The organism is uncultured Sunxiuqinia sp. (assembly GCF_963974515.1).
Taxonomy (GTDB): Bacteria; Bacteroidota; Bacteroidia; order Bacteroidales; family Prolixibacteraceae; genus Sunxiuqinia.
The window spans coordinates 1-42,102 of record NZ_CAXBDD010000029.1 but is presented as its reverse complement, the minus strand read 5'-3'; the positions used below and the strand labels follow the sequence as shown (position 1 = coordinate 42,102).

The following is a 42,102-nucleotide window of genomic DNA, read 5'->3' as shown; positions in this document are numbered from 1 at the left end:
GTTTCAATTGAAGAATCGCCCATCAACCGGGGTTTAGCAAGTTCAATTATCGCCGGTGTTTCCCGAATCGTTCAGCAATATGGAAAAGTGATTGTTCTGGAAGACGATTTGATTACCACGCCAAACTTTCTAAACTTTCTCAATCAGGCACTGGATTACTACCAAGATCATCCAAAGATTATGAGTATCTCAGGATACTCCATGGATTTGCCATCCCTAAAGGATTACGAGCCTGATTTTTACCTTGGCTACCGAGCTGCCTCGTGGGGTTGGGGTATTTGGAAGGATCGTTGGGAATTGGTTGATTGGGATATGAAAAGCTATCGTTCGTTTAGATGGGACTTTCTTAGGCAAGTTCAATTTATGCGTGGAGGAATGGACATGCCCTACATGCTCTGGAAGCAAATGAATGGGCGATTGGATTCCTGGGCAATTCGGTTGGGCTACTGTCAATTCGAGAAGGATTTATTGACTGTTTTTCCAAGTAAGTCAAAATTGAAAAGCATCGGGTTTGGCAGTGAAGCGACGCATACAAGAAGTAGCCAGCGTTTTATTTGCAAATTGGATGAGGAATTGAAGACTGAATTTATCTTCGATCCGCAGCCTTGTCTGGAGCCAGTGTTGGCCAAAGAGTTCCGGGAAAAGTTCTCTTTGAAGACGCGTCTGTCTGAAAAATTCAAATTCGTGTGATATGAAGCCTGACGTTCTATTCTTCCTTCACCTTCCTCCTGCTATACATGGATCAGCCGTTGTCGGTTTGTCGATTAAAGAAAGTAGCAAAATAAACGAAGCTTTCAATGGGCGCTACATTAATTTGTTATTGTCGAGTGAGGTGAACGATTCAGGGAATCTGTCGGTGTCCAAAATGTTTAAGGTCCTAAAGATCTCGTATCAAATGGTCACAATGTTGCTTCAAAAGAAACCCGACGTGTGCTATTTTGCTCTGACAACAACCGGAACCGCGTTTTTCAAGGATTTCATATTCATCGTTCTTCTAAAAGTTTTCCGTGTTCGACTGGTTTATCATCTTCATAACAAGGGTTTTGCGCAGAAAGAAAACAACTCGTTCTATCGAAGGTTGTTTGACTTTGCCTTTAAAGACTCCAAGGTGATCATTTTGTCGAAGCATCTTTTTTCAGATATTGCTACTTACGTGGCGCCAGATCAGGTGGAGGTTTGCCCCAATGGGGTGCCGCGCACTGCTGGTGAGGTTTCGGACAGAAAGAATGTCATTCCACGGATCTTGTTCCTTTCAAATTTGATCAAGTCAAAGGGGGTAGTTATTCTTTTGGAAGCCTGCGTGTTGTTGAAAGATCGGCATTGCTCCTTTCAGTGTACCATTGCAGGAGGCGATGGTGATATCTCGGGAACCCAGCTCAATGAGATGATTCGTTTGCTCGATTTAGCAGAGCATGTCCGTTATGTCGGCAGTAAGTTTGCCTCAGAGAAGGACTTGGTTTTCAGAAATGCCGATCTCTTTGTTTTTCCAACCTACTATAATGCTGAAACATTTGGGCTGGTGAATGCTGAAGCGATGCAATACCGCTTGCCGGTTGTGTCAACGTTTGAAGGTGGAATTCCCGATATTGTGGACGATGGTGTTACAGGTTTTCTTGTACCCCAGCGGGATGTAGGGGCTTTGGCCGATAAGATGGAACTGCTGCTAAAAAATGAAAAACTGCGCAAACGAATGGGTGAAGCTGGGTATCGAAAATATGAAAACGAGTTTACGCAGGAGAAGTTTGAAAATCGACTGATTGAAATATTGCAGCACGAATGTGATCGCTTATTGGTAGACTGAAATTGATTTTTTGTTGCGATGGCAGATCCGGAAAGATTTAAAGTTTATACTTGTTAAGAAGTGCTGATGAAGAATTTCAGGTTTTACACATTACTCTACATTGATACCGAGCGAGAGGCAGGATCAGTCAACGGGATTAAAGGTGATTTCGAAAAGCAAATCAGAACCTATATTCGTTGCTGTGAGGTTTTGGCCAAGTCCTTGGCTTTTTTTACTTCCTGCGAATTGACAGTGCTTACCAACCAGAAAGATTACATTGAGCGAAATTCTGTCGGCTTGTCTGTTGTTGAAATTCCGTTTAGTCTAATAATTCCGAGAGATGTTGAATTTTATTCGGCGCATTATAAAATTGATGTGATTGACTACTTCAAATCGCGCGATGACAAGGGAGAATACGCGATTTTGATCGATAACGATGTTTTGTGCCTGAATCCGATTCCGCAAAATCTATGGAACTGTATTGAGAACAAAATTCCAGTCTATTATAATGTCACCAATCGGCGGTATCCGGCGTATGGCCGGGAGCGACTAATTAGAGATAAGGAGATCTTAATGCCGGGCGAATCTTCGCTTGGAATTTGGGCAGGAGGCGAATTTATAGGTGGAGATCGTTCCTTTTACGAACAGTTGTCTGACGAGATTAAACTGAGACAAGAAGCTTATTTTGAGAAGTACAAGTCTTTTCACCACCAGGGTGACGAAGTGCTTGTATCAGTGGCTATTGAAGTCCTCTTGCGAAAAGGAGTTTATGTTTGTGATGTCAGTTCGTTTGATGGAATAAGCCGCTATTGGAGTCAGCCAACTTTGCATGTTCAAAATCACTGGAAGGCGTTTACGTCCAATTTTTTGATCCATCTGCCGGCTGATAAAGTTTACATTTCGAAGATCGACGATATTGATGAAAAATTGGACATCCGGATTGGCCGCTATTTGGTAGTCAAGCGTTTCGATAGCTGGGTCAGGTATGAAGTTAGAAAGACTATTGAGTGGATTAAGGCGAAGTGTTTGTCATAGGGGCAAAATAAATGCTACAAAATGCAAACAGGCAACCACTTTGGGTTGCCTGTCTGGTTTTTTGTCGAATAATCAAATCGGGAATTGTTCAAAATATTTAAGGTTTATAGGTTATTCACACACAACATCGAAAACGTTTGATGGGTCGGTTAAAACAGCCCAGGCGGGATCCCATCCTTCAGTTATGCTCTTGAATCCGGCATAAGCAGTTGTGATGTGCGCTTTTTCGTAAGGCCATTTCCAATCATCGGAAATGATGATTCCATTTGGATATTCTATTCCGCCAACATCCTTCCATGTGTCCCCGTTGATTACATCCAGCTCCCAGATGTTCAGGTCATACGCATTGGCAGTTCCCGGATGAACGGTAATAAATGGGTAGTAGGGCATGGTTTCATCAAAAACAAAGTCACCATCAATAGAAATGATAATTTCAGCAGTGGCATGTGGTTCGCAGGTTATATCAGTCCGTACGGTATTGGCTGCAAATAGATAAGGATTGATGTTTTCTTGGGGAAGTGCGGCTTTTGTACTAGAAAATATGGTGATGATGTAGTCATCCCCATCTTCATCAATGGCTGCTTCTCCAAAAACACCATTCATTCCACCGACAATGCCCATCTTTGGGACTTTGATTTTGAAGGCGTGGTCATATGAAGCTCCCCTGGCGGATGCATAGAGTGAAATTTTTAGTTCGCTCAAGGTCTTAATCACATCTGATTTAATGACTAAGTCATTGTAGTCCCCATCATTTCCATCTGCACCATCTTTCATTAGGTCTTCCCAAGCGTAAGTGAAATCAATCGTTGTTTCACATTCGTCCAGACAGAATTCAAAATAGACCGACCAGTTTCTTCCGGGGAATTGCAAGGCATTACCCAATGAAACGCCTTGGTCTGTTTCGTCGCAAATGCCTCCCCATGCTGTTTCTCCATTTGATAATGCTGCATGAGTCGCAATAAAGAAGCAGTTGGCACCGTCCGTAACCTCATCAACATAGCTGGCAGGAATCTTCACGGTATAACTGGTCATCATATCGGATTCGTTCCAGCTTTTTTTGAAATTAAACTTTCCGGGAATTGCACCTCCATTACTAATCTTTTTATCCGCCTTGAATTGCTCTTCGGAAAGAAAAATATCAACATGAGTTTCCAGCAGATAGACATCAGCTTCGGTTATGTTGAAGGTTACGTAGAGATCACCACCGTCTTCACCCACCATAACGTTGCCAACATACATGTGTTGTCCAGCTACCAAACAAACCTCTTTGCATGGATCAACCATGATATGGTGGTCTTTGAGAGACAACTCGGTTGTTACAGCTTCATCATAGCTTTTTTCGCAACCGTTGAATACCATGCCAAGCATCAAGAAGGACATGATGAAAATGATGTCCTTGTTGAAATTGTAAATGTTTCTTTTCATAAAATGTTCTTTTTTAAGTTTATAAACAGAGATGCTGACCGAATCATTGAGCGTAAGATTTATATCGAAACCTGAGTAGGAAGATTTCGATATCTTTCAGTATCAGTTAATAAACTTAAGGCACAAAATAATTCTGCACAATGGGTATTTTTACCTATCCGAGGAGATATGTGAGTAAGGGAAAGGAGTATGCCTTGGTTTTGAAAATGCGCAGATTGTGCGCATAAAAGCGCTATTGACAGGTGATTTCGTTGTAAAAGATTTTTTTGAAAACAAAAAACCCCGGATTGGCTGATCCGGGGTGCTTTCATCAATAGTTTGGCATACTAGTTATGAAAGGATTAGAATTGGTTTTTTATTTAATCATCTTCTTGTTCCGCCGCGTAAGTAGCCAGCAGTTCATCCTGGACTTCCTGCGGTACTTTTTCGTAACCATCAAAGGCGATGGAGAAAATTCCACGTCCCTGAGTAATTGAGCTGAGTGCGGTAATGTATTTGTGCATTTCCTTCAGTGGGACTTTAGCGTTGATCTTTTCAAATCCCTTTTCACTACCCATGCCCATAATTATGGCACGACGTCCTTGCAGGTCGCTCATGACGTCACCCATGCGTTCGCTTTGTACGAAAACTTCGAGGTTGTAAATGGGTTCCAGAATTTTTGGACCAGCCTCCTTGAAGGCTTTGGAGAAAGCATTTCGTCCGGCCAGCTTAAAGGAGATTTCGTTGGAGTCGACCGGGTGCATCTTCCCGTCGTAAACATATACGCGGATGTCGCGGGCGTAGGAGCCGGTGAGTGGTCCTTCTTCCATTTTTTCCATGATTCCTTTCAGAATGGCAGGCAGAAAGCGTCCATCGATGGATCCCCCGACAATGCAGTTGTGGAAAAGTAGTTTCCCGCCCCACGGAAGTGGATATTCCTGGGTGTCGCGAAGGGAGAGTTTTTGCTCTTTGCCATTCAGTGTGACTACCGTTTTTGGATCAACGCCTTCAATGTAGGGCTCAATAATCATATGAACTTCACCAAACTGCCCGGCTCCGCCCGATTGCTTTTTGTGGCGGTAGTCAGCCTGTGCCATTTTGGTGATGGTTTCTCGATAAGGAATTCTTGGCTTCAGAAATTCAATATCGATTTTGAATTCGTTGTTGTAAAACCATTTTAAGGTGTTGAGGTGGTATTCGCCCTGGCAGTGTACCAGCATTTGTTTCAGTTCTTTCGAATATTCCACGAGGTATGTTGGATCCTGATCGTGCAGTTTTTGGAAGCTTTCACTGACTTTTTCGTCATCCGCCTCGTTGACTGCTTTTAGCGCTACCGTGTGCCTTGAAGTTGGGAAAACGATTTCGGCAAATTTATAACCGGCTGACTTTTCGCTCAGGGTGTTGTTCACGTCCACATCTTTCATTTTCACTGTGGCTCCTATGTCTCCGGCAACCATGGCATCAACCTTGGTGCGGCTTTTTCCGGCCGAAACGAATAACTGAGAAACGCGTTCTTTGTTCCCGTTCTTTGCAATAATCAGGTCCATTCCCTCCTTGATGGTTCCGCTCATCACCTTGAAGTAGGTAATTTCGCCCACGTGTTGCTCAATGGTGGTTTTAAATACAAAGAGCGAGGCTGGTCCATTTTCGCCTTTTTTCACTTCTTTACCAGTGATCTCGGGAACTTCAACCGCTTCGGCCGGCGATGGGGTAATGTTCGAGATGAATTCGAGCAGGCGGCCTACGCCCATGTTGTGTTTGGCGCCGGTGCAGAAAATGGGAAACAGGCTGCGGTCGATCATGCCCAGCTTAATTCCCTGGCGCATTTCGTCTTCGCTCAGACTTCCTTTTTCGAAATACAGTTCCATGAGCGCCTCGTCGTTTTCGGCAGCCATTTCAACCAGCTCGTTGTGCAATTGGTCGGCCCGTTCCTGTTCGTCGGCCGGAATATCCAGTATTTCGGGTTTGCCTCCGCCAACCGGATATTTATACAATTTCATTTTGAGGACATCGATAATCGAATCGAAGCCTGGTCCTGCATTCATCGGGTATTGGATGATGGTGACCTTATTGCCAAAGATGTTTTTGGTCTGGTCGACCGTTTGTTCGAAGTTGACATTTTCGTGATCCAGTTGGTTGAACACAAAAATCATCGGTTTTTTTGCTTTTTCGGTATAGCGGCAAACTGACTCGGTTCCGGCTTCAATTCCGTGCGGCGTGTTGACCGTAACAATGGCGCTGCCAACCACGTGAAGTGCCGACACGACACTCCCGCGGAAATCGTCCATTCCCGGTGTGTCAATGATGTTAATTTTTTTGTCGTTGCTGAAGGTGTGGAGGACAGTTGAAAAAACGGAGTTGCCATAATCCTGCTCAATGGGTTGGTAGTCCGATACCGTGTTTTTGGCAGTTACTTCACCCCGGCGGTTGATTACTCCACCCTCGAACAGCATGGCCTCTGCGAGGGTGGTTTTCCCACTGCCAGCATTTCCAATTAGAGCGATGTTGCGGATTTGATCTGTTTTATAGATTTTCATTTTGTCAGTTTTTTATTGGTTTAAAACACGTATTAAAGGTTGATTTTCCTGTGGAAGTCACCAAAATTAGTAATAATTTTTTAACAAACAACGACACCGCATTTGGGCGAATATGTTATAAAAATGTTTTCTGAAAAGATAACCGATCGAAGTGTTGTATTTTTTTATATGAGAAGATTTTTGGGCTATACCGATTGAATGGTTTGGTTTTTACTGATTGAAGGCTGTGTTGGCAGTAAGGTGTGTTAGAATGAAGGCACTTATTTCAGATACGTCAGGCAGTTATTCTGATTCATCGAGAGGTCATTCCGCTATATCGGGCGGTTGTTCCGGTGCATCAGGCGGGAATTAGGACGCATCGCGGGTAAGGCTATTAACGAACAATTGTGGATAACTAAACAGTTGGTCAGGCGCACGAACGCCGATTTCCCTTATTTTTAGGGTGTAAATATGTGCTATGCCTCGTTTTCCTCATTATAAGCAACCTGACGCCATGGATTGCGGGCCGACCTGCCTGCGGATGATCGCCAAATTTTACGGGCGCAACTTCAATTTGAATTATTTACGGGAGCAATCGCACATTTCGCGCGAGGGGGTTTCCCTGCTGGGCATCAGCGATGCGGCCGAAGCCATTGGCATGCGAAGCCTGGGAACCAAGGTTACCTACGCCCAACTGGTGAAGGATGTTCCCAAGCCGTGTATCGTGCACTGGGACCAGAATCATTTTGTGGTGGTGTACGAGGTGAAAAAAGACAAGGTGTATGTGGCGGACCCGGCTTTTGGCCTGGTGAAATACGGCGAGCAGGAGTTTAAGAAGCACTGGCTGGCTACTATGACGGCCGGCGAAGAAAAAGGTATTTGCCTGATGTTGCAGCCAACGCCGGCATTTTACGACCAGGACGATGAAGTGACCGACCGAACGGGTTTCGCGTTTCTGTGGCGATACGTCAGGCCGCACCGACGCCTGGTGGGGCAGCTGATGATCGGTTTCCTGGCTGCGAGCATCATCCAGCTCATCTTTCCTTTCCTGACCCAAAGCATCGTCGACGTGGGAATCAACAACCAGGATCTGGGGTTTATCTACCTGGTGCTGGCGGCCCAAATGATGTTGTTCATTGGCAAAATGTCGGTCGACTTTGTGCGATCGTGGATTTTGTTGCACATCAGTACCCGGATCAACATCTCCATTATTTCCGATTTCCTGATTAAGTTGATGAAGCTGCCCATCGGCTTTTTCGATACCAAAATGATTGGCGACCTGATGCAGCGCATCCAGGATCATCGACGGATTGAGCGCTTTCTGACCACGCAAACCCTCAGCGTACTGTTTTCGCTCTTCAACCTGGTCATTTTTGGGATTGTGCTGGCCATTTACAGTTGGAAAATCTTGCTGGTGTTTGTTGTGGGCTCGGTGTTGTATGTGATTTGGGTCTACCTCTTCATGCAAAAGCGGCGGCAACTCGATTACAAGAAGTTTACGCAGTTGAGCGAAAACCAGGGCATGTTGATCCAGTTGATCAACGGCATGCCGGAAATCAAGCTGAATAACTACGAAAAGCAAAAGCGTTGGGAGTGGGAGCGCATTCAGGCGCGATTGTTTCGGGTCAACGTGCAAAATTTGTCTGTTGACCAGTACCAGCAAGCAGGTTCGGTTTTTATCAATGAAACCAAAAATATTGTGATCACGGTGCTGGCGGCCATGGCAGTGCTGAACGGGAACATGACGCTGGGGATGATGCTGGCCGTGCAATACATCATTGGGCAGCTGAATGCTCCCTTGTCCGATTTGATCAACTTCATGCATTTGGCACAGGATGCCAAGATCAGCCTGGAGCGGTTGGGCGAAATTCACAAGAAAGACGATGAGGAGAAGAAAGATGATCCGCGCATCAATACCATGCCAGCCGAGCGCACCATTGTCATCTCCGACCTGGTTTTTCAGTACGAAGGGCCGCATTCGGCCAAAGTGCTGGACCAGATCAACTTGAATATTCCGGAGAAAAAACTGACGGCGATCGTTGGAACCAGTGGAAGTGGGAAAACAACTTTGGTGAAGCTGCTGCTGGGATTTTATCCGCCGGTTTCGGGAAAGATTCGTGTGGGAGACACCGATCTGAAAAACTTTTCGCAACAGTGGTGGCGCACCAAAGTGGGAGCTGTGATGCAGGATGGGTTTATTTTCTCGGATACCATTGTGAATAATATTGTGGTGGGACACGAGCATGTGGATAAGGAAAAGTTGCTGTTTGCGGTGAAAACGGCCAATATCCAGGATTTTGTGGAAAGCTTGCCATTGGGCTACAACACCAAGATCGGGCAGGATGGGCACGGACTAAGCCAGGGGCAGAGACAGCGAATATTGATTGCACGGGTGATCTATAAAAATCCAGACTACCTGTTTTTTGATGAGGCAACCAATGCGCTGGATGCCAACAACGAAAAAGTGATCATGGAAAACCTGAACCGCGTGTATGAAGGAAAGACAGTGGTGGTGGTAGCACACCGGCTAAGCACGGTGAAAAATGCCGATCAGATCGTGGTACTCGATCAGGGGCGGATTGTAGAGCTCGGCACGCATGCTGAACTGACAGCGAACAAAGGGGCGTACTATCATTTGGTGAAAAACCAGCTGGAACTGGGAAGTTAGTGATTAGACACAGGGAGGGGGAGGCACAGATTCGAACGATTTAAAATGATTTATACGGAGACAAAAGGGTAGTGAAAACAAGATCATAAACAAACATACCAAATCATAAAAATCTGCGTCCAAACAAAACAAATATGCCGCAAAACGACAACATAGAAATCAGAAGTGACGAGGTGCAAGAGATCATCGGAAAATCGCCATCGTGGTTGTTGCGCAGCGGACTGACCATGATCCTGATTTTCGTGGTGCTTCTGCTGCTGGGCTCTTGGGTTTTCCATTATCCCGATATTATCCGGGCGCGTATTGTGGTGCTTTCGGAGAATCCACCCGCCCACATTGTAGCACGCAATACCGGAAAAATTGACCACTTATTTGTGCAGGACAATGATACGGTAAGAAAGGATCAATTGATCGCGATTCTTGAAAATGCTGCCGATTATGAGGATGTGTTCAGGCTGGAAAAGGAACTCGAATCGCTGGAGGGTTTTTTCATCACCTTTGATACCTTATATTATAAAGTACTGAAGCCGGACTTTCGGCTGGGTGATATTCAGGCCGACTTTTCTTCCTTCTTACGCCTGTATAATAATTACATCAGTTTTATACGGCTGAATTTCTATCCGCAAAAGATTGCTTCGTTGCGCGAACAGGAGCACATGCAGAAAATATACTACGATCGGTTGTGGACCCAGCGCCAGATCCTGGAGAATGAATACGAGATCGCCTACGAACAGTTTAAGCGCGATTCGGGCTTGTATGTGCGTGAGGTACTTTCGCTGGTGGACTACAAAGCGTCGGAGTCGGCTTTGCTTCAGAAGAAATACACGTTTAACGGAGCACGGACTAACCTGGCCGAAACGCAGAAGGAGATTATTCAGCTGCAGCAGGAAATTATAGGAGCTGAAAAGGAGTTTGAGGATCAAAAGCGCCAGTTGCAATCGCAGTTGATTGAGGCCCTGAATGTGCTAAAAAGCCGACTGACATACTGGAATCAAGCGTTTGTGCTGAAAACACCTATTGAAGGGCAGGTTACGTTCACCAATTTTTGGAGCAAAAATCAACAGGTAAAAAGCGATGACATTGTTTTTACAGTTGTTCCCGAGAGTGAAAGCAAAATTATTGGCCGGGTAACATTGCCGCTGCGTGGTGCCGGAAAAGTAAAGGCCGGGCAGGTCGTAAATATTCGTTTCGACAATTTTCCCTACATGGAGTATGGCATGGTGCGCGGATCGGTCAAGTCGATTTCGCTGGTGCCTTCAAACGACAACTACATCGCAGAGATTGATCTTCCCCAAAATTTGAAAACAAACTACGACATCCCGCTAAATTTTAGTCAGGAAATGAAAGGTGACGCTGAGATTATTACCGAAGACCTTCGCCTGATCCAACGTTTCTTCAATCCAATCAAATCAATTTTGAAGGAAAAGGTAACCGGAGCAAATTGAGACCTTTGTTTAATTATCTGAAAAAAAAGAAAAAACAGTAGTGAAAGCTATTGTTATTTTCTGAAAATTAGTACTTTTGCCTGCCGTTTTTGGAGGATTCTGTCAAAAACGCAGTGGGAACGCATTGATTTTATTGAATTTTCAATACCTTTGCAGTCCATTTTGCAAAAATATTAATGATTAATTAAATAGTTGTATGCCAACGATTCAACAATTAGTAAGAAAAGGACGCACCGTACAAGTAGAGAAAAGTAAGTCTCGTGCTTTGGATGCCTGTCCTCAAAAACGAGGTGTTTGTGTTCGTGTTTACACGACGACACCTAAAAAACCAAACTCAGCCATGCGTAAAGTGGCCAGGGTGAGGTTGACCAACCAAAAAGAAGTGAATGCCTACATTCCGGGTGAAGGCCATAACTTGCAAGAGCACTCCATCGTGTTGGTGCGCGGCGGCAGGGTAAAAGACTTGCCTGGGGTTCGTTACCACTTGGTGCGCGGTGCATTGGATACTGCAGGTGTTGAAGGACGCACACAGAGACGTTCTAAATACGGTACGAAAAGACCGAAAAAATAAATTTGTGAATTGACCGCTTTATAGTGGTTTGGTTGAGTAAATGAGTCCCGATAGATCGGGATGAACTGAAGCTCCAAATCGATTAGACAACCAATTCGAATAACACTAAAGAAGAAATACGATGAGAAAATCGAAACCAAAGAAGAGGATTATCTTACCCGATCCTAAATTTAACGACGTTCTTGTTACACGATTTGTGAACGACATGATGCAGCACGGTAAAAAGACCGTTGCTTACCAAATTTTCTACGATGCTCTTGATATCGTTGATTCACGTATGAAAAACGATGAGCTAACTTCACTCGACATCTGGAAAAAAGCCTTGGAGAATATTACTCCGGCAGTAGAAGTAAAAAGCCGCCGCGTTGGAGGTGCTACCTTCCAGGTTCCCATGGAAATTCGTCCCGAAAGAAAAGTGGCAGTTTCTATCAAAAACTTAATCCTATTTGCTCGTAAGCGCTCCGGAAAGTCTATGGCAGACAAGTTGGCTGCTGAAATTCAGGCTGCATACAATAATGAAGGAGGCGCTGTCAAACGGAAAGAAGATACACACCGGATGGCTGAAGCAAACCGTGCATTCGCACACTTTAGGTTTTAAAAAGAACCATTCAATTGGTTCATTTTTTTATATAAGGATTAGAATATTGGTTTATTAACATGGCAACAAAAGATTTAAGATATACAAGAAACATCGGCATCATGGCTCACATTGATGCCGGTAAAACCACGACATCGGAGCGTATCCTGTATTATACCGGAATTACGCACCGAATTGGAGAGGTACACGACGGTGCTGCCACGATGGACTGGATGGAGCAAGAGCAGGAACGGGGTATTACGATTACTTCGGCTGCAACAACTACCTTCTGGAAACATGCTGAAAAGGATTATAAAATTAACATCATCGATACTCCGGGACACGTTGACTTTACTGTTGAGGTAGAGCGTTCATTGCGTATTCTGGATGGTGCTGTAGCTTTGTTTTGCGCGGTTAGTGGTGTTGAGGCTCAGTCGGAAACAGTCTGGCGTCAGGCCGAAAAATATGGTGTCCCACGAATTGGTTTCGTTAATAAAATGGACCGTTCAGGTGCTGACTTCTTTAATGTAGTTGGCGAAGTTCGTGAAAAATTGGGGGCCAACCCGGTTCCAATTCAAATTCCAATCGGTGCCGAAGAGAAATTCGAAGGTGTGATTGACCTCATTGAAATGAAAGCCATTCGTTGGTATGAAGATGAAACATTGGGCGTAGACTACCGTTTGGAGGAAATTCCTGCCGACTTGATGGAGCTCGCTTTAGAATACCGCGAAAAAATGGTTGAATCAGTTGCTGAACTTGACGACGCGCTGATGGAACGTTATTTCGACGATCCGGAATCAATTACTCCCGATGAGTTGCGTTCTGTGATTCGCCAGGGAACGCTGAAGCAAATTATTGTTCCAATGATGTGCGGATCAGCGTTTAAAAACAAAGGGGTGCAGCGTTTGTTGGATGCCGTTGTTGAATTTTTGCCAAGCCCGCTTGATAAAGGCGAATTGATTGGCATCAATCCTGATACAGGTAAAGAAGTGATTCGTCATGCAGATGATGAGGAGCCTTTGGCTGCTTTGGCTTTTAAAATTGCTACCGACCCATATGTTGGCCGCTTGTGCTTTATCCGAGTGTACTCCGGGAAGATTGATGCTGGTTCTACAGTTTACAATACGAGAACAGGTAAAAAAGAACGGATCTCCCGTCTTTACCAAATGCACTCCAACAAGCAAAACCCGAAAGATGTGATCGAAGCGGGTGATATTTGTGCCGCAGTAGGTTTCAAAGATATTCGTACAGGGGATACCTTGTGTTCTGAGAAACACCCGATTACGCTGGAGAGCATGGATTTTCCGGAGCCGGTAATTGGTATCGCCGTGGAGCCAAAAACGCAAAAAGACTTAGATAAACTTGGAATGGGATTGGCTAAACTGGCCGAAGAAGATCCAACATTCAAGGTAAACACTGACGAAGAATCGGGCCAAACGGTTATCCGTGGTATGGGTGAGCTTCACCTCGAAATTATCATCGACCGCTTGAAACGTGAATTCAAAGTTGAATGTAACCAGGGTAAACCTCAGGTTGCTTACAAAGAAGCCATTAGCCAAACAGTTGAATTGCGCGAGGTATTCAAAAAGCAATCGGGTGGTCGTGGTAAATTCGCTGATATCATTGTTAAGGTTGGTCCTGCTGAAGAAGGCAAAGAAGGGTTGACATTTATTGACAGTGTAAAAGGAGGACGGATTCCGAAAGAATTTATTCCTTCTGTACAAAAAGGTTTCCAAACAGCGATGTTGAACGGTCCGTTGGCTGGATTCCAGCTGGATAGTTTGCAGGTTGAGTTGCTGGATGGTTCATTCCACGCCGTTGACTCTGACCAGTTGTCATTCGAAATCTGTGCCCGTCAGGCATTCAAGAGCGCAGCTTCAAAAGCTGGCCCGAAATTGCTTGAGCCAATTATGAAGTCTGAGATTGTAACCCCTGAAGAATACATGGGTGATATTATTGGTGACTTGAACCGTCGACGCGGACAAGTAGCCGGGATGCATGAAAAAGCGGGAGCCAGGGTCATTAAAGCCACGGTGCCACTTTCAGAAATCTTTGGTTACGTGACTGTGTTGAGAACACTTTCTTCAGGTCGTGCGACTTCTTCAATGGAGTTCTCACACTACGAAGAAGTGCCAAAGCAATTGGCAGTGAAAGTACTTGAGGAAATGCAAGGAAAAGTAGAATTATTATAAAATAATTATTTTATCTCATCATGAGTCAAAAGATCAGAATTAAGCTGAAGTCGTACGATCACAACTTGGTGGACAAGTCGGCTGAAAAGATCGTCAAGACTGTTAAAACAACCGGTGCAGTTGTGAGCGGACCAATTCCGCTTCCAACCCACAACCGTGTTTTTACAGTGTTGCGTTCAACGTTCGTGAACAAAAAATCACGCGAGCAATTTCAGTTGTCTTCATACAAACGTTTGATCGACATTTACAGCTCAACGGCTAAAACTATCGACGCCTTAATGAAGCTTGAATTGCCAAGCGGTGTTGAAGTAGAAATTAAAGTTTGATAACCTGTAAAAACAAAAAAAATGGCAGGAATAATCGGTAAAAAAATCGGAATGACATCCGTATTCAGTGTTGAGGGAAAAAATATTCCATGCACTGTGATTGAAGCCGGACCTTGTGTTGTCACACAAGTGAAAACGGCAGAAACCGATGGCTACAACGCTTTTCAGCTAGCATTTGGTGATAAGAAAGAAAAAAACACCACCAAAGCTGAATTTGGTCATTTCCAGAAAGCTGGAACCGATCCAAAGCGCAAAGTCGTCGAGTTTCAAGACTTCGAAAAAGATTACAAACTTGGTGATACCATTACTGTTGATGTAATCGAAGAAGGTAGTTGGGTTGATATAACCGGCATAACCAAAGGAAAAGGTTTTCAGGGCGTTGTGAAGCGTTACAACTTCCGTGGGGTGGGCGATGCCACTCACGGTCAGCACAACCGTCTGAGAGCTCCTGGTTCGCTTGGTGCCTCTTCTTACCCTTCCAGAGTATTTAAAGGAATGCGCATGGCTGGTCGGACCGGTGGCGCGCAAAAGACAATTGAAGACCTGAAGGTTTTGAAAGTCATTCCTGAAAGTAACCTATTAGTTGTTAAAGGATCAATTCCTGGCGCAAAAGGATCATTTGTAATAATTAATCAGTAATGGAAGTACAAGTATTAGATAAAACAGGAAAAGAAACCGGAAGAATGGTTGGTTTAGAAGACCAAATCTTCGGTATCGAGCCAAACGACCATGCGATTTATCTTGATGTAAAACAGTACCTGGCCAACAAGCGTCAAGGAACTCATTCTGCAACCGAACGTGGTGAAGTTGTTGGAAGCACAAGAAAAATTAAAAAGCAAAAAGGTACCGGTACAGCACGTGCCGGGAGCATCAAATCTCCACTTTTCCGTGGTGGTGGTCGTGTTTTCGGACCTCGTCCAAGAAACTATGGCTTCAAATTGAATAAAAAAGTAAAAGCGTTGGCGCGTAAGTCAGCATTGAGTTACAAAGCCAAGGCAAGCGATATTTTGATTTTGGAGGATTTCAGCCTGGAAGTTCCGAAAACAAAGGAGATGGTAGCACTCAGTAATAATCTGAAAATTACCAATAAAAAGTCTCTTTTCGTTTTACCGGACGAAAATAAAAATATATATTTGTCCTCCAGAAATTTAGACGGTGTTTCTGTTGTAACTGCTTCAGAATTAAGCACTTATCAGATAATGAACGCTAGCAAGGTGATCTTTTTTGAAAGTTCGGTAGGCAAAATCGAAGAACAGTTTAAGATTTAAGGGGGATAAATAATGGATATTTTGATAAAACCCATAGTAACAGAAAAGATGACGGAACAGGGCGAAAAGTTCAACCGTTATGGATTTGTCGTTCGTAAAGATGCGGGCAGACAGGAAATTAAGAAAGCAGTTGAAGAACTGTACAATGTAGGTGTAACTTCCGTTAATACCATGATTTATGGAGGCAAGAATAAAAGCCGCTATACCAAAGCAGGGGTCATTAAGGGAAAAACTTCAGCTTACAAAAAAGCTGTGATTACATTGGTAGAAGGAGATACAATTGATTTTTACAGTAATATTTAATTATAGGAAATGGCAGTAAGAAAATTAAAACCAGTTACTCCGGGTCAAAGGCACAAGATTATTGGCGCGTTTGATACCATTACTGCATCAACGCCTGAGAAATCATTGTTGAAGCCCATGCAAAAGTCCGGTGGCCGTAACAGCCAGGGACGCATGACAATGAGGTATATAGGTGGAGGGCACAAGAAGAGATATCGTGCGATCGATTTTAAACGCGAGAAAGACGGTATCCCTGCACGTGTAGAGTCTATTCAGTACGACCCAAACCGCACAGCCCGTATTGCACTGTTGGTATACGCCGACGGTGAAAAACGGTATATACTTTCTCCCAACGGATTACAAGTTGGACAGACAGTATTAAGCGGAACCGGTGTCGCTCCTGAAGTAGGAAACTCAATTCCACTTAAAGAAATTCCTCTGGGTACTATTGTACACAACATTGAGCTTCAACCTGGACAAGGTGGCGTTATGGTGCGAAGTGCAGGAACATATGCACAGTTGACCTCAAGAGAAGGAAAGTATGCAATTGTAAAATTACCTTCAGGGGAATCCCGAATGGTACTCGTTACTTGCAAAGCTACAGTTGGAACTGTTGGAAATACAGAACACAACCTGGAAAGATCTGGTAAAGCAGGTCGTTCACGTTGGTTAGGAAGAAGACCACGCGTACGTGGTGTCGTTATGAACCCGGTTGATCACCCAATGGGTGGTGGTGAAGGCCGCTCTTCAGGAGGACATCCCCGTTCACGCAAAGGCTTGTTAGCAAAAGGTTTCAAAACCCGGTCTAAGAAGAAAGCTTCCAATAAGTACATTGTAGAAAAACGCAAGAAATAATTAAAGGAGTAGGATATGAGTCGTTCACTAAAAAAAGGCCCATTCATTGCCTATAAGCTTGAGAAAAAAGTTGACGCAATGAATGAAGCAGGTAAAAAGTCAGTCATTAAGACTTGGGCCAGAGCATCAGTAATCTCTCCCGACTTTGTAGGGCACACCATCGCAGTTCATAATGGGAATAAGTTCATTCCGGTATATGTAACCGAAAACATGGTTGGCCATAAGCTAGGCGAATTTGCACCTACAAGAACTTTTAGGGGACATGCCGGAAACAAACGCTAAGGCATGAGATTCTCATTAACTTTTAAAAGAAATTACGATGGGTGCTAGAAAAAGAAATCGAGCAATTGAGCTGAAAGAAGCTCGGAAATCACAATACTTTGCGGTACTAAAAGACTGCCCAACTTCTCCAAGAAAAATGAGGCTTGTAGCCGACATGGTTCGCGGAATGGAAGTAAACCGGGCGTTGGATGTTTTGAAGTTTTCGTCAAAAGAAGCTTCACGCAAAGTTGAAAAACTGTTGATGTCGGCCATTGCAAACTGGCAGGCTAAAAACGAGGGAACTCGTTTGGAGGAAAGCAACTTGTACGTGAAAACAATAGCTGTTGATTCAGGACGCATTTTAAAGCGTCTGCGTCCCGCTCCGCAAGGACGTGCGCACCGGATCCGCAAACGTTCGAACCACGTAACACTTTGCGTTGATAGTAAAAATGTAGAAACTGAAAACGAATAAATAGTAATACATGGGACAGAAAGTTAATCCAATCAGTAATCGTTTAGGAATCATCCGCGGATGGGATTCCAACTGGTTCGGTGGAAACGACTATGGTGACAAGCTGGTTGAAGATACTAAGATCCGTGAATACTTGAACGCCCGTTTGGCCAAAGCAAGTATTTCAAGGATTATTATCGAAAGAACCTTGAAGCTGATTACCATTACCGTTCACACCTCAAGACCCGGTATTATTATTGGCAAAGGTGGTCAGGAAGTCGACAAATTGAAAGAGGAGTTGAAAAAGATCACCAACAAAGAAGTTCAGATCAATATCTTCGAGATTAAAAGACCTGAACTCGATGCCCGTATTGTGGCCAACAACGTTGCACGTCAGATTGAAGGGAAAATCGCCTACCGTCGTGCTACCAAAATGGCTATAGCCTCTACTATGAGAATGGGTGCGCAAGGAATCAAAATTATGGTATCCGGTCGTTTGAACGGTGCTGAAATGGCGCGCTCTGAAATGTATAAAGACGGTCGTACTCCTTTGCACACGCTGAGAGCTGATATTGATTACGCTTTGGCAGAAGCTTTAACAAAAACCGGTTTAATCGGTGTTAAAGTTTGGATTTGTAAAGGCGAAGTCTACGGAAAACGCGACCTTTCTCCAAACCTGGGACAGAAGAACACACAAGGTGCTCCTGGTGGTCCTCGTGGCGGCGGAAGAAGTGGCGGTTTCAAAAAGAGAAGAAAATAATTCGAAAACCTTTTAATTGAAAAAGGATGTTACAGCCGAAAAAGACAAAATTTAGAAGAGTACAAAAAGGAAGAATGAAAGGGAATGCCCAAAGGGGTACAGAACTGGCATTCGGATCTTTTGGTATAAAATCGTTGCAAAGTTCATGGCTTACCGGCCGTCAAATCGAGGCGGCCAGGGTTGCGGTAACCCGTCACATGCAACGTCAGGGTCAAATTTGGATCCGTATTTTCCCAGATAAACCTATTACCAAAAAACCAGCCGAAGTAAGGATGGGTAAAGGTAAAGGTGCTCCTGAAGCATTCGTAGCTCCGGTAACCCCGGGTCGTATTTTAATCGAAGCCGATGGCGTTCCATTCGAAATGGCAAAAGAAGCCTTACGTTTGGCCGCACAAAAACTGCCGGTTACTACGAAGTTTGTTGTTAGACGTGACTTTGTTGAATCTATTAAAGAAGATTAATGATGAAAGCATCTGAAATTAAAGAATTAACAGACAAGGAAATCCTGGAGAGAATCCAGTTGGAAAAAGAGACCTTGGCGCGTCTAAATATGAATCATGCAGTTTCTCCGCTGGATAACCCGATGAAAATCAAGGAAACCCGCAAGAACATTGCACGCCTTCAGACCATTAGACGTCAGAGGGAATTGAATCAAAATCAGAATTAATTTGTAGTCAATGGAAGCAAGAAATCTGAGAAAAGAGCGTATCGGTGTTGTTGTAAGCGACAGTATGGAAAAAAGTATTGTTGTTGCAGTGAAGCGAAAAGAAAAGCACCCTATTTACGGAAAATTCGTGAATAAGACAACCAAACTTTACGCCCATGACGAAACAAACACTTGCAGCGTTGGAGATACTGTAAAGATCATGGAGACAAGACCTTTAAGTAAAAGTAAGCGCTGGAGATTAGTTGAAATTATTGAAAGAGCTAAGTAATCATGATACAACAGGAATCAAGATGTGCAGTTGCCGATAATAGTGGTGCGAGAGAAGTTCTTTGTATCCGCGTTTTGGGCGGTACAAAAAAACGTTACGCATCAATTGGCGATAAAGTGGTTGTAACTGTAAAAAGTTCAGTCGCTGGTAGTGATATGAAAAAAGGAACTGTGTCTAAAGCCATCGTTGTTCGCACTAGAAAGGAAGTACGTCGTCCGGATGGATCTTATATCCGTTTCGATGACAATGCTGTCGTTTTATTGAACAATACTGGTGAAATGCGCGGAACCCGTATTTTTGGCCCTGTTGCAAGGGAACTTCGTGATAAAAACATGAAAATTATTTCGCTTGCACCTGAAGTGCTTTAATGCATAAATTAAACAAAATGCAGACAAAATTACACATTAAAAAAGGTGACACCGTTGTTGTTATTGCCGGAAACTATAAAGGTCAGCAAGGCAAAGTTCTCGAAGTAGTTCGGGAAAAAACCAGAGCAATTGTGGAGGGTGTTAATATGGTAAAAAAACATACCAAACCAAATGCGGAGAATCCGCAGGGTGGTATTGTTGAAAAGGAAGCACCAATCCACCTGTCGAACCTCATGCATGTCGATCCGAAGAACGGAGGAAAAACACGCATTGGTCGTAAGCTCGGAAGCAATGGTAAACTAGTACGTTATTCTAAAAAATCTGGAGAGGAGATTAAGTAATGGCTTATACACCAACACTTAAGAAGAAATATTCGGAAGAAGTCATTCCTGCTTTAACCAAGGAGTTCGACTATAAATCTGTTATGCAGGTTCCGAAATTGGAGAAAATTGTTCTGAACCAAGGTGTTGGAGCTGCTATCGCCGATAAGAAAATCATTGAAGTTGCCACAGAGGAAATGACAATGATTGCCGGCCAAAAAGCAGTCCAAACCAAATCGAAGAAGGACATCTCCAACTTTAAACTGAGGAAAAAAATGCCGATCGGTGTCCGCGTGACATTGAGAAAAGAAAGAATGTACGAATTTCTTGAAAGGCTAATCAACATCTCACTGCCACGTATTCGTGACTTTAGAGGTATTGAGAGTAAAATGGACGGACAGGGCAATTACACCCTTGGAATTCCTGAACAAATCATTTTTCCTGAAATCAACATTGACAAGGTCAACCGTATTAACGGTATGAACATTACTTTTGTAACCTCTGCTGACACGGATGAAGAAGGTTTTGCCTTGTTGAAAGAGTTAGGTTTACCTTTTAAAAACGTAAAAAAGAACTAAGTTATGGCTAAAGAATCAATGAAAGCCCGCGAAGTAAAAAGGGCAAAACTTGTTGAAAAATACGCCGAAAAAAGGGCCAGGCTCAAAGCAGAAGGTGATTATGAAGGTTTGCAGAAACTACCTAAGAACTCATCGAAGGTACGCATGCACAACCGTTGTAAATTAACCGGACGTCCAAAAGGCTACATGCGCCAATTCGGAGTTAGCAGGATTAACTTCCGCGAAATGGCCTCAGAAGGCCTGATTCCGGGTGTAAAAAAAGCAAGTTGGTAAAATTTAATTACAAAAGTAATGAGTAAAATTACAGACCCGATAGCAGATTATTTGACTCGCGTGCGCAATGCTCAGGCAGCAAAACATCGCGTAGTTGATATTCCTGCTTCAAACATAAAAAAGGAAATTACCAAAATCTTAAAAGATAAAGGGTACATTTTGAACTACAAGTTTGAAGATGATGTTAATTTTCAAGGCAACATAAAAATTGCGCTGAAATATCATCCTGAAACCAAACAGCCAGCCATTAAATCAATCAAGCGAATCAGTAAGCCAGGATTGAGACAGTATTGCGACAGCGAAAACATTCCTCGCGTACTAAATGGTTTGGGAGTTGCAATTTTATCTACCTCAAAAGGAGTGATTTCCGATAAGGAAGCGCGCACTTTGAACATAGGTGGTGAAGTTTTATGTTACGTTTATTAATAAGGAGGAGGAGTAATGTCAAGGATAGGTAAATTACCAATCGAAATACCAGCCGGAGTGACTATTAATGTGACCAGCGAAAATGTGGTTAGCGTTAAAGGAAAACTCGGTGAGCTTTCGCAAAAGGTAGACCCCGAAATTGAAGTAGCCGTTGAAGACAATCAGGTTGTTGTAAAACGTCCAACTGAGCAGAAAAGACACCGTGCCCTGCACGGACTTTACCGTTCATTAATCAATAACATGGTTGTTGGAGTGAATGAAGGCTACGAAATTAAGTTGGAACTTGTGGGTGTAGGTTATCGTGCCGAAAGCCAGGGCCAGTTGTTGGACCTCGTGCTGGGACACTCTCACCACACGTACCTCAATCTTCCTGATGAAGTAAAGGTTGAAGCTGTAACCGATAAAAGAAACAATCCGATTGTAACTTTGAAAAGCTGTGACAAACAGTTGGTCGGCCAGGTAGCTGCAAAAATACGCTCATTCAGAGCACCCGAACCATACAAAGGAAAAGGTGTGAAGTTTGTCGGTGAAGAATTAAGACGTAAAGCTGGTAAATCAGCCTCTGCTAAATAGTAAAATTTGAAACCATGGCTTTAACGAAACAACAAAGAAGATATAGAATTAAGAAGAGAATCCGGAAGATTGTTTCCGGAACTTCGGAAAGACCTCGTTTGAGTGTCTACAGAAGTAACAAGCAAATTTACGCCCAATTGGTTAACGATATGGACGGCACAACTTTGCTTTCAATCTCTTCATTGAATAAAGAAATCAGCGAAAAAGAAGGCAACAAAACTGAGCAGGCCGCATTAGTTGGAAAAGCATTGGCTGAGAAAGCGAAAGCAGCCGGCATTGAAAACGTTGTGTTCGATCGTAACGGATATTTGTATCACGGTAGAGTAAAACAATTAGCTGAAGCTGCCCGTGAAGGTGGCCTTAAATTTTAATGATTATGGCAGGAAGTATTAAGAAAGTCAAAACAACTGACATTGAACTTAAGGACCGATTGGTTGCAATTAACCGCGTAACCAAAGTAACCAAAGGGGGTAGAACTTTCAGCTTTTCAGCAATCGTTGTTGTCGGAAACGAAGACGGAATTGTTGGATGGGGACTTGGTAAAGCGAGCGAAGTAACTACCGCGATTGCAAAAGGAATTGATGCTGCAAAAAAGAATTTAGTCAAAATTCCGGTTCACAAAGGAACAATCCCTCATGAGCAAATTGCTAAATTTGGTGGTGCCCGCGTTTTCTTAAAACCAGCAACATCAGGTACCGGAGTAAAAGCCGGTGGTGCGATGCGCGCGGTTCTTGAAAGTGTTGGCGTACACGACATCCTTGCAAAATCAAAAGGATCGTCTAACCCTCATAACCTGGTTAAAGCAACGTTTAATGCATTACTCGAACTGAGAGATGCCCATACTGTTGCCGAGCACCGTGGAGTTTCTTTAGAAAAAGTATTTAAAGGATAGGAACTATGGCTAAGATTAGAATCACACAAGTAAAAAGCAAAATTGGTTCCAACAAAGTGCAGAAAGCGACGATTGAAGCACTTGGAATTAAAAAGTTGAATCACTTTGTAGAAAAAGAAGCTACGCCTCAAATTTTGGGGATGGTCAACAAAGTGAACCATTTGGTGAAAGTTGAAGAAATTTAAAATAGTTTAAGCTAAAAATTATGGATTTAAGTAATCTTAAACCTGCAGCAGGATCCGTAAAAAAAGACAAGCGTATTGGTCGTGGCCAAGGTTCCGGACGTGGTGGTACATCTACCAGAGGTCATAAAGGAGCACAGTCAAGATCAGGATATAGCCGTACCAGAGGGTTCGAAGGTGGTCAACTACCTTTGCAACGCGCGGTACCCAAGTTCGGATTTAAAAACATAAACAGGGTAGAATATAAAGCCATCAACCTGGATGCTTTGCAAAAACTGGCAGAGAAAAAAAATCTTTCTGCTATTGATGTGCAAACATTCATTGATGCCGGTCTGGCTGATAAAAACGACCGCATAAAGATTTTAGGAAATGGCGAATTGACGCTGAAATTGGAAGTGAAAGCACATGCTTTTTCAAATTCAGCCAAAACTGCTATTGAAAAACTAGAAGGAACCATAGAAACACTCTAACCTGATGAAAAAATTTATCGAAACCCTAAAGAATATTTATAAGATTGAAGACTTGAGGTCCCGGTTGGGAATTACACTATTCTTTCTTTTGATATACCGATTAGGATCGTTTGTTGCATTACCTGGTATTGACCCGGCACAGCTGGGCGAATTGAAAAACCAAACTTCAGATGGGTTGCTGGGGTTACTGGACATGTTTTCAGGGGGAGCATTCTCAAACGCATCTATTTTCGCTTTAGGGATTATGCCTTACATTTCAGCTTCGATTGTGATTCAGTTGATGGGAATAGCCGTCCCATATTTCCAACGATTACAAAAAGAAGGTGAATCAGGAAGACGAAAAATCAACCAGATAACGCGTTATCTGACTGTTGTGATTCTGATTTTCCAGGCACCAGCGTATCTGGCCAACTTAACATTTCAATTACCGGATTCGGCATTTGCAGTGCGAGGTGCGATGTTCACCGTAACATCGACCGTTATTCTGACTGCCGGTTCCATGTTTGTGATGTGGTTGGGAGAACGTATAACCGATAAAGGAATAGGAAATGGGATCTCACTGATTATCATGATCGGTATTATTGCCAACCTGCCCTTCGCTGTTTTTGCTGAGTTTATTTCCCGGCTCGAACAACAAGGTGGTGGTATGGTCATGTTCCTCATTGAATTTGTTGTTTTATTCGTGGTGTTTATGCTAACAATCCTGCTGGTACAAGGTACCCGTCGGATTCCGGTACAATACGCCAAACGAATTGTAGGCAACAAACAATACGGAGGAGTTCGTCAGTATATCCCGTTAAAAGTGAATGCCGCCGGAGTTATGCCAATTATCTTTGCGCAGGCAATCATGTTCGTTCCAATCAGTCTGGTCGGTTTTACCAGTTCCGAAAGTGTGAGCGGCTTTGCGGCTGCATTTGCCGATCATACCGGGTTTTGGTATAACTTCACTCAGTTTGTGCTGGTCATATTGTTTACGTATTTTTATACGGCAATAACAATTAACCCGGTTCAAATGGCCGAAGATATGAAGAAGAATGGTGGGTTCATTCCAGGGGTTAAACCCGGGAAAAGAACCGTTGAGTTCTTGGATACAGTTATGTCTCGTATTACACTGCCCGGATCGATTTTTCTGGGTATTGTAACTATTTTGCCTGCTTTTGCAATGATTGCCGGGATTAACACCCAGTTTGCCTACTTTTACGGCGGGACCTCGTTGTTGATTTTGGTTGGTGTTGTTTTAGACACGCTACAGCAGATTGAAAGTCATTTGTTGATGCGTCACTATGATGGTTTGATGAAATCGGGCCGCATAAAGGGACGTACCGGCGGGGCAGGTTCAATGATGTAACAGGACAAAAGCAAGCAGGAAAAATTTAAAATTCAAATTTTTTATGGCAAAACAGCCTTCGATAGAACAAGACGGAACAATCATTGAAGCATTATCAAATGCCATGTTCAGGGTAGAACTTGAAAACGGGCACGTGATAACTGCACATATCTCTGGTAAAATGCGTATGCATTATATCAAAATTCTTCCAGGAGATAAAGTCAAAGTGGAGATGTCTCCCTACGACTTAACCAAAGGAAGGATTACTTTTAGATATAAAAATTAAAGTACGAAATAATGAAAGTAAGAACATCCATAAAAAAGCGCAGTGCCGAGTGCAAAATTGTACGCAGAAAAGGCCGTTTGTACGTGATCAATAAAAAGAATCCAAAGTTCAAACAGCGTCAGGGATAATTAATTAACTTTGTAAAAAATTTATTTATGGCTCGTATTGTTGGAGTTGATATTCCTAATAATAAAAGAGGAGAAGTTGCACTGACCTATGTCTATGGTATTGGCCGTAGTCGTGCAAACAAAGTCCTTGCTACGGCTGGCGTTGATGCAAACTTGAAAGTACAGGATTGGACAGATGATCAATTCACTGCTATCCGGAATACCATTAACGAAAGCTTCAAGGTTGAAGGAGAACTTCGGTCTGAAAACCAGTTGAATATTAAACGACTGATGGATATCGGTTGTTACCGTGGTATTCGCCACCGTATCGGTCTTCCTGTTCGCGGACAAAGCACTAAAAACAATGCCCGTACACGAAAAGGAAGAAAGAAAACTGTAGCTAATAAGAAAAAAGCCACTAAATAATTAATAGAATTATGGCAAAAAAGACAAGTTCCAGTAAGAAAAGAGTTGTTATTGTTGAAGCTATCGGTCAAGCGCATATTCATTCCTCATTCAATAACATTATTATCTCCCTGACCAATAATAACGGAGAAGTGATCTCTTGGTCATCGGCAGGTAAAAAAGGGTTTAGAGGATCGAAAAAGAATACACCTTATGCTGCTCAGGTAGCCTCTGAAGAATGTGCAAAAACTGCATATGACCTCGGACTCAGAAAAGTAAAGGTATTTGTGAAAGGCCCCGGAAACGGTCGCGAATCCGCTATTCGAGCTATTAACAGTGTGGGTATTCAAGTGAGTGAAATCGTTGATGTGACACCATTGCCACACAATGGTTGCCGCCCATCGAAAAGAAGACGTGTTTAATATTTTTTAACGGAAAAGTAATGGCAAGATATAGAGGACCCAAAACAAAAATTGCACGGAAATTTGGTGAACCAATTTTCGGACCTGACAAAGTACTTGAAAAAAAGAACTACCCGCCAGGTATGCATGGGCAAACTGGCCGCAGACGTAAAAAATCTGAATACGGTGTTCAGTTAATGGAAAAGCAAAAGGCGAAATATACTTACGGTGTATTGGAGAAGCAATTCTCAAACCTGTTTAAAAAAGCATCAGCATCCAAAGGTATTACCGGTGAGGTACTACTCCAGCTACTGGAAGCAAGATTGGATAACGTCGTTTTCCGTCTTGGTTTAGCCGCTTCAAGAGCAGGTGCACGACAATTGGTTACCCATAAACACATCACGGTTAATGGTGAATTGGTGAATATTCCTTCATACCACCTGCGTCCTGGCGATATCGTTGGCGTACGTGAAAAATCAAAATCATTGGAAGTAATTTCTGGTGCCTTGAATTCACACCGCTACAACAAATACGCTTGGTTGGAATGGGATGGTGCTCAGATGAGCGGTAAGTTTTTAAATCGCCCTGAACGGGAAGAAATTCCTGAAAATATCAAAGAACAACTGATTGTAGAGTTGTATTCTAAATAATAAATTACTCAGTATTATTATGGCAATATTAGCGTTCCAAAAACCTGACAAAGTAATAATGGTCGAATCTGATGAGAAATTCGGTAAATTCGAATTTCGTCCATTGGAGCCCGGTTATGGTATCACAATCGGCAATGCTCTCCGTCGGATCCTGTTATCATCTTTGGAAGGTTATGCAATAACAACCCTCAAAATCGATGGCGTTGATCATGAATTTGCAACCATTAAAGGAGTGATGGAAGATGTTACTGAAATCATTTTGAATCTGAAGCAAATTCGTTTTAAACGTGAAGTTGAAGATTTTGAGAGCGAAAAAGTTTCTATTTCAATTAGTGGTCAGGATAAATTTACTGCTGGCGACATCAACAAGTTTATGACCGGATTCAGGGTGCTTAATCCTGAATTGGTAATTTGCCGGATGGAAGCTGATGTTAAATTGCAGGTGGAATTAACAATCAACAAAGGGCGAGGTTATGTTCCAAGCCCCGAGAATAAGCCTGTAGATGCTGAGTTTGGTATAATTCCGATTGACTCCATCTTCACACCAATTAAAAATGTGAAGTATGCCGTTGAAAACTATCGTGTTGAGCAAAAGACTGACTACGAAAAGTTGGTTCTTGATCTCAGTACCGATGGCTCAATTCACCCAAAAGATGCTTTAAAAGAAGCAGCAAAGATCCTGATTTATCACTTTATGCTTTTCTCTGATGAAAAAATTACATTGGATTCAGATGAGAAATTTGCAAACGAAGAATTTGATGAAGAAGTATTGCACATGCGTCAGCTGTTAAAAACAAAGTTGGTTGACATGGACCTTTCAGTCCGTGCGCTCAACTGCTTGAAAGCAGCCGATGTTGAAACTTTGGGAGAACTGGTTACATACAATCGCAACGACTTGCTGAAGTTCAGAAACTTTGGTAAAAAATCGTTGACTGAGTTGGATGACCTGTTGAATGGCATGAACCTGACATTCGGAATGGATATAAGTAAGTATAAACTTGACAAGGAATAAGCAGAAATGAGACATAATAAAAAATTCAACCATCTTGGAAGGAAGAGTGCTCATCGGAAGGCCATGCTGTCAAATATGGCAAATTCACTGATTTTTCATAAGCGGATTACTACAACGGTAGCAAAAGCTAAAGCACTGAAGATGTATGTTGAACCGCTTATTACAAAAGCAAAAAATGATACAACTCATTCACGTCGTATTGTTTTCAGTATGTTGAAAAGTAAAACTGCAGTGGCAGAACTTTTTAGAGATGTTGCAGAAAAAATAGGCGAGCGTCCAGGCGGATACACCCGTATCCTGAAAACAGGCAATCGTTTAGGTGACAATGCTGAAATGTGTATTATCGAATTGGTTGATTACAACGAGAACTTGTTGTCGGCTAAAGAAGATAAGCCGAAGAAGCGTCGTTCGCGTCGCGGTGGTGCTAAAACTAAGGAAACTACGGTAACTCCTGCTCCGGGGAAAGTAGAAAAAGTGGTTGAAGAAACCAACGCTGAAGAAGTCGTTGCAGAACCGAATAAGGAAGAAGCCGCTGCTACGGAGGTGAAAACTGAAGAGCCCGTGCAGGATGAGACGAAAGCTGATGACGAAGAGAAGAAAGCACAATAGTAATGTTTATCAGAATGATCTAAAATGAAAGAGCTGACCCTGGGGTCAGCTCTTCTTTTTTTCACGAATGCAAGAGTCCCGGACTTTCAAAAAGCCAGGTAATGGTCTAGTTTTTCTTTCAGCAGATTAACTTGTATTGGTTTGACAAGATAGTCGTTGGCACCAAATGTTAAGCATCGTTTTCTGTCGGTATCGTCACTGCTTGTGGTGCAAAAGATAATGGGCGTGTTGTTGTTGATATTGCTATTCAGTGACCGTATTTGCCTGGTTGTCTCAGCCCCATCAATCAGCGGCATCCATAGATCCATCAGAATCAAATCGTACTTCGTGGCTTTGGTCAATCGTAAAGCCTCATCACCTCCACTGGCCATGTCAATTTCATAGTCATTCCTTAACGAATAGAATAAAAATTTGAGATTGATCGGATTATCGTCTACAACTAGAATTTTCAAATCTTTTTATTTTAACGATTAAATACACGGATAAAGTTAGCGATATATGTCTTGAATTTCCCTTACTTTTGCTAACTGGAAATTGGCTTACGGTAGCTGATTCAATGGTTTGGATTTTAATACACTGAAACATACATAAAATGGCAGACGATAAGAAGATAATTTTTTCAATGTACCGGGTGAGTAAAACCTTTCCACCTCAAAAACAAGTACTGAAGGATATTTCGCTATCATTTTTCCTTGGAGCGAAGATTGGAATCATTGGTTTAAACGGTTCTGGAAAGTCGACCCTTTTAAAAATAATCGCCGGATTGGAGAAGTCGTATCAAGGCGAAGTTGTATTCTCCTCAGGATATACTGTTGGTTATTTAGAGCAGGAACCTCATCTTGACGGGTCGAAGACGGTGAAGGAAACGGTTGAAGAGGGTGTGCAAGAGGTTGTTGATGTGCTCAAAGCTTATGAAGAAGTCAATTTGAAATTTGGTGAACCTGAGGTGCTGGATGATCCGGATAAGATGGATGCCTTGATTGCTGAACAAACAAAGTTGCAAGAGAAGATCGATCGTTATGATGCCTGGAATCTGGATGCAAAATTGGAACGAGCCATGGATGCCTTGCGATGTCCTCCTGGCGAACAGTTGGTGAGCGAACTTTCGGGGGGAGAGCAGCGTCGGGTAGCTCTATGCCGGTTATTGTTGAAGGAACCGGACGTGTTACTTTTGGACGAGCCAACCAACCATTTGGATGCCGAATCGGTCCAATGGCTTGAGATGCACCTGCAGCAATATAAAGGAACAGTTATTTGTATCACCCACGACCGCTACTTTCTGGACAATGTTGCTGGCTGGATACTGGAGCTTGATCGAGGGGAAGGAATTCCCTGGAAAGGAAACTATTCCTCATGGCTGGAGCAAAAATCGAAACGACTGGCTCAGGAAGAGAAGCAGCAGTCAAAACGACAGAAGACTTTGCAACGCGAATTGGAATGGATACGAATGGCTCCCAAAGCCCGTCATGCTAAAGCCAAAGCCCGTCTGAATGCCTATGACCAACTGATGAGTGAAGATTCAAGACAAAAGGAAGAAAAGCTTGAAATTTTCATTCCTAATGGTCCTCGCTTGGGTGAAAAGGTGATTGAAGCTCATGGCGTTGCAAAAGGATTTGGTGAACGTTTGCTTTTCGAAGACCTCGAATTTGTGCTGCCCCCCAATGGGATCGTGGGCGTAATTGGTCCCAACGGCGCAGGTAAGACGACCTTGTTTAAGTTGATTATGAAACAGCTTGAACCGGATAAGGGAACGTTCCACGTGGGCGAAACAGTTAAAATTGCGTACGTTGACCAGTCGCACGCTGCCATTGATCCAAATAAAACAGTCTATCAGGTCATCTCGGGCGGAACTGATCTTATGCAGCTGGGAAACAGGCAGGTTAATTCAAGGGCTTATGTTTCACGTTTTAATTTTTCAGGGGCTGATCAGGAAAAGAAGTGCGGAGTGTTATCGGGCGGAGAGCGGAACCGGCTGCATTTGGCAATTGCCCTCAAAGAAGAAGGTAACGTATTGCTGCTCGATGAGCCGACCAACGATATTGATGTAAATACACTGCGGGCTTTAGAGGAAGGTTTGGAAAACTTTGCAGGCTGTGCGGTTGTTATTTCACACGACCGTTGGTTTCTCGACCGGATTGCAACTCATATTCTTGCTTTTGAGGGTGAATCACGTGTTTATTACTTTGAAGGTAGTTACTCGGAATACGAAGAAAGCAAGAAAAAGCGACTGGGTGATGAAGGACCAACCCGAATTAAATATAAAAAATTGCTGAAATAGGTTCTTTTATGGTCTGTAAATGAATGAGTAAAATGCTCAAGAAAATAGAAAAAACGTAATTTTACTATTGGCAACTTCCAAATGAAACCATATATTTGTAAGAAGCCATTGTTATGGTTATTAATAATATGGGCCTATCAAGCAATCAAAAATGCTGAATTTTTGTTTTTCGATGATTTATGGTTCGATTATTGAACAGTTTTTAATTACAACAAACAATACATAAATAATTTAGTTATGAGAAAAAAATTACTTTTTATTGCACTGGCGGTTCTCGTTTCTGGCGTTAGTTACTCGCAAAACGCCAATTCGGACGAACCCGATTTCAATCACTGGTCTATCGATGCTGGTATTGGCTTAACTAAGCCTTACCGAAATATGGCTCCGGGGTATGGAACTGCTACTCCCGACTTCTTATCAGGCGAACTGGGTGCCAGATATATGTTTAATGAGTTTTTTGGTGTGAAAGCTGGGCTTGGGTATAATAATTTCCAAGAAAAGGATGGCCTGATGGATTTTACGACCAAACAGTATCAGTTTGATGTTCAGGGTGTTGTTGGTGTTGGGCGTCTGCTGCATTTTGAGACCTGGACGCAAACATTTAACCTGTTGGCTCACGCTGGTTTGGGAGTGGGTTGGTTGGATTATGATAATATTTCAGATGGTGACCACGTCGGAACTGCAAAGGCTGGTTTTACTGGAATGGCTAAATTGTCAGACCGGGTAAGTTTGAATATTGATGGTTCCATGGGCTACAATGGACGGCAAAACAGAACATTCGATGGACGTGTAACGAGAAATGATGAACCATTTGTTTTTACTGGTACCATTGGAATTTCCTATTATTTAGGAAAAAACGAAACCCATGCTGACTGGTTTGTTCGTGGTGATGAGTATGCTGCGCTGCTGGATTCGCGAATTGCAGCATTGGAAGAGCAGATTCAAAAGTCTCGTGCTGAAGATGCTAAGAAAGTCCAGGAGGGTGATGATAAGCTGAATACAAGAGTTGATGAACTTGATAGTAAGGTTGATGGACTGAGCAACAAAGAAGTTGACATGATTGAGCAGTTGATTAATGAAGGTTATGTGAACATCTTCTTCGATTTCAATAGTTCAGAAATTGACAAAGGAGCTACTGATGCCATCAATGTTCTTCGTACTTACATGAAAAAGAATCCAGGTGTCAATGTCAACTTGGTGGGATACGCTGATGAAAAAGGTCCGGAGGATTACAACAAAAAGCTTTCAACCAAAAGAGCAGAAGCTGTAGCGGATGTACTGGTTAAGGCTGGTATTGAAAAATCAAGACTGAACACCGAAGGTCGTGGTGAAGATACAAGTGTTGATGAAGGCTCGCCAAATGCGCGTCAATTGGCTCGGAGAGTTACTTTCAGCATTCGATAAGCATCGCTGTCCTTCTGCGAAATAGAGAATCGAGAAAAAATAGATAATCATTAAAACCCTGGAGTTTCGGCTTTGGGGTTTTTTATTGGTACTCCAACTGATGCGTAGACCGACAATCAAATTTACGGGGTTAAAAAGAGGAGTTATTCTTCAGAACGAATAAAAATTCCGATGTTTGTACTATGCCTGTTCAAATGTTTGCCGATGTCATATTACCCTTGCCGCTGAACAACAAATTTACCTACCTCGTGGCTCCCGGGTTCGAGCCCAATATGAAGGTTGGAATCCGTGTTGTTGTCCAGTTCGGGGCCCGTAAGTTTTTTTCGGCCTTGGTTTTTCGTCTACATGATCAAGTCCCAGAAGGGGATTTTGAGTTAAAGCAAATTGATGCCATTCTGGATCAGGAGCCCATTGTTAATCAGGCGCAGATTATCGCATGGGAATGGGTGGCGAACTACTATTGTTGCTCATTGGGCGAAGTGTATAAAGCGGCACTTCCTTCAGCGTTGAAATTGGAGAGCCAGTCGAATGTTAGCCCCAACCCAAACTTTCAGATCACCGGGGAGTTGAATGGTGAAGAAACAGCTTTGTTATTGATGCTTCAGGGAAGAGGGCAGGCCAATATCCGCGAGATTAACCAATTTTTGGGTAAGAAATCATCGTATGCGACCCTAAAGATTCTCCTTGAAAAAAACGCCATTTTAATGGAAGAACAGTTGAAGGAGAGCTACAAGCCGAAGACCGTCTCCATGGTTCGTTTGTCTAAGGAGATTTCTTCTCCCGCCGAAATTGAGCAGGCCGTCGAAGGAGTGAAAAAGGCCCGGAAGCAATCCGAATTGTTGGCATACTTTTTAAGCTCAACCGTGTTTCATCATGAACCAAGACACAGCCTTCCGAAAAAGGAGTTGCTGGAACAGGCAGGTGTTTCTGATGCGGTGTTAAAGGCCTTGATTGATAAGAAGATTCTGGTGAGTGAATCAGTCGAAATTGGACGGCTTAAAATGAATCATTTGGCTGATCAATTTCTGTATGACTTGAATACAGCGCAGGAAAATACTGTGCTTGAACTCAAGCAAGCTTTTCAATCCAATCGGCCGGTTCTGTTGCACGGTGTGACCTCCAGCGGAAAAACTGAGATCTACATCAAACTGATAGAAGAAGTCCTGGACGAAGGGAAACAAGTGTTGTATTTGGTTCCTGAAATCGGATTGACGTCTCAGCTGATTACGCGCCTAAAACGGGCTTTTGGTGATCGTGCGGGAATTTACCATTCTAAATTTAACGATGCAGAACGGGTGGAAATTTGGTTTAATATTTTGCACGATAAGAAAGATTCGTATCAGGTAGTCGTAGGAGCCCGTTCTGCTGTTTTCCTACCTTTTAAAAAACTGGGGCTTATAATCGTGGACGAGGAGCACGAGAATAGTTATAAGCAATTTGATCCGGCGCCGCGCTACAATGCCCGCGATTTAGCGGTGGTGTTGGGGCAGATTCACCAGGCACCTGTCTTGCTGGGAACGGCCACACCATCGTTTGAAAGCTACTATAACGTTAAGTTGAATAAATATGCCTTGGTCGAGTTAAATGAACGATACCAAGGAATTGAAATGCCTGAAATTGTGGTGGCTGACATTCGGAAAGCAACACGCCAAAGGCAAATGAAATCGCTGCTCACTCCCCTTTTGTATGAAGAAGTGAAATTGGCGCTAGAAAACAAAGAACAAGTTATTTTGTTTCAAAACCGGCGAGGGTTCGCGCCTTACGTGCAGTGCAAAACCTGCGGGTGGATTCCGAAATGCATGAATTGCGATGTGAGCTTGACCTATCATAAATTCAGATCGGGCTTGGTGTGTCATTATTGCGGACATACCTCTTCTTTGCCAGCAAATTGTGGAGCGTGTCATTCCGAAGACATTCAAACCAAAGGTTTTGGTACCGAACAAATAGAAGAGGAGTTAGGACTTCTTTTTCCCGAGGCCAGTATTGCTCGAATGGACCTGGACACCACCCGGGCCAAACGTTCGTTCGAGCAAATCATCTACAAATTTGAAAATCGCCAGATCGACATTTTGGTTGGAACGCAGATGGTAACCAAAGGACTGGATTTTGATCATGTGCGAGTGGTGGGCATTTTGAATGCCGACCAATTATTGAACTACCCGGACTTCCGTTCGTTTGAGCGTTCGTTCCAGTTGATGGCCCAGGTGAGTGGCCGCGCCGGACGAAAAGGTAAGCGGGGGAAAGTGGTGATTCAAACCTCGCAAGCCAGTCATGAAGTGCTGCAGGAAGTGATTGACAACAATTTTATCCAGTTGTTTAATAGGCAAATGCAGGAACGCAAGTTATTTCGTTATCCTCCTTATTTTCGGTTGATTAAGATCGTGGTGAAACACAAAAATCGCGACCGACTGGATATGGGAGCCAACCACTTGGCGGGTTTGTTACGTAAACAATTTCGAAACCGGGTGCTTGGACCGGAATACCCGGTTGTTGGGCGGATTCAGAACTGGTATCAGAAAGAGATCTGGTTAAAACTTGAGAAGAACAAAGTCTTGGATCAGAGCAAAAAGATGCTGATGGATGCGATCGATCAGGTCAAATCACTCCCAAACAATACAGGTCTGGTTATTTATGCCGATGTTGATCCGATGTAATTCGCTGAAATTCCAAATTTCAAGTTTCAAATTCCTTTACTACTTTTGTAGGCGTTAAAATGAGTATCAGCGTGGAGAAATTTAAAGTTGAAGACGTCTTTAATAAATTTTCCAACGTCAGGGCACTGGTGGTTGGCGATGCGATGGTTGATTCGTATTTGTGGGGAACTGTTGATCGAATTTCATCGGAGGCGCCGATTCCGATTGTCACAGTTGGGCGTCAGGAAAACCGGATTGGTGGAGCTGCCAATGTGTCGCTTAACCTTCAATCTTTAGGAGCAACTCCTGTTTTAGTTTCCATGGTGGGAACTGACCCCAAAGGCGATATTTTCATGCAACTGCTTCAAAAAAGTGGCATGACTGATATCGGAATTTTGCGCTCTGATAGCAGGCAGACAACCGTGAAAACCCGGATTATGAGTGGCAGACAGCAGGTTGTACGCGTGGATGAGGAGACTACCGAATTGATTTTGGCCCACGAAGAACAGCTTGTTTTTGATCGTATAGAGTCACTGATGGAGCAGCAGAAGTTCGATCTCATTTTGTTTGTTGATTACGATAAAGGACTCATTACAAAAACGTTGATTGAAAGTATAAGCAAGCTGGCTCGCTCCAAGGGGATTTTGATCGCTGTTGATCCGAAGAAACGAAACTTCAACAATTACAGCCATGTTGATCTTTTCAAACCCAACTTTAAAGAGTTTAAGGAAGGACTCGGTTTTTCAATTGATAAAGCCGATTTTCAATCAATTTTGGAGGCAGCCGAAAAGTTTAAACAGGAAAAAAAGCTGGATGTGATTTTTATTACGCTATCAGAGCTTGGCGTAATCATCAGCAATGGCGCCACTCAGAGTCATTTCCCAGCCGAAATTCGAGATATTGCCGATGTTTCCGGGGCGGGCGATACGGTGATTGCGGTAGCCAGCCTTTGTTTGGCTGCCCGTATGCCAACCCGCTTTATGGCACAGCTTTCTAACTTGGCAGGTGGTTTGGTTTGTGAAAAATCAGGAGTTGTACCTATTGATTGTGAACGACTTAAGATGGAAGCCTGTAAGATTGAAATGTCGTAGTAAATTAAGGCTTTTGGAATCAGAGGATTAAGCCGGATCACAAGATAAATTTGTGATTCCTCGGTCATTTTATCCATAAAATATTAACTTTGGAACTCAGCGAAAATCAGGAGAAAACTATGGGAAAAGTTATTGCACTAGCCAACCAAAAAGGGGGCGTAGGAAAAACAACATCAGCGATTAATTTAGCGGCCAGTCTGGCAGTTTTGGAATATAAAGTGTTGATTATTGACGCTGACCCTCAGGCAAATGCTACTTCAGGAATTGGATTTGATGTGAGGAATGTAAAAACCAGCATTTATGAATGTATTGTAGATGATATTGATCCACGCAAGATCGTCTTGAACTCCGAAATTGAAGGCTTGGATCTGATCCCCTCGCACATTGACTTGGTTGGTGCCGAAATTGAAATGCTCAATTTGCCCAACCGTGAGAAGGTGATGAAAGTGGTTATCGAAAAACTCCGTGACGATTATGATTTCATCTTGATTGACTGTTCCCCCTCACTGGGATTGATCACGGTTAATTCGCTTACCGCAGCCGACTCGATTATTATTCCGGTTCAGTGCGAATATTTCGCGCTGGAAGGATTGGGGAAATTGCTGAATACAATTAAAATCATTCAAACCCGTTTGAATCCTGATTTGGAGATTGAAGGTTTTCTGCTGACCATGTATGATTCGAGGCTGAACCTTTCAAACCAAGTGCTCGAAGAAGTACGAACCCACTTTGGTGATATGGTTTTTGAATCAACGATTTCACGAAACATCAAGCTTAGTGAAGCCCCGAGTTACGGGAAACCAGTTATTTTGTACGATGCCAACTCGCGTGGTTCGGAAAATTATATGGATCTGGCTCGTGAGATTTTGCAAAAGAATGATTTGACAAAAATTAAAAATTCTGAAAAAGTAATCGAATAAATAATTCGCGTAATAATGGCAAAAAGGAATGCATTGGGTAGAGGGCTTGGCGCCCTGATTGATGATGCGGGTCGGGATCGCGGCCCGGATTCGTCGATTAGCGAGATTGCGCTTGACGAAATTGAAGCCAACCCGTTTCAGCCCCGGACAAAGTTTGATGAAGAAGCGCTAAATGAATTAGCTGCTTCGATCAAGGAAATTGGCATTATTCAACCGATTACCCTTCGACAGGTTGATGACCGGAAATTTCAGATCATTGCCGGTGAACGCCGCTTCAGGGCATCAAAAATTGCCGGTTTGACAACCATCACCGCCTACGTTCGTAAAGCCGACGACGAAGGCATGCTGGAAATGGCCCTGATCGAAAATATTCAGCGTGAAGACCTGGATGCCATTGAAATTGCGCTTTCGTATCAGCGTTTGATTGATGAGTGCAAACTGACCCAGGAAAGTCTCAGCGACCGTGTGGGTAAAAAACGGTCAACCGTATCGAACTACCTTCGTTTACTGCGATTACCAGCGGCGATTCAGAAAGGGATTGTGGATAAAACCATTTCGATGGGACACGCCCGGGCATTGGTTAATATTCAGATTCCGGAAGATCAGTTAGCGATTTATGAAGAGATTCTGAAACATGACTTTTCGGTTCGTAAGGTCGAGGAACTTGTCAGGCAGCTTAATAGCTCGGAGAAGAAAGTGATGCCATCGGCTCCAAAGAAAAAGCATCCGGAAGAATACGGAGAATTACAGGAGCATTTAAGCCGTTTTTTTAAAACAAAGGTCGATTTTTCACTCAACAATAAAGGAAAGGGAAAAATCGTTATTCCGTTTGGTTCATCAAAAGACCTGGAACGAATTATTGGTATTCTGGATAAATTGAATGGCTAATTTGATTTCAAAAAAACATTAACGATAGTGAAAGTGCCTAAAACTGATTATCGGATTTCAAGTCTTTAATACCCAGGTATTCGAGTGATTAAAAGAAAACTAAATTGGTCTCTGACCATAACAGCCCTGTTTATATTCCTGTTCTTATTGACAGGATTTGTTGCGTCTGCCCAGCAAATAGCGGCTGACGGCGAGTCAGTTCCGGCCGAAAAACCAGAACATTCGCCACGAAAAGCAACGATTTATTCGGCTGTGTTGCCGGGGATGGGGCAAATTTATAACAAGAAATATTGGAAAGTTCCGTTGATTTATATAGGCTTTGGCGCATTTGCCTATTTTATCGACTGGAATAATGATCAGTATGTGCTTTACCGGCAGGCTTATGCTGATATTGTGGATGATGACCCGAACACCAATTCGTTTGAAGATTTGAACTTTGAAGGTCGGTGGGACGGACAAACGCAGCAGTTTACAACCGCTCTACAGCGGGCGAAGGATTATTCACGAAGGAACCGGGATTTGGTTATCATCTCAACCGCTGCGTTTTATGCGCTCAATATCATTGATGCAAGCGTTGACGCGCATTTTTTTAATTTTGATATTGGTGATGATTTAACCATGAGATGGATACCCGGGCCGGTTTATTGTATGGATAGAAAATTAGTAGGAATTCATTGTAGGATAAGATTTTAAAGGGAGAGGGATATGAAGAATTTAATTGGTTTAATCGTTGTTTTTTTGGTGAGTAGTGTCGTTCAAAACGCATTTGCTGATCGTTTTGACAAAGAAGATATAAAGAGAGTCAGAAGCATTGAAGTGATTGCTTTGGATAGTGTGGATGGGTACCACAAGAAATATAAAATACCCGACGAAAACCTGAATGATATTTTTGCGGCGAAGATCGATAGTTTATTGAACTCGTGGTACATGCAAAATGCGTTTGAAATGCCGGTAGCGGAAGAACTTCTGGACAGTGCCAGCCTTGTTTCAATTCCCGACTCGGTGTATATACAGCGGCTTCAGGGAATTGAGTCTTACGTGGATTTGTCGTACAACAAAACGGTGCGGAATTTTATTGAACTGTACACACAGCGCCGACGCGACCAGGTGGAAATGATGCTTGGGTTGGCGAGTTATTATTTCCCCCTTTTTGAGGAAATGCTGGACAAGCACGATTTGCCGATGGAACTGAAGTATATGGCAATCATCGAATCAGCTTTGAATCCTGTTGCCCGCTCACGGGCCAATGCCGTTGGTTTGTGGCAGTTTATGTACGGAACGGGTAAAATGTACAAGCTGGAGATTGGTACCTACGTGGACGAACGTCGCGATCCGATGAAGGCAACAGAGGCAGCGGTGCTTTATCTGAAGGACTTGTACAAGATTTATAAAAACTGGCATTTGGTGATTGCGGCCTACAACTGCGGACCCGGAAATGTCAACAAGGCGATCCGCCGCTCGGGTGGCGAGCGCGATTATTGGGCGATCTACTACCGTTTGCCTCGCGAAACCCGCGGTTATGTGCCGGCTTTCATCGCTGCGGCATACGTGATGACCAACTATCATCAGCACAACCTGAGTCCCCGTTATCCTGATTTTCCGATTGTAACCGATACGATCATGATCAACAGTTACCTGCATTTTGATCAGATAGCCGAAGTGACCGGCACACCGGTTGAAGCGCTTCGCGCGCTGAATCCGCAATACCGCATGGACATTATTCCTGCAAAGAAAGATAAACCATACGTGTTGAAGATTCCAATTGAAATGGTAGCCAGTTTTATCGATAACGAAGAAGCTGTTTATGCCTTGAATCGCGACAAGTATTTTCCGAACAACGAAATCATCAACCCCAAAAGCAGTACAACGGCTTATCCAACCGATATCCAAGGGAAAGATAAGTTGTATTACACGGTCAAATCGGGCGATAACTTGGGGTATATTTCGGAATGGTTCCGGGTGCGAACTTCCGACCTGCGCTATTGGAACAATATTCGCAACAACCTGATCCGGGTGGGGCAGAAACTGGCGGTTTACGTACCGCAGGGACAAGCCGATTTTTACGCAGACGTGAACAGGATGAGTTTTTCTGAAAAGCAATCCTTTAAAAGAAAAACCCCGGTCACTAACGCAAGCGCTCAGGTACAGACGACAGCCAGCGGCGAGTTTGTTTTGTACACGGTGCGCAGGGGTGACAACTTGTGGTCGATTGCCCGCAAGTTCCCCGGAGTGTCCAACAACGATATCCTGAAATGGAATAACATAGGCAATGCCAATAAGCTACAGGTGGGGCAGAAATTGAAAATTCAACCCCGGGGATAAGGAAGTTTTTCAGGCGTTTGCAGATACCCGATTTTAACTTTACTTTTATTCGGCAGCTAAAATCGGATCATGACACCAGTTCGGGAATTCTTATACTTTTTAATCCTGCTTACTGTTTTTTCGGTTCTCCTTTTGTTATTGAGAGCGGAAGAAGGCATGCCTGTTTCGGCTCTTGTTATTCAGGAACCTTTGCCTGTTGCGGTGCACGAAATTCCGGAGCCCGAAGACGATACTTTGGCCGCTTCCGAACCAGACTCAATGCTGGCCGGAGCGCCACTTGTACAGGAGGCCGAAGCAGGGCTTTTTCATCCTGTTCCTCTGGTTTTTGCAGAGGATGATTCCCTCCGCCTTCAAGGGTTGGCATATCAGCTAAAGCATGCGTCACATGCGAACTTGCCGGTTCGGGTAGTGTATTTTGGGGACTCACAAATTGAGAATGACCGCATTACCTCGGCCTTGCGCCAGCAACTACAGGAGCAGTTCGCTGGCAGTGGTCCGGGCTTTGTACCTTTGGATTTGTATTACAACACCCGTCACAAGTTGATTATTGAAACTTCGAAAAACTGGGAGATTAAAACCTTTCAGGATAAAGACTTTATCAACGAAAGCTTACTGTTTAAAAATGCTTTGCTGACGGCTGTCAATGCGAAAGGTTGGTTCCGAATCCGGCGGATCCGGAGGCTCAATCCCGGCCCCGATTACCAGTTGATGAAATTGTATTATACCGCCAAAGACAGCTGCCTGGTGACTGTTATGCAGGGGCGCGACGTGATTTACTCCGGCTTCCTGATTCCACAAAACGAATTGGCGACCCTTGATTTCCAGTTTAACCGTACTCCCGATGATATTCGCTTTGACTTTGCGGCGAAAGACAGCCTGAACATTGCCGGCCTGTCGCTCGAAACCGGCTCTGGCGTGTTAGTCGACAACATCGCGTTGCGGGGCTTGTCATACCCAACCTTCGAAGCATCGGATCAGGCGGCCATCGCCCAAATGCTTGGACAGGTTAAGGTGGGCTTGTTTGTACTCCATTTTGGGGTGAACCTGGTGCCGGTTCAGGCAGACGATTACCCCAACTTTCGCAAGTATTTTCAACGGCAAATCGATTTCCTGAAACGAATCCAACCCGAAGTTCCCATCCTGATTATCGGGGTGTCGGATATGGCTCGGATGCACGACGGGCAGTTTATTTCCTACCCCAATATTCCCGTCATCAAACAAATTCAGTACGAAATAGCCATGTACAACCACGCGGCCTTTTGGGATTTGCAGGCGTTTATGGGTGGGGAGGGCGCCATGAGTCGTTGGGTAAACGCATCGCCGGCCTTGGGGCGGAAAGACTACGTTCATTTTTCGGACGAAGGTGCCGAAGTGGTAGGTCAGGAATTGGCCCGGATCCTTCTGGAGGTTTTGCAACCCATAACTGATACGCTTGCCCATGATTGAGAGCCTGAGCGATATCATCCAAAGCATCTGGCAGTACCGGCCGGAAGAACCACTGTTTTACACGGGATTGGCCTTTTGGATCGCCTTCACTTTTGTGCTGGGCGTGTACTCGCTGGTGTATCGGAAAAATCCGCTGCGCAACGGCTATTTATTGGTGGTCAGCTGGTTTATTTATTTCCAGATGAGTGGCGCTTTTCTGGCGCTGCTGGCTTTTTCGTGCCTGGCAAACTATGGCTTTGGCTTGTTGGTTACCCGCCGCAAAAGCAAGCACCTGTGGCTGACTTTAGCCGTTGGGTTGAATTTACTCATCTTGGGCTATTTCAAGTACACCTATTTCTTCATCGATACGGTTAACCAGTTGTTTCAAACCGACTACCAGGTGTTCAATTGGATTGGCTGGCTGCTGAACCAGGTGGCCCGCGATGTGGTAGACGAGCAGTCAATTTTGTTGCCGATCGGAATTTCGTTTTACACCTTCCAGGCTATTAGCTACTTGATTGATGTGTTTCGTGGCGATTCCGAAGTGGTGAAAAACCCGCTTGACTTTAGTTTTTACCTGAGCTTTTTTCCTCAGTTGGTGGCGGGTCCGATTGTCCGGGCATCGTCGTTTATTCCGCAGTTGTATCAGAAATTTCGCTTGAAAAGGGAGGAGTTTAGCCACGCCATTTTTCTGATCACCAAGGGGCTGTTTAAGAAAATGGTGATTGCCGACTTTTTGGCCCTGAACTTTGTTGACCGGGTTTTTGAGGCGCCGCTGGCCTATTCCGGACTGGAAAATCTACTGTCGGTGTACGCCTATTCCATCCAGATTTACTGTGACTTCTCGGGCTATACCGACATCGCCATTGGGCTGGCGCTGATCCTGGGCTTCAAGATTCCGGTGAATTTCAACGCGCCTTACCAGGCGTCCAGCCT

At 43.5% G+C, this 42,102-nt stretch carries 49 protein-coding genes and 1 pseudogene; 47 read left to right on the top strand and 3 right to left on the bottom strand.

Going from position 1 to position 42,102, the window contains the following annotated elements:
* The 3 genes from AAC033_RS08995 to AAC033_RS08985 form a co-directional block, all read left to right on the top strand.
* Nucleotides 1-690: hypothetical protein (locus AAC033_RS08995; RefSeq protein WP_339737218.1), on the top strand; the 690-nt coding region annotated here is incomplete at its 5' end.
* Nucleotide 691: 1 nt separating this feature from the next.
* Entirely contained in the window at nt 692-1,801 is a 1,110-nt protein-coding gene (locus AAC033_RS08990; protein WP_339737216.1) for a glycosyltransferase family 4 protein, read from the top strand.
* A 66-nt stretch (nt 1,802-1,867) separates the two neighbouring features.
* Nucleotides 1,868-2,815, top strand: a complete 948-nt coding sequence (locus AAC033_RS08985; protein WP_339737214.1) for a hypothetical protein — start codon at nt 1,868-1,870, stop codon at nt 2,813-2,815.
* A 111-nt stretch (nt 2,816-2,926) separates the two neighbouring features.
* Here AAC033_RS08985 and AAC033_RS08980 read toward each other — a convergent pair whose 3' ends face one another.
* A complete protein-coding gene (locus tag AAC033_RS08980; protein ID WP_339737212.1) occupies nt 2,927-4,240 on the bottom strand; it encodes a hypothetical protein in 1,314 nt (437 codons plus the stop codon).
* A gap of 359 nt (nt 4,241-4,599) precedes the next feature.
* The gene (locus tag AAC033_RS08975; protein WP_339737210.1) at nt 4,600-6,756 is read right to left on the bottom strand and encodes an elongation factor G; all 2,157 of its coding nucleotides are present in this window, start codon (nt 6,754-6,756) and stop codon (nt 4,600-4,602) included.
* A gap of 457 nt (nt 6,757-7,213) precedes the next feature.
* Here AAC033_RS08975 and AAC033_RS08970 point away from each other — a divergent pair, with 457 nt between their 5' ends.
* The 34 genes and pseudogenes from AAC033_RS08970 to rplQ all read left to right on the top strand — a co-directional run.
* Entirely contained in the window at nt 7,214-9,403 is a 2,190-nt protein-coding gene (locus AAC033_RS08970; RefSeq protein WP_339737208.1) for a peptidase domain-containing ABC transporter, read from the top strand.
* A 134-nt stretch (nt 9,404-9,537) separates the two neighbouring features.
* Entirely contained in the window at nt 9,538-10,848 is a 1,311-nt protein-coding gene (locus tag AAC033_RS08965; protein ID WP_339737205.1) for an HlyD family efflux transporter periplasmic adaptor subunit, read from the top strand.
* Between the two features lie 196 nt (nt 10,849-11,044).
* A complete protein-coding gene (gene rpsL, locus AAC033_RS08960) occupies nt 11,045-11,419 on the top strand; it encodes a 30S ribosomal protein S12 (RefSeq protein WP_339737203.1) in 375 nt (124 codons plus the stop codon).
* Between the two features lie 121 nt (nt 11,420-11,540).
* A complete protein-coding gene (rpsG, locus tag AAC033_RS08955) occupies nt 11,541-12,017 on the top strand; it encodes a 30S ribosomal protein S7 (RefSeq protein WP_339737201.1) in 477 nt (158 codons plus the stop codon).
* Nucleotides 12,018-12,076: 59 nt separating this feature from the next.
* Nucleotides 12,077-14,188, top strand: coding sequence for an elongation factor G (gene fusA / locus AAC033_RS08950; protein WP_339737199.1), 2,112 nt, complete (start codon nt 12,077-12,079; stop codon nt 14,186-14,188).
* A gap of 20 nt (nt 14,189-14,208) precedes the next feature.
* A complete protein-coding gene (rpsJ, locus tag AAC033_RS08945) occupies nt 14,209-14,514 on the top strand; it encodes a 30S ribosomal protein S10 (protein WP_163708425.1) in 306 nt (101 codons plus the stop codon).
* 21 nt (nt 14,515-14,535) lie between these two features.
* Nucleotides 14,536-15,153, top strand: coding sequence for a 50S ribosomal protein L3 (rplC, locus tag AAC033_RS08940; protein ID WP_339737196.1), 618 nt, complete (start codon nt 14,536-14,538; stop codon nt 15,151-15,153).
* On the top strand, nt 15,153-15,782 hold the full coding sequence (rplD, locus tag AAC033_RS08935) for a 50S ribosomal protein L4 (RefSeq protein ID WP_339737194.1): 630 nt from the start codon (nt 15,153-15,155) through the stop codon (nt 15,780-15,782). The genes rplC and rplD overlap by 1 nt, the downstream gene beginning before the upstream one ends.
* Nucleotides 15,783-15,794: 12 nt before the next feature.
* Nucleotides 15,795-16,085 carry a 50S ribosomal protein L23 gene (rplW, locus tag AAC033_RS08930; RefSeq protein ID WP_339737192.1) on the top strand — a complete coding sequence of 97 codons (291 nt, stop codon included), beginning with the start codon at nt 15,795-15,797 and terminating at the stop codon, nt 16,083-16,085.
* Between the two features lie 9 nt (nt 16,086-16,094).
* A complete protein-coding gene (gene rplB, locus AAC033_RS08925; RefSeq protein ID WP_339737190.1) occupies nt 16,095-16,919 on the top strand; it encodes a 50S ribosomal protein L2 in 825 nt (274 codons plus the stop codon).
* 15 nt (nt 16,920-16,934) lie between these two features.
* Entirely contained in the window at nt 16,935-17,201 is a 267-nt protein-coding gene (rpsS, locus tag AAC033_RS08920; RefSeq protein WP_053187462.1) for a 30S ribosomal protein S19, read from the top strand.
* A 37-nt stretch (nt 17,202-17,238) separates the two neighbouring features.
* A complete protein-coding gene (gene rplV, locus AAC033_RS08915) occupies nt 17,239-17,652 on the top strand; it encodes a 50S ribosomal protein L22 (RefSeq protein ID WP_339737189.1) in 414 nt (137 codons plus the stop codon).
* 10 nt (nt 17,653-17,662) lie between these two features.
* Nucleotides 17,663-18,391, top strand: coding sequence for a 30S ribosomal protein S3 (gene rpsC, locus AAC033_RS08910; RefSeq protein WP_339737188.1), 729 nt, complete (start codon nt 17,663-17,665; stop codon nt 18,389-18,391).
* A 26-nt stretch (nt 18,392-18,417) separates the two neighbouring features.
* Nucleotides 18,418-18,852, top strand: a complete 435-nt coding sequence (rplP, locus tag AAC033_RS08905; protein WP_339737187.1) for a 50S ribosomal protein L16 — start codon at nt 18,418-18,420, stop codon at nt 18,850-18,852.
* Nucleotides 18,852-19,058 carry a 50S ribosomal protein L29 gene (gene rpmC, locus AAC033_RS08900; RefSeq protein ID WP_339737185.1) on the top strand — a complete coding sequence of 69 codons (207 nt, stop codon included), beginning with the start codon at nt 18,852-18,854 and terminating at the stop codon, nt 19,056-19,058. Before rplP ends, rpmC begins: the two co-directional genes overlap by 1 nt.
* Before the next feature lie 10 nt (nt 19,059-19,068).
* Nucleotides 19,069-19,326, top strand: a complete 258-nt coding sequence (rpsQ, locus tag AAC033_RS08895; RefSeq protein WP_053187478.1) for a 30S ribosomal protein S17 — start codon at nt 19,069-19,071, stop codon at nt 19,324-19,326.
* Between the two features lie 2 nt (nt 19,327-19,328).
* Nucleotides 19,329-19,694 (top strand): 50S ribosomal protein L14, encoded by a 366-nt coding sequence (rplN, locus tag AAC033_RS08890; RefSeq protein ID WP_339737181.1) that lies wholly within the window; start codon nt 19,329-19,331, stop codon nt 19,692-19,694.
* Between the two features lie 17 nt (nt 19,695-19,711).
* Nucleotides 19,712-20,035, top strand: coding sequence for a 50S ribosomal protein L24 (gene rplX / locus AAC033_RS08885; protein ID WP_339737179.1), 324 nt, complete (start codon nt 19,712-19,714; stop codon nt 20,033-20,035).
* The gene (gene rplE / locus AAC033_RS08880; protein WP_053187484.1) at nt 20,035-20,592 is read left to right on the top strand and encodes a 50S ribosomal protein L5; all 558 of its coding nucleotides are present in this window, start codon (nt 20,035-20,037) and stop codon (nt 20,590-20,592) included. Before rplX ends, rplE begins: the two co-directional genes overlap by 1 nt.
* 3 nt (nt 20,593-20,595) lie before the next feature.
* Nucleotides 20,596-20,865 (top strand): 30S ribosomal protein S14, encoded by a 270-nt coding sequence (rpsN, locus tag AAC033_RS08875; protein WP_339737176.1) that lies wholly within the window; start codon nt 20,596-20,598, stop codon nt 20,863-20,865.
* Between the two features lie 27 nt (nt 20,866-20,892).
* Nucleotides 20,893-21,291 carry a 30S ribosomal protein S8 gene (gene rpsH / locus AAC033_RS08870; protein WP_339737222.1) on the top strand — a complete coding sequence of 133 codons (399 nt, stop codon included), beginning with the start codon at nt 20,893-20,895 and terminating at the stop codon, nt 21,289-21,291.
* 15 nt (nt 21,292-21,306) lie between these two features.
* Nucleotides 21,307-21,864, top strand: coding sequence for a 50S ribosomal protein L6 (gene rplF, locus AAC033_RS08865; protein ID WP_339737174.1), 558 nt, complete (start codon nt 21,307-21,309; stop codon nt 21,862-21,864).
* A gap of 14 nt (nt 21,865-21,878) precedes the next feature.
* Nucleotides 21,879-22,235: a 50S ribosomal protein L18 gene (rplR, locus tag AAC033_RS08860; RefSeq protein WP_339737172.1), complete on the top strand. Its 357-nt coding sequence runs from the start codon at nt 21,879-21,881 to the stop codon at nt 22,233-22,235.
* 17 nt (nt 22,236-22,252) lie between these two features.
* Nucleotides 22,253-22,756: a 30S ribosomal protein S5 gene (gene rpsE, locus AAC033_RS08855; protein ID WP_339737220.1), complete on the top strand. Its 504-nt coding sequence runs from the start codon at nt 22,253-22,255 to the stop codon at nt 22,754-22,756.
* 5 nt (nt 22,757-22,761) lie between these two features.
* Nucleotides 22,762-22,941, top strand: coding sequence for a 50S ribosomal protein L30 (gene rpmD, locus AAC033_RS08850; protein WP_339737170.1), 180 nt, complete (start codon nt 22,762-22,764; stop codon nt 22,939-22,941).
* Nucleotides 22,942-22,961: 20 nt separating this feature from the next.
* Complete coding sequence (gene rplO / locus AAC033_RS08845; RefSeq protein WP_339737168.1) at nt 22,962-23,408, top strand: 50S ribosomal protein L15; 447 nt, start codon at nt 22,962-22,964, stop codon at nt 23,406-23,408.
* A 4-nt stretch (nt 23,409-23,412) separates the two neighbouring features.
* The gene (secY, locus tag AAC033_RS08840; protein ID WP_339737166.1) at nt 23,413-24,756 is read left to right on the top strand and encodes a preprotein translocase subunit SecY; all 1,344 of its coding nucleotides are present in this window, start codon (nt 23,413-23,415) and stop codon (nt 24,754-24,756) included.
* A gap of 43 nt (nt 24,757-24,799) precedes the next feature.
* Nucleotides 24,800-25,021 (top strand): translation initiation factor IF-1, encoded by a 222-nt coding sequence (gene infA, locus AAC033_RS08835; RefSeq protein WP_053187509.1) that lies wholly within the window; start codon nt 24,800-24,802, stop codon nt 25,019-25,021.
* 11 nt (nt 25,022-25,032) lie between these two features.
* Nucleotides 25,033-25,149, top strand: coding sequence for a type B 50S ribosomal protein L36 (gene ykgO, locus AAC033_RS08830; RefSeq protein WP_082326576.1), 117 nt, complete (start codon nt 25,033-25,035; stop codon nt 25,147-25,149).
* Nucleotides 25,150-25,176: 27 nt separating this feature from the next.
* Nucleotides 25,177-25,554 (top strand): 30S ribosomal protein S13, encoded by a 378-nt coding sequence (gene rpsM, locus AAC033_RS08825; protein WP_339737158.1) that lies wholly within the window; start codon nt 25,177-25,179, stop codon nt 25,552-25,554.
* Nucleotides 25,555-25,565: 11 nt separating this feature from the next.
* Nucleotides 25,566-25,955, top strand: coding sequence for a 30S ribosomal protein S11 (gene rpsK, locus AAC033_RS08820; RefSeq protein ID WP_053187516.1), 390 nt, complete (start codon nt 25,566-25,568; stop codon nt 25,953-25,955).
* A gap of 20 nt (nt 25,956-25,975) precedes the next feature.
* Nucleotides 25,976-26,584: a 30S ribosomal protein S4 gene (gene rpsD / locus AAC033_RS08815; RefSeq protein WP_339737154.1), complete on the top strand. Its 609-nt coding sequence runs from the start codon at nt 25,976-25,978 to the stop codon at nt 26,582-26,584.
* Between the two features lie 19 nt (nt 26,585-26,603).
* On the top strand, nt 26,604-27,596 hold the full coding sequence (locus AAC033_RS08810; RefSeq protein ID WP_339737152.1) for a DNA-directed RNA polymerase subunit alpha: 993 nt from the start codon (nt 26,604-26,606) through the stop codon (nt 27,594-27,596).
* A 6-nt stretch (nt 27,597-27,602) separates the two neighbouring features.
* Nucleotides 27,603-27,953 (top strand): annotated as a pseudogene (gene rplQ / locus AAC033_RS08805) (50S ribosomal protein L17); the annotation flags it as partial.
* 338 nt (nt 27,954-28,291) lie between these two features.
* On the opposite strand, the gene AAC033_RS08800 reads toward rplQ, so the two are convergent.
* Nucleotides 28,292-28,657: a response regulator gene (locus tag AAC033_RS08800; RefSeq protein WP_339737149.1), complete on the bottom strand. Its 366-nt coding sequence runs from the start codon at nt 28,655-28,657 to the stop codon at nt 28,292-28,294.
* Nucleotides 28,658-28,797: 140 nt separating this feature from the next.
* On the opposite strand from AAC033_RS08800, the gene ettA reads away from it, so the two are divergent.
* The 10 genes from ettA to AAC033_RS08750 all read left to right on the top strand — a co-directional run.
* The gene (ettA, locus tag AAC033_RS08795) at nt 28,798-30,483 is read left to right on the top strand and encodes an energy-dependent translational throttle protein EttA (protein ID WP_339737147.1); all 1,686 of its coding nucleotides are present in this window, start codon (nt 28,798-28,800) and stop codon (nt 30,481-30,483) included.
* Between the two features lie 237 nt (nt 30,484-30,720).
* Nucleotides 30,721-31,887 carry an OmpA family protein gene (locus tag AAC033_RS08790; protein WP_339737145.1) on the top strand — a complete coding sequence of 389 codons (1,167 nt, stop codon included), beginning with the start codon at nt 30,721-30,723 and terminating at the stop codon, nt 31,885-31,887.
* 182 nt (nt 31,888-32,069) lie between these two features.
* The gene (gene priA, locus AAC033_RS08785; RefSeq protein ID WP_339737143.1) at nt 32,070-34,541 is read left to right on the top strand and encodes a primosomal protein N'; all 2,472 of its coding nucleotides are present in this window, start codon (nt 32,070-32,072) and stop codon (nt 34,539-34,541) included.
* A 71-nt stretch (nt 34,542-34,612) separates the two neighbouring features.
* On the top strand, nt 34,613-35,611 hold the full coding sequence (locus tag AAC033_RS08780) for a bifunctional ADP-heptose synthase (protein WP_339737141.1): 999 nt from the start codon (nt 34,613-34,615) through the stop codon (nt 35,609-35,611).
* A 119-nt stretch (nt 35,612-35,730) separates the two neighbouring features.
* Nucleotides 35,731-36,531, top strand: coding sequence for an AAA family ATPase (locus tag AAC033_RS08775; protein ID WP_339737139.1), 801 nt, complete (start codon nt 35,731-35,733; stop codon nt 36,529-36,531).
* A 15-nt stretch (nt 36,532-36,546) separates the two neighbouring features.
* A complete protein-coding gene (locus AAC033_RS08770; RefSeq protein WP_339737137.1) occupies nt 36,547-37,419 on the top strand; it encodes a ParB/RepB/Spo0J family partition protein in 873 nt (290 codons plus the stop codon).
* 84 nt (nt 37,420-37,503) lie between these two features.
* Nucleotides 37,504-38,112 (top strand): DUF5683 domain-containing protein, encoded by a 609-nt coding sequence (locus AAC033_RS08765; RefSeq protein ID WP_339737136.1) that lies wholly within the window; start codon nt 37,504-37,506, stop codon nt 38,110-38,112.
* 12 nt (nt 38,113-38,124) lie between these two features.
* Nucleotides 38,125-39,741 carry a transglycosylase SLT domain-containing protein gene (locus tag AAC033_RS08760; protein ID WP_339737134.1) on the top strand — a complete coding sequence of 539 codons (1,617 nt, stop codon included), beginning with the start codon at nt 38,125-38,127 and terminating at the stop codon, nt 39,739-39,741.
* Nucleotides 39,742-39,810: 69 nt separating this feature from the next.
* Nucleotides 39,811-41,187 (top strand): hypothetical protein, encoded by a 1,377-nt coding sequence (locus tag AAC033_RS08755; protein ID WP_339737132.1) that lies wholly within the window; start codon nt 39,811-39,813, stop codon nt 41,185-41,187.
* Nucleotides 41,180-42,102 (top strand): MBOAT family O-acyltransferase (locus AAC033_RS08750; protein WP_339737131.1); only part of this gene is annotated, 923 nt, incomplete at its 3' end. The genes AAC033_RS08755 and AAC033_RS08750, both read left to right, overlap by 8 nt.

Bases quoted from the DNA above. Each gene is read 5' to 3' on its own strand.
- fusA (WP_339737199.1), top strand. From the start codon at position 12,077: ATGGCAACAAAAGATTTAAGATATACAAGAAACATCGGCATCATGGCT.
- secY (WP_339737166.1), top strand. From the start codon at position 23,413: ATGAAAAAATTTATCGAAACCCTAAAGAATATTTATAAGATTGAAGAC.
- AAC033_RS08990 (WP_339737216.1), top strand. From the start codon at position 692: ATGAAGCCTGACGTTCTATTCTTCCTTCACCTTCCTCCTGCTATACAT.
- AAC033_RS08985 (WP_339737214.1), top strand. From the start codon at position 1,868: ATGAAGAATTTCAGGTTTTACACATTACTCTACATTGATACCGAGCGA.
- rplW (WP_339737192.1), top strand. From the start codon at position 15,795: ATGGATATTTTGATAAAACCCATAGTAACAGAAAAGATGACGGAACAG.
- rplR (WP_339737172.1), top strand. From the start codon at position 21,879: ATGGCTTTAACGAAACAACAAAGAAGATATAGAATTAAGAAGAGAATC.
- rpsK (WP_053187516.1), top strand. From the start codon at position 25,566: ATGGCAAAAAAGACAAGTTCCAGTAAGAAAAGAGTTGTTATTGTTGAA.
- rpsM (WP_339737158.1), top strand. From the start codon at position 25,177: ATGGCTCGTATTGTTGGAGTTGATATTCCTAATAATAAAAGAGGAGAA.
- rpsC (WP_339737188.1), top strand. From the start codon at position 17,663: ATGGGACAGAAAGTTAATCCAATCAGTAATCGTTTAGGAATCATCCGC.
- AAC033_RS08755 (WP_339737132.1), top strand. From the start codon at position 39,811: ATGACACCAGTTCGGGAATTCTTATACTTTTTAATCCTGCTTACTGTT.
- rplD (WP_339737194.1), top strand. From the start codon at position 15,153: ATGGAAGTACAAGTATTAGATAAAACAGGAAAAGAAACCGGAAGAATG.
- rpsQ (WP_053187478.1), top strand. From the start codon at position 19,069: ATGGAAGCAAGAAATCTGAGAAAAGAGCGTATCGGTGTTGTTGTAAGC.
- infA (WP_053187509.1), top strand. From the start codon at position 24,800: ATGGCAAAACAGCCTTCGATAGAACAAGACGGAACAATCATTGAAGCA.
- ettA (WP_339737147.1), top strand. From the start codon at position 28,798: ATGGCAGACGATAAGAAGATAATTTTTTCAATGTACCGGGTGAGTAAA.
- rpmD (WP_339737170.1), top strand. From the start codon at position 22,762: ATGGCTAAGATTAGAATCACACAAGTAAAAAGCAAAATTGGTTCCAAC.
- rpsD (WP_339737154.1), top strand. From the start codon at position 25,976: ATGGCAAGATATAGAGGACCCAAAACAAAAATTGCACGGAAATTTGGT.
- rplP (WP_339737187.1), top strand. From the start codon at position 18,418: ATGTTACAGCCGAAAAAGACAAAATTTAGAAGAGTACAAAAAGGAAGA.
- rpsL (WP_339737203.1), top strand. From the start codon at position 11,045: ATGCCAACGATTCAACAATTAGTAAGAAAAGGACGCACCGTACAAGTA.
- priA (WP_339737143.1), top strand. From the start codon at position 32,070: ATGCCTGTTCAAATGTTTGCCGATGTCATATTACCCTTGCCGCTGAAC.
- rplC (WP_339737196.1), top strand. From the start codon at position 14,536: ATGGCAGGAATAATCGGTAAAAAAATCGGAATGACATCCGTATTCAGT.
- AAC033_RS08980 (WP_339737212.1), bottom strand. From the start codon at position 4,240: ATGAAAAGAAACATTTACAATTTCAACAAGGACATCATTTTCATCATG.
- rplX (WP_339737179.1), top strand. From the start codon at position 19,712: ATGCAGACAAAATTACACATTAAAAAAGGTGACACCGTTGTTGTTATT.
- AAC033_RS08770 (WP_339737137.1), top strand. From the start codon at position 36,547: ATGGCAAAAAGGAATGCATTGGGTAGAGGGCTTGGCGCCCTGATTGAT.
- AAC033_RS08760 (WP_339737134.1), top strand. From the start codon at position 38,125: ATGAAGAATTTAATTGGTTTAATCGTTGTTTTTTTGGTGAGTAGTGTC.
- AAC033_RS08810 (WP_339737152.1), top strand. From the start codon at position 26,604: ATGGCAATATTAGCGTTCCAAAAACCTGACAAAGTAATAATGGTCGAA.
- AAC033_RS08775 (WP_339737139.1), top strand. From the start codon at position 35,731: ATGGGAAAAGTTATTGCACTAGCCAACCAAAAAGGGGGCGTAGGAAAA.
- rpsJ (WP_163708425.1), top strand. From the start codon at position 14,209: ATGAGTCAAAAGATCAGAATTAAGCTGAAGTCGTACGATCACAACTTG.
- rplN (WP_339737181.1), top strand. From the start codon at position 19,329: ATGATACAACAGGAATCAAGATGTGCAGTTGCCGATAATAGTGGTGCG.
- rpsG (WP_339737201.1), top strand. From the start codon at position 11,541: ATGAGAAAATCGAAACCAAAGAAGAGGATTATCTTACCCGATCCTAAA.
- AAC033_RS08965 (WP_339737205.1), top strand. From the start codon at position 9,538: ATGCCGCAAAACGACAACATAGAAATCAGAAGTGACGAGGTGCAAGAG.
- ykgO (WP_082326576.1), top strand. From the start codon at position 25,033: ATGAAAGTAAGAACATCCATAAAAAAGCGCAGTGCCGAGTGCAAAATT.
- rplE (WP_053187484.1), top strand. From the start codon at position 20,035: ATGGCTTATACACCAACACTTAAGAAGAAATATTCGGAAGAAGTCATT.
- AAC033_RS08975 (WP_339737210.1), bottom strand. From the start codon at position 6,756: ATGAAAATCTATAAAACAGATCAAATCCGCAACATCGCTCTAATTGGA.
- AAC033_RS08970 (WP_339737208.1), top strand. From the start codon at position 7,214: ATGCCTCGTTTTCCTCATTATAAGCAACCTGACGCCATGGATTGCGGG.
- rplO (WP_339737168.1), top strand. From the start codon at position 22,962: ATGGATTTAAGTAATCTTAAACCTGCAGCAGGATCCGTAAAAAAAGAC.
- rpsS (WP_053187462.1), top strand. From the start codon at position 16,935: ATGAGTCGTTCACTAAAAAAAGGCCCATTCATTGCCTATAAGCTTGAG.
- rplF (WP_339737174.1), top strand. From the start codon at position 21,307: ATGTCAAGGATAGGTAAATTACCAATCGAAATACCAGCCGGAGTGACT.
- rplV (WP_339737189.1), top strand. From the start codon at position 17,239: ATGGGTGCTAGAAAAAGAAATCGAGCAATTGAGCTGAAAGAAGCTCGG.
- rplB (WP_339737190.1), top strand. From the start codon at position 16,095: ATGGCAGTAAGAAAATTAAAACCAGTTACTCCGGGTCAAAGGCACAAG.
- rpsN (WP_339737176.1), top strand. From the start codon at position 20,596: ATGGCTAAAGAATCAATGAAAGCCCGCGAAGTAAAAAGGGCAAAACTT.
- AAC033_RS08790 (WP_339737145.1), top strand. From the start codon at position 30,721: ATGAGAAAAAAATTACTTTTTATTGCACTGGCGGTTCTCGTTTCTGGC.
- rpmC (WP_339737185.1), top strand. From the start codon at position 18,852: ATGATGAAAGCATCTGAAATTAAAGAATTAACAGACAAGGAAATCCTG.